Below are 51,135 nucleotides of genomic sequence, written 5' to 3'. Positions count from 1 at the left end.
GTAAACCATACAACATGCTGACAGGTCACGATGTGGCCTGTCAGCGTTACCGATACGATGGACGTGGGCTGGATCGTTGCAGGAGCATGATCCAGCCCGTTTCATATGACTTGGCCGCCTAGCCTATGAACGACGATGATGCATGCCAGGATCGAAGAGGGGGGGGGGGGGCACGGTCTGCCGCTCCGGCGACCGTGCCGACGTCAGGTCTTCAGTTGCGCATCTGAGTTTGGGGCTGTGCCTGCTCTTCAAAATAGCTGGTGTAATCGAAACTGCAGAACGCATGTCCGACCGCTTCGGAAATGACTTCCGAGAGTGCGAAGGGATCCATGGGGTGAGTGTCGGTGAGGGTCTTCTTGACGACTGCACCGCCGACCTGAAACGACGGCACATTGGCAATGCCGGATCTTGTGAGGGGCCGGGCGTTCAGGATGTCGCGATCGAACATCTCCTGGTAGATGATTTTCAGATCATCCGAGCGGGATGTGACGAGGACACTGCCGAATTCGGAGTAGCGTTCGTCGCCTGCCCGTGGCTTCAGGTTGACCTTCATGAAATGCTCTAGGACTGTGGCTGCGTGTTGCCACGGTTGACGTTGAATGCGTGCCAGAAGTGCGTCGACGCCGATGACCTGTTGGGCCTTGCGCGGCGTGTTGCAGTCGATTGCGACCCGGTCCGGGTGATTGCGCACGTATGAGCGATACCAGTTATTGCACTGCGTCTGAAAGTCGTCCTGGGTCGCGCCACATCTGATCGCCTCTCCTTTCAGCTTTCCTGCTGCACGTATCTTGTTGCCACGCCCACCGGGGTGGCCGTTCAGGTCAGCGTAGATATGGCCGCCTGCCTTGCCGGAGAATGTGATGGTCCTGTTCAGGACGCTGCTGACGATAGTGGTTTTCATGGTTGGTCCGTTCGTGAAGTGTGCCGTCATTGGTCTGAACCGACTTTAATCCGGCACCCCTTTCGAAAGAGTTTCGACCCACGAACAAACCTGTGATCAGTTCCGGAACTGATCCCTACCTTTGCCTGGAGGCTGGTCTTGATGGCACCGCCACCTCCTGAATATGTAAAACCGGTCGAACGAAGACCCGAACCTGAGCTGACTTGCGATCGAGGGCTCTCAGGGGATCAGGCTCCGGCTCCTCGCCGATCGGGCTTGATGCGCCCGGGCGGCGGCCGAGGGGTCATTCAGGATTGGGCCTGAGGTACGGGTCCGCCGGTGCATTGCCGCAGGCCGAGATCGATCAGGGTCCGACCGGAGATGTACTGCATCCGCCGCAGCGTCAGCCGGCCGGAGGTGACGTACCAGTCGCGCAGGACGGAGGGATATTGGGCGGCGACGACCTGCGACAGACGTTCGTAATCGGCACGGGGCAGCGGCTTGCCATGGGAGGAGGGGCCATGGAACCCGAAGCGGGTCTGGGGCAGGATGCAGGTGTTCTCCAACCCCAGATACAGGGTACAGGCGGATGCACAGATGTCGCCGCGGATTTCCACCGTGGTGCCGCGCAGGCGCAGGGCCTGCAGGTTGGCCAGCCGCTGCACCAGCACGCCGCCGTAGTCATTGCCGATGATCATGACATTGGCCGTCGTGTTGCTCGCCTGGACCGGAGGCGCTGCAACGACGAGCGCCAGGCTTCCGGCGACGATACAGGATTTCGCAAAGGATCTCAGAAGGCCCCGCGGTTTCGGGGAGACCGCCCGCATGCCCGACTTTGTGGGGACCTTGTGCCAAAGCACTCCATGGGACGATTTTGCCATCGCAGCTGCTCACCTGTGAGATCGTAATGGGTGTCACGTCTTGCAGGCGAAAGGGGCGGTGGCAGGTTGTCTGAATGGTGAATCCGGGGCCGGAGTGTGGCGGCCCGTAGGGGGCTGACAGACGGCAGGCAAAGCGCGGGCATCACTTCCCCGCATGGGGTCGCGATTGGTCGAGGCACGCGGCACGGCTCTGTCGATGGGTCAGACCCTTTGCGGGTCAGTGGCCTGTTGCGCGCAGGACGACGCGGATGGTGGCCACGAAGATGCGCATGTCTTCGCTGAGCGAGACCTTGTGGTCGTAAGAGGTATCGAAGACGGCGCGTTCGGCGAAGCTGGACTCGTTGCGGGCGGAGACCTGCCAGCTGCCGCTGATGCCGGGGCGCAGCTGGTAGTAAGCGGTGCCGGGGTAGAGGGTGACCTGGGAGGGCATCATCGGGCGCGGGCCGATGAGGCTCATGTCGCCCCGCAGCACGTTCCAGAGCTGGGGGAGTTCGTCCATCGAGGAGGCGCGCAGGAAGCGCCCGATCGGGGTGATGCGGGGGTCGTTGCGCAGCTTCTGGGTGTGGTCCCATTCCTGTTTCGCGGCGGGATCGGTGCGCAGGTGCTCTTCCAGACGGCGGTCGGCGTCCTGGACCATCGTCCGGAGTTTCCAGATCCGGTAGGTGGTGCCGCCCCGTCCGACCCTTTCCTGGGTATAGAACGGTGCGCCACCCAGAAGCGCGATGCAGGCGGCCAGGCCGCCGATGATGAGGGCGGCGAAGGGCAGGAACAACAGGACGGCGGTCAGATCGAAGGTCCGCTTGCCCATGCGGCGGTAAGCCCAGAACGGCACCGGTTTCGTGATGTCGGGGGACGTGGGGCGCGCGACGACTTCTGCTGTCTTGTCCAGCGTCAGCTCTTCATAATGTATCGTCATCAAACAGTCCCATATCTTTAACGGCATCGATGCAGCGAATCATCGACCCCCGATCAGGCGCGTGGACGAAACATCATATCTGGCAATCGTGCAGTGCACGGTAGCCCTTTCATCCGTCACGTCGACGAAATTTACGTTTAATTCTAGGATGTTTTTATGTCGTGGGCATGAAGTTTCAAGGATGGTTTTCGTGCAGGGGCGAAAGCCGCCGGTGCGGGGGCGGGCTCACGGTACAATGGCGCATTTCAGAGCGGTTTGTGCAGAAAAATCGCTGTTGTATCTGCAGCCTCGCCTGTGGCTTTGGCCTGTGGTGGCAAAAGAGGCCGGGGCGGGTCGGAGGCCTGCTTTCGCGGTCGTCCTTCGGCGCGGACTGCGACCTTTCGCTGGGGTTGCGCGACGCTGTGCGGTGACAATCAGGCCGGTTCCTCAATTTTGACACAATGAGACCATCACGTTGACCTTGATTGCTCTGTAGCCCGACGAGAGCAGCCGGCTGTGGGCAAAGTATCTGAAACAACGTGACATTCCGACGATTCTCTCTTGAACCCCTTCGGAAATCCGGTTTTTGATACAACTTACAACTTCAGGTTGAAAATAACGCAAACGGCTGGATAGAGTTCATGATACTTGGTTACCTTCTGATCGGCGTCACGGTTGGCTTCTTCGGCGCGGCGGCGGCGTTCACCGCCGGAGCCCCGATCTGGGCGTTGCTCGGTGTTTACACGCTGTCGGGGTCTGCCAGCGTCGTCGTGATGGCTGTGGCGCATGTCGTGGCTGGCCGCTTCACCGCCCGCAGCGGAGCGCAGACCGCGACGGACCTTCAGGGTGCCATCGATGCCGAAGAGCCGTCTGTCGCCCGGCCCGTCACGCCGCTCCCGCAGCGCGCGCCCGAGGCCCGCTTCACGATCCTGGCCGTCGATGACGACCCTTTCATTCTCGACCTGGTGGACACGATCGCGGAGACCGCGGGCGACATCACGGTCGTCACGGTTCCCTCCGCCCCGGAAGCGCTCACCCTGCTGGCAGACCCCGCCAAGACCTTCGACTACCTTCTGTTCGACATCAGCATGCCGCAGATGAGCGGGATCGAGCTGTGTCACCGTGTGCGTCTCCTGCCGGCCTACCAGGATGTGCCGATCGTCATGCTGACGGCGCGCCGGGACATGGACCACATCGCCGAGGCGTTGCGCGCCGGTGCGACGGATTACGCGACCAAGCCGTTTGACGTCACGGCCCTCGGCCAGCGTTTCGAGGCTGCGCGGGACGTGTTCAAGGCAAATGTCCGAGCGACGGCCTCGCCCGAGATCCCGGGCCTCGCAGCCCAGGGCATGACGACAAGCCGCACCGATTACCTGACGCTTTCAAACTACATCGGCCTGCTGCCTGAAAAGGATGCTGCCACGCTTCAGATCTTTGCTGTCAGGATCGATCGCATGGACGTCCTGAGCGCCCGCTACGCGCCCGTACACCTGGACCGGCTGCTGGACAGCATTGCCACGGCCACCGCCGCCAGCCTGCAGCCCCAGGGGACCATGATGGCCTTTAATGCCGACAATGATCTGCTGGTGGTGACCCCGACGAGAAGCCCGATCGACCTCCCCCGTATCGAGGCCCTTGTCACGCAGTGTGTCCGGGACTCGGATCCCGATGCACAGCGTCACAACCCTCAGGACGACGATGTGTGGTGCGGTGCGTCGATCGGCACGCCGGTCCCGCTCTCCGGTCCGAAAGCCGACCGTGCCAGCCGCGCCAGCACACTTGCGTTGGAGGCGGCAGAGGCTCGCATACTGTCGAAGTACGCGCGCACCATGCCCCGCCTGACGCAGGCCTCTGGCGCATGAGGCCGGCGTCGCGGGTGTGACACGGCTCTGACGACGCAAGTCAGACTGTTGGCATCCGGAGGACTTCCGGCAATCCGGAACTCCAGGCGCGTACCGCGTCACCTTTGAAGGAGAGGGAATGGGCTCCCGTCTGCGGTGACCTTCGGATGACGACCCCGCTCCGCGACCACCTGACCCGCTGCTGCCACCTCCTGGAGACCGGCCCGTTGCCCGTCGGCGACACAGGGCCTTCCCCGGTGGAGGCGGGCCGACTTTGACATGCAGCGCAATCATCTGAAAGCTCTGGGTAGATCCCGGGCCCCGTGCAGCACGCGAACAATCTGTACTTCCTCGTCTATGTTGAGAAAGAAAATCAAATAGCGTCCATGCCGGGTTGAGCGGAGCCCTGACACACATCGTCACGCGCAGGGAAGCTTTCAGGGCGCTTAGCAGCCTCCTGCATCTTGTCCTCGATCTCGGTCATGAACGACAGGGCGCGCTCGGGATTGTCCTGGGCGATAAAATCACCAATCTCGATCAGGTCGGCCCGCGCAATGGGCAGGATCACCAGGCGTGGCACAGATCAGGTCTTTGTCGCATAGCGAGTGCGAAGCTCTGCAAACACCTGGTCGGCAGGAATACCTGGCCCGCTGTCCAGTCCTGCCTTGATGGCGGCCCGTAGAGCGTCAAGATCACGGCGCTCCGCATCTCGGTTGCGCGTCCAGTCGCGGAGAGCTTCGCGGACGACTTCGCTTGTTGAAGCGTACTCTCCCCCTGCAACCGTCTGACGCACAGCTTCGGCCAGTTCGGTTGGCATGGTGATCGTCATGCGTTCGATAGCACCCACAATGGCACCTCCTGAAAGACACACTTAATCATACTTATGATGATACACCGCACGTGGAGGAGAGGGAATGGGCTCCCGTTTGCGGTGACCTTCGGATGACGCCCCCGATCCTCGACCGCCTGATCCACTGCTGCCACATCCTGGAAACCGGCCCGTTGCCCGTCGGCGACACAGGGCCTTCTCCGGTAGAGGCGGGTCGGCTTTGACGTTTGGAAACCGGCTCGGATTGGGTATCGCTGGGCAGCAGCCATGCTGGCTCGACAATGTCCCGTTTCCGCATCTCCTGGCTTGGAGAGGGTCACATACAGAAGGTTTGAAGAAATGATGCGTTTGCTGGCCTCGGGGACTGCCCTTTCCGCGCTCATGACGACGGCGGCCTGGGCGGGTGGCATTGACTGGTCCGGACAGCCGAGTGGCCTTCTGTTCGAGGAGGGCCGATCCGTGGAGTTGTCGTTCCGCATGGCGTCGCCTTCGGTTTCGGGCACCGACATTGCGGGGCAAGCGACCGGGGACGTGGCCGAGACCTTCTTTCTGCCCTCCGCGGGCTACAAGGCAGATCTGTCGCCGGCCCTGTCCTATGCCATCATGTTCGACCGGCCTTTCGGGGCCTCTGTCGACTACGGCAACTCCTCCCCGGTCTTTGGCGGCACTTCGGTGGATGCGACATTCACGGCCCTGACAGGACTGGTGCGTTACAAGTTCACCGAAGGCATCAGCGTCTTCGGTGGCCTGCGGGCACAGACCGTGTCGGCGGACATCACCCTGAACGGGGCCGCTTTCGGGCCGCTTGCCGGATACACCGTGACGACCGACAACGACACCGGCATCGGCTACGTCGGCGGGATGGCCTACGAGATTCCCCGGATCGCCTTGCGCGCGGCCCTGACGTACAATTCCGAGATCCGGCATGACGTGACGACGCAAGAGAACATCGCGCCCGGTGACACCCGCACCCGAATCACGACGCCGCAATCGATCAACCTGGACGTCCAGACGGGGATCTCGCGGGACACGCTTGTCTTCGGCAGTGTCCGCTGGGTCGACTGGTCGTCCTTCGATGTGGCCCCCCCGGCCCTCCTCGCGGCATCGGGCAGCAGCCTTGTGAGCTACGAGGATGATACCGTCACCTACACGCTGGGTGTCGGGCGCCAGCTCAGCAAGGCCTGGTCGGGGGCCGTCCAGGTCTCTTACGACAACGAGGACCAGACCCTGGCGTCTCCCCTGGGGCCGACCAATGGTCTCGTCTCCCTGGGGGCGGGCGCCACCTACCAGATGGACCGGGTGCAGATCACCGGTGGCCTCGAGTACGCCTGGCTGGGGGACGCGGACGTCGATGCAGGCGGTGCGACCGGTGCGACGTTCACGGACAACACGGCCGTCGGGGTTTCGCTTCAGATCGGGTATGCGTTCTGAACCGGGTCCCGGCCGGACTGCATGCTTGTGCGCGGCGGGAATGAGTCGAGGCACGCGGCCGCAAGGTTTATCGCGTGTCTTTCGACCGGGCGGTCAGGCCCTTCGTGAATGTCAGGCGGGAATGGCATGCGTTCATCCCGCCGTTCGCGACCGGCGCGCGGGTTCCGGACGGGGCTTGCACGACGGCGCGGTACTGCGGACACTGATGCGGCAGCCCTTGCAGTGGCTGCATCTTGCTGCAGCGAGCGGGTCGCTGTATTTTTGCGGTATCTTCAGGAGTTGATCCGATGGTTGCCGCATCCAAACGCAAGACGTCGCTCATCCTCGATGCCGCCATCCTCGATGCCGCCAGGGACCTTGGAATCAACATCTCCGCCGTGGCTGATGCCGCCCTTCAACGCGCCGTTGCCGATGCCCGCCGGCGCAAGTGGCTCGACGAGAATGCTGAAGCCTTCGTGGCCCAGGCCGCGTGGCACGCGCGCAATGACCATCCGCTGTCCGACATCAGCGCCTCCCCGGACAGCGCGACCCGGAGCGGCTGAACTGCGTCGATGTTGCCACAGACAGTGGAACTTCCATGGTCATCATTGAAAGCGATCTGCTTTTGCCAGATCCGTCGGTTGTCGTGATTGCCCTGTTGGCCGAGCTTCAGTCCGTCATCAGTCGGCCCCTGATTTTCGAGGCAAACCGCGCAAGGGGGTATGTCGCAGATGTACGGCAGGAACGCTTCGCTCGTGATCCCCGGCTTCACAGGTGAGCTCACCCCGCCCCTTTGCCGATATGACTGCCTGCGCCCCGGGTTCCGATCTGCGTCAGTGTCTTCGGCCTGCCAGCACCAATAAGAAAAGAGACGTGATGTGAAGATACTCGTCGTGGACGATGACCCGTTCATTCTGCAGCTGATAAATCTGACGTTGGCGTCGGCAGGCTATGCTGACGTGACGTTCCTGGAGGATGCGGGACAGGCGGCACCCGTCATCCTGCGGGCCACGCCCGCTTTCGACTGCATGCTGATCGACATGAGGATGCCCGGCGTGACGGGTGAGGCCTTGTGTTCCTGGGTGCGCACGCTGCCCGAGCACAAGGACACCCCCATCCTGATGGTGACCGCGCTCTCTGAGAAAGCCGACATCGACGTGGCGTTCGCGGCAGGGGCCTCGGACTACATCACCAAGCCAATTGTCGCATCGGATTTTATCGCACGCATCGACCAGGTCAGGCGCCAAATGGAAAAGAGGGATCTGCTGAAGTCAAAACAAGGTGGGACGGAGCCTGCGCCAGGCCGGATCGATTTCTACCAGCCCCGGTGGCTGGGGGGCATCGAGGGTGAGATCGAAATCGACGCCCTGGAGAAATATATCTTCCAGCTCAGCAAGTCGGGGTCTTTGAGACTGGAGGCCTTCTCGTTCGCCATCAAGGATGCGTCGAAACTGCATCGGTCGTGCACGCCGGACGATTTCATGTTCATCCTGCAAAGCGTCGGCATGGCGATCTCCCGGTGCCTGCAGGCGCCCCAGTTCTTTCTGTCCTACGCAGGGTACGGGGCTTTTACCGGCATTGCGCAAAAGGCCGAGGGTCACGCACCATCGTGGCGCGACACGGAAACGGACGTGCAGGGAAAGCTGGAAAACCTCCAACTGCCCTCCTCAGGTGACAGCCCGGTTTCCGTGGTCCCTTACATGAGCCCGCCCCAGACACTCGGTGCATCGAACGGGCAAAGGGCGGTGGACGTCCTCTACCGGGTCATCGGGGATGCCGAAGATCGTTGCGGAGGCTCACTCTTGTCACTGTAAAGCAGATCGTCTGACGGAGCTGGCAATCCTACTCCCTATGGGGAACCCCATACGCCCTATGGAGAGCCCCCGTGCCTCGCATGGATGCGGCGCAGGACAGCGTGGCACGCGAACGGACACGGCTCCCCTGACCGCTCTCCAGCAAGACGTGCATCCTGCAAGGCTCATACCTGTCCTCGCCTTCCACCAGAAATCGTCATGCTTTCGGCCATCGCGCAGATCTCAGTGTGAGGTGCTTGTCCTGACGTTTCAAAGGTTCTGACTGATGTCCTGCCATTGATGGAGCACGCGGATAATTTCGATGCAGTCTTTCCGCTCCCGAAAATAGACCATGTGCGATCCCACGGGGCATTTCAGATAGCCGGGCCGTACGTCGACGTCTCGACCTGTCCTGTCTCCCGCCCCCAAAGCCTCGAATGTGGCAAGGAGATCGCGAAAGTAGTTGTCTGCTTGCGCAAATGACCACGTCTGAAACGTATAGAACCAGATCTCTTCCAGATCGATCTCTGCCAGCGGCGCGAGCGTATAGGTGTTACTCGGCACGGATGACCACATGCTTTGCATGTATGCGGTTCAGGAAAGCTTCGCTATCGAACGGACGCGGCGCCCCTGACTGCTCTCCGGCAATGAGTGCATCCTGCAAGGCTGTCACCTTGGCTTCGTGTTCCTCCAAAAGCCGCAGCCCTGCCCGTACAACATCGCTGGCGGAGCCATAACGCCCTGTCTCAACCTGCTTGCGGATGAAGCCGGTAAAGTGATCACCGACAGTCATGGAGGTGTTTCGGGGCATGGCACCACTCCTTGCTTTCGGGGTACACCCCATATGTACCAATATGTATTACAAATCCAATCAACTTGAGCGCCAGCCGTAATTCAGTCTGCTCCGAAGAGGTCGCGGGTAAACACCTTGTCCGCGACATCCGCGAGATCTTCGGTGCGCCGGTTGGCGACGATCACGTCGCTGCGCGTCTTGAAGGCGGCGAGGTCGGTCACGACCTCCGAGCCGAAGAAGTGGGTATCTTCCATGACGGGTTCGTAGACGATTACGTTGATACCCTTGGCCTTGATCCGTTTCATGATGCCTTGCACCGATGATTGACGAAAGTTGTCGGACCCTGCTTTCATCACGAGCCGGTAGACCCCGACGGTCCGCGGGCCGCGTCGCAGGATCTCCTCGGCGATGAAATCCTTGCGTGTCCGGTTCGCATCCACGATCGCGCGGATCAGGTTCTGCGGCACGGCGGCATAGTTGGCGAGGAGCTGCTTGGTATCCTTCGGCAGGCAATAGCCGCCGTAGCCGAAAGATGGGTTGTTGTAGTGTCCGCCGATCCGCGGATCGAGGCTGACGCCATCGATGATCTGCCGGCTGTCCATGCCGGCCGCCAGCGCGTAGCTGTCGAGCTCGTTGAAGAAGGCCACCCGCATCGCGAGATAGGTATTGGCGAAGAGCTTGATCGCCTCCGCCTCATCGGGATCGGTGAACAGGACAGCTGCATCCTTGCCGATCGCCCCTTCCAGCAGCAGGTCCGCAAAGACGCGCGCCCGGTCCGAGCGTTCGCCCACGACGATCCGGCTGGGGTGCAGGTTGTCATAGAGCGCCCGCCCTTCGCGCAGGAATTCGGGGCTGAAGATCACCTGATCGGTCTTCAGCCGTGCCCGGAGGTCCGTGACGTAGCCGACCGGGATCGTCGACTTGATGACGATCGTGGCGGTGGTGTTCACGGCGATGACCTGCGCGATCACCGCCTCGACCGTGCGGGTGTCGAAGGCGTCGGTCACCGGATCGTAGTTGGTCGGCGTCGCCACGATGACGATATCCGCGGCCCGCGCCGCACCATCGCCATCGGTGGTGGCCGTCAGGTCAAGCGTCCGGTGCGCCAGGTAGTCGGCGATCTCGGCGTCCTCGATCGGGCTTTGGCGGGCGTTGATCTGCGCTACGCGCTCCGGATCCCGGTCAACGGCCGTGACGCTGTGCGCCTGGGACAGCAGGATGGCGTTCGACAGACCGACATAGCCGATGCCGTAGACAGTGATCTTCATGGGGGTCGCTCCGGGGTGTGCGGCAGAATGGGACCACCCATGATAAGAGGATGGCCGTAAAGTCAATTCCGGCGAAGGATCGACACACTGTTTACGACGGGATTTCGGCCAGAGAGCCGGTCCCTGTCGGTTTCATGATCACCGTTCTTGCACGTTTCACGACGGCGATGCCGATGTCCTGGACTTCGCGCAATATCACGAGGAGATAAAAATGAGCTGCGACCCTGACCGTTGCCCAACAAACTCGCCTTCGAAAGTCTTTTGGTATACACGCATACCATCAGGAGAACAGTGATGACAAAGCAAGCTGCCGTCCGGCTTCCGGATGAAACGTACGCCCGCCTCAAGGCCCTCTCATCGAGAACCGGCAGAACCGCGACTTACTACATTCGCGAAGCAGTCGAAGAGCATCTGGATGACCTTGAGGACGTCTACATGGCCGAGCAGGTGATTGCGCGGGTCAGAAGCGGGCAAGAGCCGGTCCACACTTTAGACGATGTGGAGCGCGATCTTGGCTTGGCAGATTGATCTGTCGGACACGGCCACAAGGCAACTTTCGAAGATCGGAAAATCCGAGGCGAAACGGATCATTGGGTTTCTGCGGGACAGACTGGCGCCATTGGATGATCCACGGCTGATCGGTCATGCCCTGAAAGGTGCGGTCTACGGCGACCTCTGGCGCTACCGCGTCGGAGACTATCGCATTGTGGCCAGCATCGAAGATGAGCGGGTCAGCATTCTGGTGGTGAAGATAGGGCATCGCCGCGAAGTCTACCGCGACTAGGCAGGAGTGCGGATAAGCGTTCCAGAACCGGTTGAAGGTTTGTGAACGCTATCGCCACCACCAGAACATCGAAGCGATGAACGCGCATCTCTTGGAAATCTCAAGAACCGTAGCGCTTGGAGCCCATGTCTGTGCTTCTGCCTGCTTTCAAGCCCTTGGGCCGTGATGACATAGCCCGGCACCAATACGTGGCAGGGGCCAGGGATTGACGCGGGAATGGCGCTTTTGATATACATTGTTAAATGTATATCCAGAACTGGAAACGCCATGCAGATTGCCAGATGGGGAAATTCCCTTGCCGTGAGGCTCCCCGCGGACTTGGTCCGCAGGCTCGGATTGAAGGAGGGCGATCAGGTCGACCTGCAGCCCGGGGAGAGTGGACTGACGCTGACCCGGCACCGTCGGCCGGAGGAGATCCTCGCTTCACTCGAGACGTTTCGCGGCAGGCTTCCTGCCGCGGCGCGCCTGAGCCGCGACGATGCGAATGGCCGATAGGTTCCTTGACTCCAACATCATTCTCTACCTGCTGGATGATGGCCCGAAACGGGACCGGGCCGTACAGGTTCTGCAGTCAGGTGGCACGGTCAGTGTCCAGGTGCTCAACGAGGTGCTGGTCAATTGTCGACGGAAGGCCGGCATGAGCTGGGATGAGACCGGCGTGTTCCTGGAGAGCATCCGGGCGATCTGCAGGGTCGTGCCGCTGACGCCGGACACGCATGATATCGGCCGGGCGATCGCTGAGCGCTACACCCTGCAGGTCTACGATGCCATGATCGTGGGGGCCGCCCTTCTGGCGGGATGCACGGAGTTGATGTCCGAGGATATGCACGACGGGCTTTTGATCGAAAACGTCCTGCGCATCACAAATCCATTCAGAGCCGTGGGCGCCTGACGGAAAGCGGCGATCACACCTACGGCGCTGTCAGGCCAGTCCCAGGAGCTTTGTTGGCCCTTTCACGAAAAAAGTGTAGCCAATTTATTTACACCTGTCTGCTATCAGGCTACACATAAGTATGATAAAGACCTTCACTCACAAGCAGCTGAAAGCTCTCTGGGAGACGGGAAAGTCAAAGATCGACGCACGGCTTCATAAGCGTATCTTGCGGCGTCTCGATACTCTTAATGCCGCGACAGTGCCCGAAGACATGAATCTCCCCGGCTTCGATTTTCACGCGCTGCAAGGCTACACACCGACACGTTACACAACCCATGTGAACGGACCGTGGTGCATCACTTTCGAGTTTCACGACGGCGATGCCTATGTCCTGGACTTCGAGCAATATCACTAGGAGGTAAAAATGAGCTGCGACCCTGACCGTTGCCCAACACATCCGGGCGAATTATTGCGCGAGGACGTGGTGCCCGCGACAGGCAAATCCAAGACTGAGCTCGCGCGGATGCTCGGTATCTCGCGTCAGCATTTTCACGACGTTTTGGCCGAACGCAAACCCGTCAGCCCCGAGCTCGCGGTACGCCTCGCCAAGCTCTTCGGAAATGCGCCTTTGGTATGGATCAGGATGCAGGGTGCTTACGATGCGTGGCATGCGTCACGGGACGTCGATGTATCTTCTGTCCCAACATTGATGACAGCAGAATAGCGATCTTGACTGCTACGGGGGGCGATCACACCCGCCTCGTCTGTCAGGCCAGTCCTAGCAGCTTTGCACAGGGTTCGGTGGCCCAGGCGCGGTAGGTGTTGCGATAGGTAATCTTGCGGATCAGTGCGGTGTCGGTTGCGGTGTCGATGAGCCTGAGCGCAGATCTTGACGTGATGCCGGCGGCCTTGGCGAGATCGGCCGTGTCGATGATAGGCTGGATCATGAGAAGGCGGACGAGGTCAGGCATGTGCGATGAACCATGGGCGGTGTCCCTGGCGTGACGGGCCCGGTTCAGCCAGCGGCGGTGCATGGGAAGCGATCCCATGGCCCGGGCAAGGGTGTGGGTGAGGCCGGCGAGAAGGGCTGCCACGGTATCGGGGCGGCTGACGGACCAGAGCCGGAAACCGCTGTCGACGAGGGCGAGAGAGGGTTGCAGCACCCAGGCGCCGCGGGGGGCCCTGACGAGGTCATGGGGATCGGCGTCTCCGATCATGAAGCCCCCTGCCCCGCGCAGGGCATGATCGGCGGCAACGAACGCCAGCCGAGCGCAGGCCGGTGCGCCCGCCGCGATCAGGCCCACGCGATGGGCCACGGCAAGGCCGGCCAGGATGGGTCCTGGCGCGGTCCGCAGATCCTGGCGCAGGGCGTCGAGATGCTCAGGCGTGAACGGTGAGGGCCCCGTGTCGCCACCCAAGGCCCAGATCCGCTTCATGACGACCGCCGTGTCGTCGCGCAGATCTCCGGGCGAGTGCAGGCCGCGCAGGATGGCCGTGGCGGCGATGGCGGCGCGATCGCGGTCGGGATCTCCAATCTCATCGCGAAACGCGCGGCAGAGCAGATCCTCGGGACGCAATGGCAGGTCCTCGAGCCATGCGGAGGCGCAGGCTTCCTGGACGGCCGCTTCGGCACGCCAGATCGCGGCGAGATCGGGATCCGCGCGCAGGGCCCCTTCGAGGCGGGCTGCGAGGATCTCGGCCTTGAGGGTGGCCTGAAGGTCAGGACCGGTCATGATGCGGGTCCCATGATCGGAAGGAGGACTGGCATGCCGGGGGCCCAGGCTGAAGAGGAAGGAATGATGCCGGACACCTATCGCATCTGAAGCCTAACGGATTCCAGACAGAAATTTTGAAAAGCGTTACAATCTAAAATATTTGCCAGACAAGACGGACGCAAAATGTAGTGTCATGTCCGTTGCTGGCCGGTTTTGAAGATAGGCCTGCGTGGAGGCAGAGGCTGGAGCTGGTCCCGGTGCGCTTCGGGCAGATTTTACGGGATACCGCGGGGAATTGCGCAGGTTTCGAAGGATGGGGGGGTGTGTTTTGCAAGGTTTGGGTTGCGTTCAAACGCTCGTTTCCTGATGACATATTAAACTGTTATTGAGCATACTGAGCCAGAAATCCAAAGAACGGGGCCCAGCAAATGGCCATGATCGGATATGCGCGGGTGTCCACCACCGGACAGACCCTTGAAGGTCAGGTTGCAGCACTGCGCGCTGCAGGGGCCGCGGAGGTGATCGAGGAAACGGCGTCCGGGGGGGATCACCAGCGCCCTGCCCTCGGCCGGCTTCTTGGACGAATGACGTCAGGTGACGTGCTGGTCGTGGTCCGGATCGATCGGTTGGCACGCAGCGTGTCACACCTTTTAGCTGTGATCGAAACGCTGGAGCTACGTGGCGCCGGATTCCGCTCCTTGGGTGACCCTGTCGACACCACCACGGCGCAAGGCAAGTTCACGCTTCAGATCCTGGGGGCCGTCGGTGAGTTGGAGCGCGCGCTGATCCGCGAGCGGACCATTGCCGGACTTGCCGTGGCCCGCCGGGCGGGCAGGATCGGCGGCAATCCCCACCTCAAGGCCCGCGACCCGCAGGCCATCAAGACGATGGCCCGCGCGCGTGACGACCAGTTTTTCGAGCAGATCAATGCGGTTGGGACTGAATGGGTCCCCTATGTCAGACGCCTTCGCCCGGAGACGTCGTGGGCGCGGGTCGCCGCGGCAATCAACCGTCAGACACCTCCCCCGAGCAAGCCGTGGGCTGCGCCACGGTTAAAGCGGGCAGCCCGCAGGTTCGTCTTGGACGGGCTTCTGAGCGAGACCGTGATGGACCGTGCACCCAAGGCGCAGCCATCTGACCGCCTTTGCGCGATCGTAGCGGGAATGGTTCGGGCCGACCCCGGAATTACCCTGAAGCGGATCGGTGCGTCCCTTGAGCAAATGCGTGAACGGACACCTTCAGGTGGTTCAGCCTGGCCCCTCTCGTCTGTCCGGATGTTGAAAACCAGAGCCGAGCGATTGGGGCTCTTGGACAGGCATCCAACTTATTGAAGGTGTGTGGCTTTTTATAACCTCACACCAATGCAAAAGCCCGGCCCTCAACTTTTCGAGGGCTTTCTCGGCTATATTCTAGTTTAGGATGGAGATTTGGAAGGGCCGATAAACATGTAAGGATAATGGTATGACCAATTCTACAGATGAAGAGAAAAAGCGGATGGCCCTCGAGGTGATGAAGCACTACCAGGTCCTGCCAGCCGGTTCCCTTGTATTAGAAAACGTGCAGCAGTGGGTTGAAGCACAGGGGTGGACATATGACGATGTCTTGGACGGATTCATCCTGGGTCGAGAAGAGGGTTTGTTCGAGATGAGCGGCAGCCGTAGAGCAACTTTGACTCTTAAAGGTGCCAAATTGCATTAGCAGTCATCTTAGGCCAACTGTTCGCTCCTCGGAATGGTAGATAAGGGCGCCCATGCTATGGGTGCCAACAATCGCCAGACGATCAACCGGGGTACCTGATCGTCATCTTGCCTTGAACGACCAATCTTGATGGCGCGTGCAAATGCGGACAGCATCACACTGCGGGCCATCAATTATCTCAGAGTCATCCACCCCACGAGCGTGGCCATCACAAATGTCGCGATCATCCAGTTGGCTTTTATGAAGCGGCGGGACTTGCGGAATTTTGCCACAGTGAAACGACTTTGGTCGGACTGCTCTGAAGATGAAACGACATGGTCAGCATTAACTTGCATCTTTCTGCTTTCTCTAGCTGCGTATAAAATTTTCCTTTCCAGATCAGCTAGATACGCTAAAAATTCACAGGAAATGACGTTGATCCGGGTTGTTTCAAATGGTTGGTGTGAACGAACGACTTCGGCACCACTTCGTTCCACGAGGTTTTCACTCGGTCTGACGTGGGCATCAGGACTAAGACTTTGGTGCTTTTTAAAGGCGTCCCAAAGGTCGGTTTGCGCAGCACACAGCGTCAGTTGCAGTGACGCACACTTCAGGCTCGAGGAATATAACGCGCGAAAACATCGTGATTTCAGTATCTTGTGATGAAATTGACTTCCAAGAGGAAAAGCTTAGCCTTCAAAGTACGCCCTTTTCCTCATAAGCGATGGTTTGTTTCAGAGTCCGGGGAAGCCGTTCATGAAGAAGTCTGATGAAACCATCATCAGCGAAGAAGCGACGGGCCCTGCGGAACGTCATCCCTGTCTTCTGGCTGACTTCGATGAACGCCTCGCGGTCGCACGCAAGCAGCGTGAAAAAGTGCTGGCAGAGCGCGCCGCTGCCGCAGCTGCAAGCGTGGAAGCACCAGTTCCGCCAGTAAAGAAACCTGGGTCGCCTGCCTGGGGCACTCTTACAACGCAGAACATGCCCCGGAGCGAGACACTTTCAGGTCCTGGGGCGACCACTTCGAGACCAGGCCCGTATCGCAATCCAAAATCACGGGTCAAAGATACTCAAAAGGATTCCCAACCCATCAAACGGCGATGGCAGTGGATCATAGGTGCAACCTTGGTCGGCATCCTGGCCGGAGGTCTCATCACACTGATACTGTTTGAGCGCCGATCGACGTATGAAGTGGGTAAGGTGGATATCGTATCGCGGGCCGGCCCTCAGCCGGATGTGCCCTGGTCTCCGCCACTTGACCCCACAATCTGGGAAACGTTCATCCTTCCAGACCGCAGTCCCGGGCGTGCTGTACCTCAAACGGACATGTCGACCGGCAAATCGACCCCTTCAATCACCACCCTCCGTCTTCCGCTTGATACATCGCCAACTCAAACAAAGGTGTGGTCTGCGCAGCCCCTCACACCTCTCGTGCGTTTAAATATGCCTGATCTGGCCGCCAGCCCCTTCGGGACGGATGTCGATGTCGTACTCTCCCCGGTTGGTGAATTGCCAAGCCTGGTCCGCGCAGAACCGATGCAGCAATCGCAAAATTCGGTTGCCGATGGCATGCCTTCGGTTGGTCCAGATAGCTTCGCACCCACTCTCGTGACATGGGATGTGGTGTTGACGGCGCCACATCAGGATAAGCCAGGACAGGCCAGGCCGCTTTTTGCAGAGTGGCCAGATCACGAGATGTCTTACCCTGCGTTGAAATGGCCGGCACGCCCGGATGATTTCGATTGCCAGGAATGCCGAACGACGACACTGCCGATACTGCCGATACACGATCAAACTGTCATTCTTTTCGTGAGCGATACATCGTCCACGCAGCAAAAAAACACGATGATGTCCCGCCTGTCGTCTCTCGGCCTGGCGCAGGTGAAGTCACACCAGATCCGTTTGGGGGCTTCGGAGACGAATGTACGTTATTTTCATGACGCTGATGCAGCAGCCGCCAGAGCCGTTGCCCGATCAGCAAAGGCACGGCTTGTCGATCTGAGTGAGTTGCGTCCCTTGCCGCCTGTCGGAACGATAGAACTACGCCTGGGGCCGGATCGGTCCGATATCACCAGCTCAATTCAATTTCATGCAGATATGAAAGGTTAGATCATGTTCAGGCCTGATGACGTGGTCGAGGTGCAAAACTGGATTGTCGAAATTTCCGGGCGCTGATCTTGAAGATCGTAATCGCAGGCCTCGTGCTGCTTGCAGCAACAGCGGCGCTCGCGCAGAGTCCTGGCCCGTTATCGCAGGCCTTGTCCGATGACGTGGCTTTGCGGGAGGCCGCTGCAAACGGTTCTCCTGACGCCATGCTCGAACTCGGTTTGAGAGAGGATCGCGGGCAGAATAGACCCCGCGATCCGGCAGCGGCCTTCACGTGGTACATGCAAGCGGCACAAGCCGGTCTGGCCGAAGCGCAGCTGAATGTCGGCATCATGCTCGATGCAGGCATCGGAACGGAACGCGATCCATACCGGGCTGTCATCTGGTATACCCGCGCTGCCTTGCGCGGCAATGCGCGTGCACAGTTCAATCTCGGCCTGCTTCATGACACAGGCGTCGGCACCCCAGAAAACCATGTCATGGGAACCTACTGGTTCAATTCCGCCAAAAGCGACGTACCCGCCACTGTAGACAGGCTAACACCGCCTGGTCCGAAAATCTTCGGCGATCGATTGATGGCTCCTGTCCCGATCTATGAAAACGTGACCTCTACGAGCGCAGAAGTCATCTGGCGCTCCGAGCCGCAGCCGGAAGGGTCCTACTACCTTCTGCAGATCTATGCATCTGCGTCAGGATCCGAGCCAGCTTTTCATCTTGTCAAATCCATCCGCACCCAGGCTTCAGGAGCTCTTGTGACTCTCCCGGGTGTGCAGGACCCCATGATCTGGCGGATCAGCGTGGTCGATGATGCCCTTCATGACTACGCCGCATCCGAATGGCGAGGCGTGCCTTTGGGACGCCAGCCTCCGCGCGGGGCGGCCACGCTCTCCGCAACCCGCAGGACGACGCAATCGGCAGACTTTATCAATCTGCTGCAGTCCGATCTGAAAGTGGCAGGGATCTCGATCGATGGCGAAAGAACGCTGACTGCGATACCCGGCCAGAGCCGCGTGATCTTCCGCTACCGAGACGATAGGACGCTTGCGATGGACGTGGCCGGGCTGCTGACGTCGGATGCAGCTGGAGCGACTACCTATTCAGCTGATTCCGATCTGGCACCCGGACAGGTCGGTATCGAACTCGTCATCGACCCTGAGCGGAAACCGGGCGCTGACTAAAAATACAATTTGTCAGCGCCCTGCGCTTTGAGCAAAAGGCGCAAGACCGTCACGAGCCCTGCATAACGTGGCTCGGCGGTTCATGTGCCCGTTCCCCATCACCCTCTCACAAAGGCGCGGCACGTAGGATCACGCAGGATGTTTGCGGCCTTCCAGGCGCATGGAGATAGTCCGTTGAGCGATGCCGTTGAGAGACTTTTAGGTCTCGTGGAAGACCTGGCCGTCGTGGCTTTTTTCGGAGGTGTGGGCAGTGCCCTTTGCCTCTCCTGGGTGAGCTTGTCGATCTGGTTCGGCGTAGTGGGGATCCTGTCCTGCCTCATGGCCCTCTATGCTGCAGGCCACATCATCTGGTCATGGATGTGTCACCACTGAAACTACCGTTAATAGACTTACGTACGTTTATGCGAAGTGGCATCATTGGCGGTTCACGTCATGTCAGGGTGTAACGATCGGATCGGAAGGATGGGGGGAGACGGCGTGCAACGCCTGGCGCCAATCTGGCTTACACATCTGCTCAAGCGATTTGCAGGCCAGGAGCAGTGCGAACCCTTTGCCCCGCCAGCGCCCTTGCGTCCCCTCTGGGTAATCGGAGATCTGCACGGACGCGCGGATCTGCTCGACCGCCTCCTCAAGGAGATGTTTGCGCGCACGGCGCGCAATGCGGTCGATATCGTATTTACCGGTGACTACATCGACCGTGGACCTGACAGTGCCGGAGTACTGTCCCGCCTGCGTCACTTCTCGGACACTTCACCCAGCGTGACATGCCTGATCGGCAATCACGAGCAGATGATGTTCGATTTTCTCGATGACCCGGCCGCTCACGGGCGACGGTGGTTACGCCATGGTGGGTACAGCACGCTCGAGAGCTTTGGCCTTTCCTATAAGAGAACCCAGGCTTCGGAAGCCTGTCTGCAGGATCTGGCGACCGATCTGCGCACGGCCATGGGGCATGCTACCCTGACCTGGCTGCGGCAGCGGCCCCTCCTGTGGTACAGCGGCAATGTTGCCGTGGCGCATGCTGCTCTCGATCCGCAGCGGGATCTGTACAACCAGCTGCCAAGCACCCTGCTGTGGGGTCACCCGCTATTTTTCAACACGGCGCGGCAGGACGGACTCTGGGTTGCCCATGGCCATACCATCGTCGACAAGCCCGGCCCCACAGGACGGGGCCGCATTGCCGTCGATACCGGTGCCTACGAAACCGGTCGGCTGACGGGTGTCCTGATCCTGCCCGATGGCGGCGTGACATCGCTGTCGACCTGAAGATCCGGTCCTGGCAATGCCGGCGAACGTCTTTGCAATACAGTGCCAGGCGCCACCATAGGTGATGCTACGTCACATCTGCTTCAATCTGTAGACGGCGTGACCGGCGCCCATTAAACGACGCAATCGTTAGAAATGGTCAAGTACTGTCGTCGTCGTTTGACGCCCGGTCAGGGACCATACGTCTGCCGTGTTTCAAGATTTGGAAAACCGATAATGCTGAAGAGCTTTCTTGCGATCGCCTTGACTACGCTCACGATGTCGCCTGCCAGCGCTGCGACGGTCGAGCATCTGAACATGGTTCAAAACCAGTGGGCTGTATTTGAGTTCGATGGCAAAAATGCTGTCGAACTGATGGTCAATCCATCCAGTCCTGATGGATCGCTCTCCGTAACTTACGCATTTTCCGGAAGCAGATGTGGTGACAACATTTATTGGACCTGTATGGCCGATAGCCAGATGACGAACACGGTCTACTCGAACTATTCTCACAACTTCGGCGAGGGTTGGTTTGACAAAAAGAACGTGGGCTCGATCATGTCGCCGTTCTCGATCTCCTATTCAAACGACACATGGGGCAGCTTGTTTGCCTATTTTCGGGTTACCTCCGGTTCGGCATCGATTTCCCAAATCGATGACACCGTGCCGGCTGCTGTCCCTCTGCCCGCCGCTCTCCCGATGCTACTTGCTGGCCTGGGTGGCCTGGGCCTTTTCGCACGGCGGCGCCGCAAAGCGGCCTGATCACCCGGAACGCCGCATCAGGAAGCAGATCTACAACATCCCTGGCGGCGCGGTACGCCATGCATGCTGACAAGCGCACGTTTCATCAGAGGACTTCTCGTTCCGCCTCAATGAGGCTTCTAAGTACGGATGTCGGCACAGTGCCCATGAAGGCCGTGTGCCCGATGGCAAAGGCGGGTGTGCCGATGAAGCCGAAGACATCAGCCACGGCCCGGCTGTGCCGCAGCGTGGTCGTGACCGGATCGGACTGCATGTCACGCATCAGTCGGTCGGGGTCGATGCCCATCTCTTGCGCCAAGTGCCGGATATAGGCCTGGTCGGTTACGGCGGGTGTATGGATCAGGCGGTCATGCATCTCGCGGTAGGCCCCTTGCAGCTTGGCGCCCAGCACTGCCCGGCTTGCCGTGACCGATGCCGCGCCAAAGATCGGCAGCTCGTGACGCACGATACGGATCGCCGCGGGATCTTCTGCGGCGATGTCGGACAGGCGCACGTCCATCACGCGGCAGTTCGGGCATCTGAAATCCGAGAATACGGCGATCGGGACGGCAGGCGCGTGCGACTGGCCGTAGAGAGCCGTCCACGGATCGTCACGCACGCTCTGACGCAGAGACAGGATGGCAGGATCAGCCGGGGGGCTGTCGGCCAGTCCGGCAAAGATCGCACCTTCGGTCGAGAGAGCGCCGGAAGAGATCAGTTCGCGAAAGGGTGGCAGATCCGGCAGATCCCTGAACGCCAGATCCCCTAAGCGAAGCGAGGCAAGGTACGGTGCGCCCTTAGTCCACCCTACGACCAGCAGTGCCCCACCTGTCAGAACGGCGCGCCGACGCCAGGTTGGCATTGCAGGTCTGCTCAAGGGATACATGCCTCCATCCGGCCAAAGAGGCCAATTGGTATCAGGTTTGCGCATTTTCTCAAATGGATAGGAGTTAAGCCATGACCAACACCATGACTTACAAAGGCTACGCCGCCCGTATCGCCTACGATGACGAGGACGGCATTCTGACGGGGCAGATCGCAGGTCTCCGCGATGGTGTATGTGAAGTTATGGCGGAGATGGGAGAAGGTCCGTATGCGATCTCTGAGGTTGCAACCAAGTCTAACACCTTGCTCAAGTCCCTCAGCACCGTGAGAGACAACCTGATCAAGAAAGGCATGATCTATAGCTCGAGCACGGGCTACATCGCTTTCACCGTTCCGATGTTCGACAGTCATCTTCGTCGCGTCGGTGGAAAATGATCGAGTTCAGCTGTTAAAGATGCCTGGAAACAACTGACGCATCTACATTTAGCGTAAGAGGCTGTTCCTTAAGCATGAGATTTCCTCTGCTCTGGACCGCCTACTGGCGACACTCCGGGAAAGGATTGCAATGTCATACCGCCTGGTTGTGCTCTTGTGCTTCGGGGTGCTGTTGCCTTGCCTTGCGGGCGCACAGGAGGCGGCGGAACGGCCGCTGCCGCTCGATGGTCATATCGCGGCCGATGGCAGCAGCGTGACGTTGGACTGGTTCGAGGCTAAGCCGCCGCGTGTCGGATCGGTTCAGATCAAGCGGCGGCGCTTGGGAGATACCGGAGGCGCAAGCTGGGGCACGATCGCTTCTGACCTTGGTGTCGTCATGCAGTTCACCGATACGACGACGCAGGCTGGCATCCCTTATGAATACCAGGTTCTGCGACGGGGCCGTGATGTGGTCGACGTGGGCTATTGGGCCACCGGCGTGGACCTGCCCGTCAAGAATACGCGGCGCACGGCTTACGTGGTCGTGGATCAGACTCTGTCGGAGGCTCTCGCGGTGCACCTGCACCGTTTCGTTCAGGATCTGGCGGGTGATGGCTGGCAAATTGTCGAAACAACCGTGCCGCGTGGGGACAACACGCAGCCTTTGGAAAATCTCACGCATGCGGCAACGCTGCGCGGATGGTTGCAGCAGCAGTACCGCCAGGACCCGGCCGGCGAACACGCGGTCATCCTGGTGGGTCATGTACCCATCGTGACCAGCGGGCATGCGCATCCGGACGGTCATGCGTCGGTGCCACATGCAACGGATCTCATCTATGCAGAACTCGACGGGTCGTGGCCCGTCGGACAGGATGGCGTCCTGCTTCCAAACGCCCTCCCCTCCGATGCAATCGAGATGCAGGTGGGCCGCATCGACTTTTCCAACCTTGCCCAAGGTGCCGAAGAGATCGCTTTGCTCAGAGCCTATTTCGACAAGAACCATCATTGGCGAACCGGCCTGCTGGGGGATCTGCGCGAGGCCTATGCGCAAAGCAGCCATCTGAAGACGGAAGCAGACGGCTTGCGCAACATCGTGGGACGAGGCGCCATCACGCCCGGCGGTCATCACGATGTGGGCGAACGACAGCCCTGGCTCTGGGGCGTGGATTTCGGCGACGCGAACGGGCGGCATTACGCGACCGACTATGCCAACAGGGCCGTTTTCGCGATCAACTTCGGCAGTCACAAGCAGAAGTTCGACCAGCCCTACAATGCGATGACGGCCCTGCTGGCCCAGCGGTTCTACCCTCTCGCCGTCGGCTGGGGGGGGCGTCCGGCTTGGTGGCTGCACCTGATGGCCTTGGGTGGCACCATCGGTGATGTCCACATGCGCACCGTCAACAACGGTGTCGCCACACAGCCCTACCGCACGAGCATGGATTACTGGCCGACCGGTCGATACATCTGGCAAAATCCTGTCTGGGTGAACCTGCTCGGCGATCCAACGTTGCATGCCTTCATGCTCGCGCCACCGACGGCACTGCGGGCGCAGACGACAACAGATGGCATGGCGCTGACCTGGACCCGCTCGATCGACCCCGACGTGCAAGGCTACAGGCTCTATCGCAGGGCAGGCACGGGTCCGATGGTTGCCCTGAACCACGGGGCCCTGGTTCCGGACACGCACTTCACCGATCCCGATCCGGCCCCCGGGGCCACCTACATGGTCCGGGCCTACGGGCTCAAATCCGTTTACGCCGGCTCATTCTACACGCTCTCCCAGGGTATCTTCGCCGGCCCCGATAACGGCCCCCCGGGGACAGCCGATCCTGTCACCGTGACGACATCGCCTGGACGGCCAGTCGCCCTGCCCGACGGGTTCGACACCCCCCGGGATGGCGTGATCCGGGCCGTGATCGCCCCACCTGACGTGGGCGATCTGCGGCTTGAGGGGGCGACATGGCGCTATGTCCCGGCGCAGGGTTTCACGGGCGAGGTCGACATGTCCTACGCCAGATCAGATGCGTGGCAGACCCAGGTGGGCCGGCTCTCGATCATCGTGACGGACGCCTCGCCCACGGCGCCGGCCGTCGTCGACGGGCAACACTGATCTCGACCCGTCGAAATCGATGAACCCGGCAACAGATCCGTCTTCCATGGCGTGCAGGTCCGCGCGCCCTGATCCTTCGGCACGTTTCCGCCATTTGGTGTCCAGGGGCAGCAAATGCTGGATCAGGAAGGCCCAATCGCCTTATCAGCCTGAATATCTACCCCCCGAATGCTCCCACCTCTCAGCTGTGCAAGTGCGGCATCGGGACCTGGTAGTGTTGCTTTTGGAAAACGTTTTTCGTGCGGGTGCTGGAGCCGGATCTTAAATCCAAATTAACCTTTGTGCTGTTCTCATTTTGTGCACAATATAGGCATTACCGGGGGAATTGGTGGTGGAGGAAGGGATAATGGGGATCATGTGTTGCGCCACGATCTCGGCCTACACATCGGCCGCGGCAGGGCTGCTGATGGGATGCAGCCTCATCGCGGCTCTGGGACTTGTGTCGTCCGTCGGTGTCGTCGTCAGCCTGGCGCTGGCCTACCGCATGACCTGGTCCCACGACCTGCCTCACCCGTAAGACAGCCTCGTGCCCTTCCGGGCAAGGATCGGAATCTTCCAGGACGCTGACGTGTCTTGGCTGATCCAAGCTGCAACTCTCTCGCCAGGCCCCTCACGGCAGATCTGACAGCGGCGGGACCCTGTCATCATGACCGTGTGGCGAACGGTATGATCTCGCCGGATCCAGGCGTGGCCCTATACCCGATTTTCACGGAATTGTCGCTCCTGGCAGGTTTGCCGAAAACCTCCAGTGCGGCGCGCTGCCCCGACCGGATGGCGCCCTCGATGTAGCCGGTCCAGACCGGAGAGGTCTCGGTTCCCGCCCAGTGAAAGGGGCCGATCGGCGCGCGCAGGTGTTCTCCGTAATGCGACAGCACACCCGGCGGGGCAAAGGCGCCGTAGCACCCGCCGGACCACTCCTCGCTGCTCCAGTCGTGATCGAGGTAGTCCAGTGGCGTCAGGGCCGCGGGCCCGAAATGTTCGCTGACCGTCTTCAGGACCACGGCCCTGCGCGCTGCAACCGAAAGATCGGCGTACCGTAGCGCCTGATCACCGTCGATGAAGCCCGCCAAGACACCCTTGCCCTGGCCCGTGGGTGAGACATCCATGATCGGGGTGGTGGGCGTATCATCCCGCAGGATCGATCCATTGAACCCTTTGGCACGCCAGAACGGCGTCTCGTACAGAACCCAGAACTTGATCGAGGATCCCATCGTGAGACGATCGTGCAGAGCCATCTTGGGGTGCGGCAGGGCCGGCGTGAAGGCGATGCGGGGCAGCAGCGTCAAGGGTACGGCCACGATGACGTTATGCGCGGTCCAAGTGCCGGACTGCGTGTGGACGTCGGCATGCCCTTCCTCCCAGGCGATGCTCTCGACAGGGGTGTTCAGATGCAGCCTGTCCCCGATCTGGGCAGCCATCCGTGTGCTGATCTGGTGGACGCCGCCGTGGAACAGCAGGTTCTGCGCACCGCCGGTATCGGATGAGATCAGGGTGTCGAGCCCCTCGCCGGACTTGAGATAATGCAGGAAGAACAGGAGCGAGACCTGGGATGTCTCGGCACAGAAGACGGTGCTGCAGACCGTTCTGAAAGCCGCGCGCAAAAGGTCGTACCCTACATTGGCGACAAGCCATTGCTCGACCGTCGTGGCGTCGAGCTGGGCCGCCTGCGGGTGGTTCCAGGGCTGCTCGCAATCCAGCGGCTTCATGAGGCGGCGCAGCTTGCGCCTGGCGTTGAGATAGCCCAGCCCGCCCCGGAGGCCGAGCAGGTTGTTGAGTTTTTCGCGCTGGCCGCGACGCTCCTTGCCGTTGATCCGGAAGATGGCTTCACCATCGAGGTAGGTGGGATACGTGCGAACCTTGTAGGACGCGGCCAGGAACTTGAGCTGGTTTTGGGTCGGCGCCATCCACATGCCGCCGAGATCGACCGTCAGATCTCCCAGCTTGCCGGGTTTCGTGCGTCCGCCGACCCGGTCACGGGCCTCGAGGACGACAAAGTCGTCATCCCCCTTCTCCATGAGCGTAAGTGCGGCGGAGAGCCCTGCAAAACCGGCACCGATGATGATCGTTCTGGGCATGACATTCTCCGTGCGCACGGCGGGGCGAGATAGGGTCAGGCTCCGGCGGAGACCCATGACGCAACCGGCATACGACAAATGCCACACGATGGGGGGAGGGCGTGATCTCATCTGTGTGAGATCTTCACGAGCGTTGCAGCGCTGCGCCTGTCGCCCGGGTCCGCCGCGGCAGACGCGTGGTCTCATTATTCCAATCTGCACCGGGGTTTGGTGACCCCTGAAGGGGGGCCGGATCGCGGGTCACATCCGGCGCGGTCCGATCGAAATATCATGTCTTCCGTGTCAAATGGCCCGGACTGTCTTGCAAATTCCCGGATCACCTGGCCCTGCAAACAAGATGGCCCGCCTCGGCGACGAGACGGGCCATCAAGGTGTCTGCTAGGCGTGCAAGGCAAGTTTGGGGTTGCCCTGCGATGTCGCAAATAGGCCATGTCGCACCCTGTTTCAACGCGCGATTGCACGAGGGTGAAGGTCGGGACCAGGCGAGATCGCGTGAATGCAAGGACATCGGGATATGTCCGGTGCGTGGCACCGTGGTCTTGTTCATCTGACGGCCAGAGGCTCTGGCGATCCGCGAAATGGCCCGGACGGAAGTCAGACAAGACCGGGTCCCGTAAGAAACATCTGCCATCTGCAAGACTGCAGACGGCAGATGAGTACGGAGTAGTAGGTTTCCCATATATCTGAAGGCCCTGCGCAGCAATGGATACCGTCCAAAATCACGGCGCTCCTCAGGATCTGATACACGACGGGTACGCTCGATGCGGCGGCAATGCCTTGGAGATGGGGCGTCAGGCGCGTGCAGGGGGCCATGGCTTTGAGTTCTCGTGGCGCAACAGTGAATGCGCGAAACTGAAACTTCCGCCAATTCCACAACGTTGATAGACTGCAAATGCATCCCCCGTATGGACCAGAAAGGCTTTCTGCCTGGCCGTCCGGCCGATGACATGTCCTCTGGATGATTTCATGCTCACGCTTCGCCTGGTTTGCGTTTTATTCGTGATCGCTTCTCCTGCGTTTGCGGCAACGACAGCGCCTCACGCACTCATGCTGGATCCGATCGGCACAGGGTGTGTCGATGGCGGCGGATACGACGATCCCTTCCCGGCCAGCAAAGGCGTGATGGCGCCGCCGTTTTGCATGTTCAATCCTTGCGATCGCGCCCTGAGCCGCACGGAACTCAGCCGTGACATCGTCGGGCGGGATGTCGAGACCTGGGAGTGGGATGCCTATTACAGCCGCTATGCGGAATACTGCAGAGCGGATGCGGTCAACAGGGAGGGGGCTTCCGGGCCGGTGACGGCCCGGGACTTCTGGGCGCCTCTGCTCGCGGGGCCCCTGTTTGCCTATCTACCCGGCGGCAGTGTCGGTCGGGACACGCTCTTTGACAATCCGAACGGCGGAGGGGGAGGCGGCGGCATCACGTTTCCCGTCATTGGCGGCGTACAAGGAAGCGGTGGCTCCAGCGGGCTCTTTCCGGGCAGCGGCGGCAGCGGCGGTAGCAATACCCCCGGCGGCGGCAGCGGCGGCAATACACCGGGCGGCAGCGGTGGTGGTCCGACACGACCCCCGATACCCGCAGGGGGCACGTCATCCGGCGGCGGGAGCGGCACGACGCCACCCGGCGGTGGCGGGTTTCCCGGGACCGACACCCCTCCCCCCGTCATCCCGCTTCCGCTGTCCGGCCTGTTGCTGCTCAGTGCTCTTGCGGGCGTTGTGAGCCTCAGGCGCAGAACGCAGGCTTAGAGCAGGCTGACGCTCGGAACAGCACGGCACTTGCCTTAAAATGAAAGCGACGCCGCCGGTTGCCCGGCAGCGTCAAAAGTGCAGATGGCAAACGATCGTCCAGATCCGCCATCCAACGTCAGAAGGTGAATGCCAGTCCCCTGATGCAATTCATCAACCATGATCATGAGGGGCTTGCAACCGAAGCGGGTTTGCTGGGGCCGTTCAATGCAAGGCCTATGGTATTCACGCCGCACCTGCCAAAAGATGCATCACAGCCTGCAGGGTCGTCCGGATGTAATGGGAAAACCCCTTCGCTCTCGCGATAAGAGCCAGCCTGAAACGTTCACGTTTGTTTCAGTGATGCCGTGCGGCACCCATTTTTCAACACAACTCACTGTTTCACCAAATGTGATGAAACCCCTGCATGCCGACTGTAGTTAAGGTGCTATGAATTGTGGTATAAATAAGGATGTGAAGCGCATTTATAGGGGCCAAAGCGACCGCTGTGCCGTCAGCACCTGCAGGCCCCGAAGCTCTATATTTTCTACCAAGTCTTTAAATCAATTTAAGAAAATCTCTCAAGGCCGTACCCATGATATATGATCGCGAAGCAGACATCCTGTATCTTGCACACTATCTTTGGGAAGAGGCTGGTGCTCCGGCCGGCGCTGCGCCTGCGTATTGGAAAGAAGCTGCTCTCCAGGTTCTGGCCCGTGGCGGGAAGCACGCCCCGTCGCACAATGCCGTGGTCAATTTCGACGTGCAAAAGCCAAGCGCCAAACGGTCGCTCTCCCTGCGCCTGACACGGGCAAAGCATGGCCGTGCCATCTGTGTCGATGCGATGGGACAGCGGCGGGTGACATTTGTCCCGGCACATGAGCAGGTCACCGTTGCAAACTCCCCGCTGATCGATCTGGCCCGCAAGGTCGACTGAAGCTTCTGAAAGAAGCACCGCCGCAGTCCGACCGGGTCAACTCCACCGAAGGCGCGTCCTCAACGCATACATCTGGTGTGAGGGGACAAAACGCTTGCGACAGATTTTTTTCTGCATCAGGTGATTCGTTTTAGAGGAATCACGACGTCTGAGCCCGACGCATGATCTGCCTTGAAATTCACCGGCGCACACCCTGAAGTTGATCGCCCGTTGATTACACGCCGGTTACACGAAGATTACACGACACAACATGCCATGAGACGCATAACTGTTTCTTGACTGTGAACAATGCTCAGGCAGAGTGCTAACATCATGGCAAGATTTGGGCGGAAACCTGTTCTCTTCACGAAAGTGACCTATCACTAGAGCTTGAAGGCTGGTATCTTCTAGGGGATGCCAGCCTTGGCAACACACACAGCGACCGTGTTATGGCGCTTAACCAGGAGTTCTATTGATGAACATGAAATTTCTCGCGACCACCGCTGCCGCAGCTGTGCTGTTGGCCGCTCCCGCCATGGCGGCAACCTTCACGCTCGACGACTTCAACGAGCAGCAGCTCGCCGTGGCCGATCCCGCCAACACCGTGACGAATATGGGTGGTGACTATGCCGCAGCATCGCGTGACTTTACGGTCGACGCAACTGTTGCAGAGAACTCGGGCAGCAACCTGGCAAGCTCCACCCGTCTGGAAAGCTTCGGCGGTCTGTTGTCCTTCAGCACGACTTCCAGCGTGCGCGGCAGTGCCACGCTGACCTACAACGGGGTCAACCTGCAGAACTCCCGTGACAAGGGCTTCTTCACGTTCAATGTCGTCCCCGGCACCTTCGACGGCGACGCCATGTTCAGCGTGGCCGGCACCGATGCCGGCGGCAACACGATCTCGTACTCCGAGAACCTGCTGAGCGGCTTCAGCCCGATCCTGCGCTTCAACGAGTTCACCTTTGGTGGATCCAATCCGTTCGACTTCACCAACGTCGCATCCCTGAGCTTCATGATCGACACGTCCAACACCCGTGGCAACGTCGATGGCCAGCTGGACTCCATCACGGTGTCCGCCGTTCCGGTTCCGGCCTCCGGCCTGCTGCTGCTCGGCGCGTTTGGTGGTGCTGCCGCCCTGCGTCGTCGTAAAGCCAAGAAAGCCGCCTGAGCTCAAAGCACAATCCGGTGGGCCTGAAACCCACCGGATTGCAGCTTTCAAAGACAAGCCCGGATGCGGAAGCATCCGGGCTTGTCTCGTTCAAAGGATCTGCCACCACTGCCCGCTGAGCGGGGCCCGGTTCTCATTCAGCCGTGAAGCGCCAGCTGTCTCTGCCCCAGGCGCATGGCTCGGGTGGCGGCCACATGCCCGGCGAAGGTGGCGATGTCGTCGTCGCTGACCTGCCGGCCGTACCACTGCGTGGGTGATGGCGCGAACCCATGGATCTCGGCCAGCTTTGCAAGATGATCCGCATCCGCAAGCGACAGACGCGATCCGATGCTGTAATCCCGTGTCTCTCCGGCCAGCGCCAGCAGCATGGTCTCGCCAAGGCATCCCCAGCACAGGTTCTTGGGCAGAGTCTGGAAGGCGCCGAGATCGACCTCGAAGGGCGGCTGGATCAGCCCGCCGTCGAAGACCAAAGCCGTCTGGCCGGGAATGGTGGTGTCAGCCACGTTCGGCGGACGCGCCACATCGCACACCAGCGTCCCGGGGCGCAGGGCGCGCGGGTCGAGCAGGGCCATTTCGGCACTTGTCGCGACCAGGACGATATCGGCGTCCAGCAGGGCGGTATCCAGGGACGAGGTATAGTCGACCGGCGGCAGTTGTCCCCGAGCCTGGAAGGCCTCGTCAAATCGCGCCGCAATGCCCTTGCGATCAAGATCCGGATCCAGGCGCTCCGCCATCCGCTTGACCTGCACCATGGCCTGTCCCGCGACCCGCCCATTCGCGCAGGACGCGGTCATCAGGGTGTCGTAGACCTCATCGGCCACTTTCGCGAGCAACCTTGGCGTAAAGGGATTGGCGGCATTGCCCACGAGGGTCACACGCCCGGCCTGGCGCGCCAGCATCAGCGTCCCCAGGCGCCCGATGGCACCGGCGGCACCGATCACCACGACATGCGCATCCTCCAGCGGCAGGCCGACGCGCTTCGCCACGTTCTCGATCCCCTTCACCGCCGAAATCGTCGAGAGGGTATTGCCACTGGTCACGGGCGCGCCGCGCCGGGTCACACTTTCCCCGCCGCGGGTCACGATCGAGGTGAAGGCCCCCAGCCCCACCCGTGAGGCCCCGTCGGCAACCGCGAGATCGACCGCACTCTTGATCATCTCCGTCGCAAGCTGCCGGTTCGGACCCCGCATGTCGGACGGCAGCATGGGTACGGACATGATCCAGCCCTCGGCACTCGCACCCGTCCGGGATGTCACGCGCGGCATCTTCCTGGCAAAGCCGGGACCGAACTGCTTCACCCAGGCACACCAGTTCTTCAGTTCCTTGTCGCTGAACTGCCGGAACGAAGGATCGGAGCGGAAAATGTCCTGTTCTTCGGTGTAATGGATCAGGAACGCGAACTGCCCGGGCTGCGGCGTGGCGGGCGGTGCGGAGGGCGGGTAGACCTCGTCGGTCCCTGGCGCCATGTCCATCTCGGCCATCGGCTGTGCCACGAGATGACGCACCAGGCTGTAATAATCCCGTGCCGCGATGATCGCACAGGCGGCTTCGAGTGCCGCGATGGCGCGATCGATTTCCGCGCGGCCCGCAATCAGCGTCGGCTGAAGCCGCATCACGTGGGTCTCGTTAAACAGCGGTGCCGTCATGAGACCCTGGACGTTGAAGAGATAGGAGCTGATCAGCGGGGTGACACCGCCGTTGATGCTCGAGAAGGCCATGGTGGCAGAGTCCGTCCGCTCATCGAAGCGGTGGAACTCGAGGCCGACCATGTAGCCGCGTCCGCGCACCTCGCGGATGACCTCGGGATACTGCGTGCGCAAGGCCTCGAGCCGGGCATGCAGGTAAAGACCATTTTCCGCGACCTGCCTGACCAGGGCCTGGTCATCCTTCAGGAGCAGATCGAGCGTGGCGTTGGCCACGCGGCAGGCCAGGTTGTTATTGGCAAAGGTGGAGCTGTGGCGCTGACCGAACCGGTCGTCCCAGGCCGAGGGGCGGACGATGCAGGCGCCGATCGGCATCATGCCGCCCCCGAGCGCTTTCGACAAAAGCAGCATGTCAGGCACTTCCGCGCCCGACGAGCAGGCAAAGAGCGCGCCGGTCCGACCCAGGCCGGTCTGGATTTCGTCGAGGATGCAGAGCACGCCGTGGCTGCGGCAGAGCGCAATGGCGGCGTCGATATAGCCATCGGGGGGACAGATCACACCGCCCTCGCCCTGGATCGGTTCGACGATGAAGGCGGCAATGCCGTTGCCCGCGGTCTCGAGACGCTCCTGCAGGGCTGCCAGATCGCCGTAAGGCACGTAGCCGAACCCCGGTGCGGGGGCCGCGAACCCCTCCTGGTACATCGGCTTGCCGGTCGCCGAGAGGGCGCCCAAGGTCTTGCCGTGAAACCCGTTCTGCGTCGACAGGATCCCGACGCGGCCGGTCCGGAGGCGTGCCAGCTTGATGGCCGCCTCGACGGTCTCGGCACCGCTGTTGGTCAGGGTGGTGATCGACAGATCCCCCGGCGTGATCTCCGCCAGGCGGTCCGCCAGGCGCTCGGCCTCGACGGGGCGCAGGGGCTGGACCATGGAAGGAAGTTGTTCGTGTTGGGCGGCGTTCAGGGCGGCCCAGATCTCGGGGGGGTTATGTCCGAACGGCAGCGCACCGTATTGGGCTAGGAAGTCCAGGTACTCCCGCCCCGTCTCGTCCGTCAGCGTAAAACCCGATCCACTCACCATCTTTGCATCAAGAGCAAACATCCGCAGAAGTGCGGCGCGTGCCGGATTCAAAGCTGACATATTAAACTCCATTCAGTCATATTCAGGCCTTACGTTCGAATGTGTTGCCCGTGGTCCAGCAACGTGAAGGCATCATCTGATCAGGCAGTCGCATTCTGCGACCTCGGCATAGACAGCAGGCTTTTAACTCCCCCTTGCAACTATCGGGGTAGTGGGGCGTGATTGCGGCGGCGTCATGGCATATTGTCCATGACCTGGGGCTAGTTGAGGCCCGTTTAACCGATCTTCGCCACCATGCAATCAATGCGCCCCGGACGCGCGGGAACGGGCAATTTCTCGCTATGAACAAGGGTGTCCGGCGGATTCGTGCCAGTCCGGACGATTGGCAATTGTGCAGGAGACGTTCGCCTTTGCCTTGAGCGCAGCCCTGCCCGCGCCATCTTGTCGCGATAGCGCCGCATGGCGCTCCCACAGTTCAGGAAAACCCATGATTCGCCCCATCCGAAAGGCCATCTTCCCCGTAGCCGGTCTTGGCACCCGCTTCCTGCCCGCCACCAAGGCGCAGCCCAAGGAAATGCTGCCCATCATCGACAAGCCGATCATTCAGTTCGCCGTCGAGGAGGCCCTGGCCGCCGGGATCACCCATCTGATCTTCGTCATCGGACGGACGAAAAGATCGATCGCGGATCATTTCGATTCCAATCCGGAGCTCGACACCACCCTGCGCCAGAAGGGCAATCATGAAATGGCGGACCTGTTGAATTCGATCGTGCCCGACAGCGCCGCCTGCATCTACTTCCGCCAGTCCGAAGCCCTGGGGCTCGGTCATGCCGTCGCCTGCGCCGCGCCCGTCATCGCCCCCGATGAGCCCTTCGCGGTCCTGCTCGCCGACGATCTCATGCGTGCCCGGACCCCCGTGCTCAAGCAGATGACCGATCGCTACCTGGAGACCGGCCGGAGCATGGTTGCCGTCGAAGAGGTCGCCCCGCAGGCTGTCTCGAGTTACGGCATCGTCGATGCCAACCAGCCCGAAATTGGCCAGTTTGAGCCCATGCGCGGCATCGTCGAAAAACCAGCCCGCGATGAGGCACCGAGCACGCAGGCTGTCGTTGGCCGCTACATTCTCGATGGCAGCATCATGCCGCTTCTCAAGGCCCAGGCCCCCGGCAAGGGCGGTGAGATCCAGCTTACCGATGCCATTCGCCAACTGATCGACACCCAGGGTGTCGACGCCTTCCGGTACGAAGGACAGCGCTACGATTGCGGCTCCAAGCTCGGGTTCATTGAATGCACGATGGCCAGTGCCCTCGCCCACCCCGACTTCGGTTCGGACGTGCGCGAGATGATGCAGGACATGCTGCTACGAGACCCGCACCGCTGACGTAGCGTTGAGAGCCCTCCGACGTCATCGATGACCGCAAGCTTCTGGTCGATCTGCGCCGCGATCGCCGTGGCGTCACAACGACGGCATGGCGTGCCTTCAGCCTGACTTGACTGCCAGGCCCCGGCTCACGTTTCATTGACCAAGGCTGCCACAAATCCGACCCGAAGGCTTGTGATGGAGGAAAAGCTTCGCAGGAGTTTTGTCACGTGACCTTTGACCCCTTGATCGCCGCAACCCACAGCCTGGGTCTCATGGCCATCTCCGGAATTTCCTTCGGGATCATCCAACGCAAGGTAAAAACGCCCTTCGCCATGTCCGCCATCGTCGGACTGGTGTTCAGCACGGCCGCCATATTGGCGATGCTGCAGCCCTGGGAGCTCAGTCCCGGTGTCTACCTGGATGCGCGATCGGTCATTGTCGGTCTCGCTGCAGCCTTCGGCGGCTTCCCGGCCGCCATCCTATCGGTCCTGCTGGTCGGGGCCGCGCGCATCGCGATCGGCGGTGTCGGGACTGAGTACGGGGTGTCCGGCATCATCGCCTGCGCCGTCCTGGGGTATTGCTGGCGCCGGCTTTTCTGGACGGAGCATGCACACAAACCGCGGCATCTGATCGGTCTGGGCGGTCTGCTGGCCCTGCACGCGGTCACGGTGTTCATCTTGCCGATCAGACTTGCGATCGACCTGTCAATCGTGATGGTGCCCACCTTGATCGTCTCGAGCTTCATCGGCGCTTTCATCATGGGCAGCCTGATCGAACGCGAACGCAAGTATTTGCAGACCGAGAACCACTGGCGTCAGAACGCATCGACCGACCCCTTGACCGGATTGCCCAACCGCAGAGCCTTTGCAGCCGCCCTGGATGACATCACCCCGCCCCGGTCACCGCTTCATTCCGGCGTGTTCATGATCATCGATGCCGACCACTTCAAGACGGTCAATGACACCTACGGCCATGAGGCCGGTGACGCCGCGCTCAAACACGTGGCTGAATGCCTCCGTCAGTCCGTCAGACCGGGAGACAAGCTATGCCGGTTCGGAGGAGAGGAGTTCGGCGTCCTGATACCCAGCATAAGCCGCAGCCTCATCGCGGCACGCGCCGAGGACATCCGTCGAAAAGTGGCGGAAAACCCTGTCGTCTTCGAAGGCAGGACGATCCATCTGACCGTGAGCATCGGCGTGGCCCAACGCTCCGGTCCGCACGTCACCGCGTTTCACAGCATGATGAGAGATGCGGATCTCGCCCTCTACAAGGCGAAAGCAACGGGGCGAAACTGCGTGAGCGTCAGTGACGACCCCCATGCGCTCACCCGTGACCACCCTTCGAACGTTACTGCCGGCGCGTCATTGACGCATCCGCGCGGGACGTGGAAAAAACCAAGGCGCCCCTGACGGGGCGCCTCCGGATCGTGTCGTCACTGAAACGGATTCAGGGCTCTCAGGCGCGCCGCTTGCGCAGGAAAACGCCAAGGCCAAGCGCCGAGGCCCGCATCGGCAGGCCAGCCCCTGAACCTGACACCGCAGGTATCGTGGCGTTGCCACGTTTATGGCGTTCCCCGACATTTTCACGCCGTTTTCCAGGTCTATCGCACACGGGCCTGACCAGGTGCCAGCAAGCCGAGGCTTCTGACACAGCGATATTGGCAAGAGTGGTATGACGTATCCGGGGACCGGCTATCCTGGAGCGTGTGATGTTGTGCCGGACCGGAGCGTCAGTAAGCCATGAGCCTCGCCACACGACATGATCATCGGACGAGCCTTTCGACGGACGGCACGGGTGGCACGACGTCCACGCCCGATGCCATGACGTCGGAAAAGATGTTTTGGACCATCGAGCAAATTGCCGGGCAGTTGATCCATGGCTATTGGGATCACACGGGTCGCAGCGCGCGTGCATTCGATGTGACCACAGGTGGAACGCTCCGGGTCGATACATCAGGGTTGAACGCAGAGGGACAAGCCGCCGCGCGCAACGCCATGGCCGTCTGGACGGATGCGTGTGGTATCGCGTTCCATGAAGTGACGACGGGCGCCCAGATCGTATTCGACGATGCGCAGTCCGGTGCCTACGCCATAACGTCGACCTTCAATGCAAGCATCGTGCAGGCCGAGATCAATATCGCCGCCGATTTCGCCACCGGCGCCTATTACAGACAGACCTTCATCCATGAACTGGGCCATGCTCTGGGTCTCGGGCATGCGGGAAACTACAATTTCACGGGTGATTTCGAAAGCGACGCGGCTTACGCCAACGACACCTGGCAACATTCGGTGATGTCGTATTTCCATCAGGGCGAAAGCCCGTACACCACTGCGACACCCCTTTATCTTGGCACGCCCATGGTGGCCGATGTCTACGCAATCCAGCAAATCTACGGCACGCCCGCAACGACACGTTCAGGCAATACGGTCTATGGAGACGGCTCGGAGAGCGCAGCGCTGTCTCTCACCTCGCGTCTCGCCAGTACCATTGTCGACAGTGGTGGCGAGGATACGATCGATCTGCGGAGCAGGTCCTATGACCAGAGACTGGATCTCAACGATGGGACGTTTTCCGACGTGAACGGATACCGCGGCAACGTCGCCATTGCACGGGGCACGCTGATTGAACGGGCATTCACCGGACGGGGCGCTGACAGCATTACCGGCAACGAGGCTGCAAACCTGATCGTGTCCGGGGATGGCGATGACCGTCTCTACGGCGGGGCGGGGGATGATACGCTCATAGGAGGAAGAGGATCGGACGTTCTCGTAGGCGGCGATGGGAATGACACGGGCGTTTTCCAGAACACGCTGAGCAGTTACACCATTGCGCGTCAGGGGGATGCTTTCCTGCTCCAGTGCAGTGATGGCACCGATACTGTAAAGGGTGTCGAGCGCTTCCAGTTTGGAAGTGCTGTTTTTACATCGAACGATATTGCTACGGTTTTCGACGATCACGAAGAGGACAGCGCACTGAGCATGGTGACTGTCTCCGATGACATCGCCACGCGTTCCCAGCGCATGGCGCGCACGGATAGCACACCCCATTTTGTCATGACAAAGATTGCACAGGGCCAATCCGACGAATTCGTATTGTACGCATCGACCTCCCCATCCGAGGATATTGCCGGGCATCGCTGTGGGGGGTCAGGCGGATCAGCGGGGCCCGCGGGAGGTGCGGCGGATGCGCCTGTTGGCACGGGGGCGTCTTTTGCGCTCGAAGACACCTTGGCTGCACATCACGATCATTTCGCACTGTTGTGAGAGGGCGACCCAAGGAACAGCTCATGCAAGAGGATGGCTGTTTCAACCCCTGTCTGGCTTGCACCTTGATCTTCCGACCGGCAACACCCGTCCTGAACGGGCACGACCCGGAGGCTCCGGATGTCACCGGGTGGACGGGAGGGCCAGGACACGCTCATCGTCCTCAACAGCACGAACGCTCTGCCGTTTCCACGCCATGCTCCCCTTGCGGATCTCTCCGGACCGGCCGTGGTTACCGGGACGGGAAACGTGAGGGCGTGATGTACATAAGCTTCCGGAGCGAACCCGGACGTGGACGTCGGGTCCTCGGACGCAACACAGGACCTCGAACCGGCGCTGTGTGGCTCCCGTGCTGCTTCGAAGCCTGAGGCCCGCGAGGGGTGTCAGGTGAACAGGAAGGCATCCGCGTAGGTCGTGTGATACCCCATGTCCTCCAATGCCGCGACCGTCAGGGGGCTCACGGTATTGGTGTAGTTCAGGGTCGTCGTCATGATTTCCTTCTGAAACGTCGTCTCGTCCCAATGCTTACCCGCAGCGCCCGACCCGCCATCCGTTTCGATGGGCACGCCCTTGTCATGAAGAGGGTCCTGTGCGGCGAGCGAAGCATAGACGGTATTGTAGACATGCGTGGCATTGGCGCCATTGAAACGCAGATCTCCATTGTGGTCATCGACAAGACCCATGGCGTTCCAGGTCGTGCCAAACCCCATGGCATGCATCATCTCGTGTTCGAGCAGATCGTCCAGCAGCCCCAGCTTGATGGCATTCGGAACATCGGCGCTATCGATGGTGACATGCCCGGTGGAGGGCAAATAGGAGCCGCTCCGCAGAATGTCATAGCCACCCTTCCCCCATGTGCCTCCCGTCCCGTCAATACTGGTCGAGGTGAGCGTGATGCGGATATCGTCGATGCCGTTGTAATCGGGCACATCGCCCGTCACGATGTCACTGATGTTCTCGGCCGCCGTATAGGCCGCAGCCTTGGCTGCATCGCTCCACGTACCTTTGAACACCAGCTCGACATTGTAGCCATCGGGCGTGTCATGGCCGCTCACATAGTCCGCCGCCGGCAACGAAACCGTCGGGGTCGTGTCCGTCGTCGGTACGATCTTGATCGGGGTGGTAGTGGGTTCGGTCTGATCGGTCACCACGGGATCTGTCTTGGTGGCATGTTTGCCCTTGCCACCCCCGCTTACCGATCTTGCGAGACCGTCCAGATCGTTCGCATAAACATCGAACACCGATTGGAACGAGGACTGGGGAGTGGGCTCGGTATGACCTGAGCCGTGAACTTCGTGTGCCCGGGAAAAGTCCGGCACCGATGTCTCGATCGACGGCATGACGTCCGTCACGACGTGCTTGTGCGATGATGCGACTGTGGCCCCATGTCCCCCTGGCGCAGCACTTTCCGGCGCGAAGAAACTTGCCACATGATCAGGGTCAAAGCCCTTCGGAAGGACGTCGGCAATTTTGAGGAAAGGTTGCTGCAGCTTGGTATGTCGTCCCATGGTCCTGCCTTACGTATGATGTCCGTGCCCCCGCCGCTGAAGCTTGTCCGGAGTAACGTAGGCAAAACTAAGGCGCCCCTGACGGGGCGCCTTCAAGACGTGTGGCGGCTCAAGCGGCCAGGAGCGTGTCAGGCGCTGCGACGCTTGCGCAAGAATACGGCAAGGCCAAGCGCCGAGGCCAGCATCGGCAGACCGGCCGGCAGCGGAACCGGGCTCGGGCCACCGGTATCGCCATCTGGCGTGCCCTGACCGTAAAAGGAGATGTGGCTCACGTCTTTCGGGCTTTTTCCTGTCCGCAGAAACGGCGACGTATAGGTAAACGTCGTCCCATCCGTGTTCAGCAGAAAGCCGGTCAGGAACGTGTCTTTGCCATCCTTGAAGATCGCCAGGATCCGACCGTAGGTCGACCACAACGTCGAGGAAATGTTCAGTGTCCCCCCTTGCGCAGCAGGCGATTCCTCACCGATCTCTTGCTTGTTCAGAAAGCTCCAGTCGGTGCTCCCGAAAAATCCGTCGAGATTGACCGTGAGCGGCTTGTTGGGACTTACGGAATCCTGATTTGACGAGGTGCTGACTTCGCAGCCCATGTTGGGCGACAATGTCGCCGCAACCGCTGTGCTGCATGTGGTTGTCGCGGCCGAAACGGCTGTCGCGCCAAAAAACGTCAGGGCCAGCATCGCCGAAGCAGCCGTGCCTTTGAGTGTGCGGAGATCCATTATTGCATATCCTGAGAGTAATACTTTTGAGAACATTGGGGAGGTGGGCCTTCAGCATCACCAACCCCTAATGCTTCACGATCTACCACAAAAAAAACATAATTCGGAAAAATTTTCGTTATACAATCAGGAATTGCATAACGGATGACGTGCCGTCGAAAGTCTTCGCATCTCGCGAACAATGCACTGCAAAAGCACCTATTGTCCTCGAAACGCACATAACGAGATAAGCGAAAGCCACGAATCATCCAGACCCGGATGCTGTTCAGAACGCTCTGACGTGACTGCGCTTCACGGATGATCGTCATGGATCCCAGGGTTCGGCATGACGCATGTGCTTGAGCGCCGTGGCCCTGATCTGCTTGGGACTTGTGTCTGCAATCTTCGCACCCGCGGCTTCATCTCCACCGTGCGCAGGCTCCTATCTGCACACCGGACCAGCCACCGGGTATCGATGTCGGAAACGTCCGGGTCCTGCCATACGACACCGTGCTGACCGCTGGGCAGAAGGACGTGAACTGCATCTCCTTGCCAAAAACCTGACCGGGAGGTGAACGGGGCGCTCCGGTTTACCGCCTCAGGGGAATTGGCGCCGAAACATCCATCACCCTATAGAGAGCCCTGTCACAGTTTGCATTTACGGCGCGACACATATCCCAAAACCATTTAGTCTCTTGAAAGCTCTTCTGAATCGCCTGAAGACCCATGCAACCCACCTGGAGCTTTTTGATGACCAGCAGATTTACAATCGTCGCGGCCCTTCTTCTTCTCGCAGGCTGCGGGGGAGGTGGCACCGGAAACGTTCCGATGACTCCCGTAAAACCGTCGCCAGGAACGTCCGGCACCCCGGGAACCAGCACTCCGAATACATCCGGCACCCCCGGGACGACGACACCTGCTCCGGCCCCCACGCGCAATGTGCTGAATGCGCGCATTACGGAAGCAGGACGCGTCCGCGCAGAACTGCAATCCCTCGACCAGACCCGGATTGCCGATGTGCCGACGTCCGGCCGATCCGTCTTCACGGGGCCCGCGATCATGACAGTCAGCCAGGGTGCCAAGTCCTATCAGATGGTCGGCGACTCTCGCGTGGCCGTGGACTTCGGCTCACGCGCGGTCACAGGCAATGTCAAAAACATCCAGGGCCGGCGGGAAAATCAAAGCACGTTCACTGCAAGCGGCGGAATCGATTACAGCAATGGCACACTCGGCACGGGAAGAAGCGCCAACATTCTTGCTTTCGACTATGCCGGCAACCTGAAGGTGGGGAGCGACAAGATCGGTCTCGACGGAACGGCGATTGGCGCACTTTATGACAACCCCGCCAGCGGCAAGACCCCGCCCCAGGGCCTTCAGGCGCTGGATGGCACGCCCTCCAGCCAGATCGGCCAATCGGTCCGCACCCCAAACATGACCGCAACCGTGAACGGGAAAACGGCCGTCGGGCAAATCTACGTCGGCGGACGCAAGAACTGAACACCCGTCAGATATGATGCAGGCGCAGGACCTTCCTTGGGGAGGTCCTGCCCGCGCAAGGCGGCAAGGATACCAAACCCCGCGCCGGCTGCTTGTCCCGCGCTGGCAGCCGCGCGCCCGAAAGCTTCACACACTACATCTTTGTCACCCGAAATCATGGCCCCCAGAATCGCGTGACTTCGACGACGTCCAGGCCAACGGGGCGCATGCGCCTGACAAGACCCTGACAGCACGCAGAGTATCAATACTGCGGCGCTGCAATCTTGATCCAGGCAGGGCTTTCGACCACGAAGCCGGGAGCATGACGCCCTGGAAACCCGCAGATGCCATGCAGGGCACGTGAGTGCATCATCGGCAAAGATCCAAGGGACGTCAGGCTCATCTGGGGTCGCTCCCGGCATGAGGACAGGACTTCGCCGGACACGGGCCAGCGGCCAAAAGGTCTAAATCCTGCAGTCTGCAGGCCGGACCATGACGTCGTCACCGGTCACGATGTCGGTGCGCCTGCAGACCTCACACCTCCAAAGATGGCCTCCGCTTTTCATGAAATCTGTCACCGCAGGTTTCATGAAACTTTGCCCGATCAAAAAAATGAAACCGGCCCTGCAATCATGAACCTTGCCACTTCATGAAATCGCCACGCGCTGCGATCGACATGCGCGGCAAATAACTCTTGGACAGCATCCCCTCCCGAACCGTCATGAAACAAAATGCACGTCCACCCGCACTTCATCCCGAAGCGAAACTAAAATTAAATCCTTGGTCGTTATGAAAGTCCTCACTGCAAACAAACCACCGGATGTCCCGACGGTAGCAGAAAGGAGAAACACCATGACCGACATGACCGCCACGATTAAACGCATCGCAAAGAAGGCAGGGTATTCCAAAGCGGATATCGCTGCAGGGATCGCATTCCACGACCGGAAAAACCGCCTGGCCAATCCTCCGGGGTCTTTCGACAAGGCCGGCCGCTTTCACGCCGACGAGCGCACCGAAAGTGTCGTACATGCCCGCAGACCGAGCCGCGCGTATCCCTACAGCGAAATGAAGGCGGCCCGGACCGCTGATCACTGCGCGGAGCTCTTCGGGGCCACACCGCTGCATGCCAAGCGCATCTGCAAGGCGCTCGAGAGCGATGGCACGGATCTGAAGACTATTCTCAAAGAGGTCAGGACAGCTCCGCCGGCACCGGCATAGCCGGCTGTGCCAGCTCCGGACCCCGCACCCCGGTCGACCGGTGTCGATCAGACCGAAGGTCCTGCAGAGCCATGTGCGCCTGTCTTCCAGGGCGGCGGCACGGCGAAAACCAAGACGATCCCATCGCGCTGAAAATACGTAAAAGCCCTGAAGGTCGCCACGTGACCTTCAGGGGCCTGACCTGCCGAAAACCTGTCCCTTCAGGTTTCGCACCGCGCCCCCCGCATACGATACCGCGCGATGACACCGGTCACTGACGCTCGATACGTCGCTGTCAGAGCGCCTCAGGACAATCATCGGCCCTTCGTCCGATGCGGGTGCGTGCACCTTGCGTGTTTGCAGGCCCTGCCCTGCCCGCCCGACGCGCAGCATCGGCGCTGTCAGTGCGCAGGATATCCTTCAGCCGATGCAGGCTCTGGACCCGCCCCCGGGGCAGATATCACGCGTGACACGCGGGCGCAGGCGCTTCGTCTTCCGTACCCCAGTTCACAAGCCAGCGGTCGACATCTTCGGCGGTCGCATGCACCCCGGTGCGCTGGAACGTCTCCCAGGCCTGCAGGACGTCCCGGCACAATGCCGCGCGTCTTTCTTCCCGCGCGACATACTGGGCAACGGCTTCGCAGATGATTGCCTGAGACGTCTGCTTGCGGGAGTCGGCAAGGTGCTGAACGCGCTCTTCCATATCGTCATCGAGCACGAAGGATGTCGGGGAACCCATCTGATATTCCAGCTGAAGCGCGTTTCTCGATGTATAGAGGCGCAGACAATCGCATGTCCATCGGACCAGTTGGTCCATCCGCATTCAAAGCCTTCCTTGCAAGCGACACGCTGCGGACTCTGCCCGGAACAATGATCCAGTCTCATCGCCAACGGTCGCGCCATGCGGCTCACGCAGCACCCGTGTGCCGGGACGTCGTGTCAGATGCGGGCGGCCTTGCTCCGCACTCTGACGTGGTGCCGGTATCCGCACACCCCCCGGCCAGGTACCGGGCATACGTGTCAGCCAGATCCAGCCCGGCCAGGGCCGCTTGCCATGTCGGGCAGGCCTCGCACAGGCGCAGCGGCCCGGTCAGGGCCTCCAGGGTGGCACGGGCATCCTGCGCATGCCCTAGGACCAGCGCCTCGTGCCGATGGATCCGCTTGCCCGGCTTAGACGCGGCTTGATACGTGCAGAGCGTGAGTGTCTTACTGTCCCATTCTCCAAACAGAACTGTAGTGTTTGGAGAATGAGACAGTAACGCATCGATCCGCTCCGTGACGGGGGCGAGGTCGCGCTGCGCCGTTTCGATACTCGGAAAAATGTCCGGCATGAGCCGATGGGCCTCCCGGGCCGACAGCGGAATGACCCCGTGCTCCTGCAATGCCTGCGCCAGACGCGGACCGCCCCGCTTCGTCTCGACCCAGGACTCTACACGGTCGATCGTGATATCCAGCGCTACGCACGACATGATCGTCACCGCGACCGGCTTCTCCTTGTAGATCGGCCGGATCCGGTCGATCCCCTGGCAAAGCGAGGCGTCCCGTACCTGGCGGAGCACGCGGTCCGCCCAAGGGTTCGGGTGGCAATCCACGTTTTGGGTGACAGGAGGGCCCTTGCGGCTGCGCAGGACCCGTGCCGCTTTCGACCACATCGCCCCGTTCAGGCTCTGGAACGGGGCTTCATCGCCGGCCGCATAGGCGCGGGCGATGTCCTCGACGGCGCGGGTCGGTTGCTCGCGACCGATCATGATGACGGCACTGAGATGTTCCCAGTCGTTGCGGCCGCGCAGGGCACCGTGGTGAGCAACCGGATTCTGAAGCCCGTCGGCCTGCAGCGCCTCGACTACTTTCAACGGAGCAACAACCAGCGCGACTGGCGTGCGGTGGCAGTACGCGATGATCTCCGCGCGCAACTGTGCGGCCTCCTTGCGCCGCTTGTCGCCTGCCGTGTCCCAGGCCTGGCCATTGGCGCGCTGACCGGTGATGCTCTGCACGGAGAAGCTTCGCCCCGTGATCTGCGTCGTGTCGGCATTCCGTTCGACGCGGTGGCAGGCATGGCGCATCGGACCGAAGAGCTTCTCCATCAGCACATGGTCGCCGGTGCCGTCGAGGTGCAGGAATGGCGTGTCGATGCCGTGGTGAAACGGCGTCAGAACCCAAGCGCGGATCCCGGGGCGGGCAGGACCCTGCACCCCCGCGGCATTCACATCGGCGACCGGCAGCAGGCTGTTCGCAGCCGCCCGCCCCGTGGTCAGCTCGAGACGAACAGACCGAGCAACCTGCAGGAACGCCTGCAACCCGCCACCGTCGTGATCTGCGACCAGGTCCGACAGCCCGGCTTCCAGGCTCGAAGGTGTTGTTCCCTGCCCCTGTGCCTGCTCGTGGCTCTCGATCACGGCGGCGACCCGTGCCGCCATGCCGGAATCCTCGAACGTCTGGAGTTCATCGATGACATCCTGCACGCTCTGCGCCGTGTACCCCCGATCGCGCAGGGCCTGCAGCGGTGCCATGGCATGGTTGCGAAACGCATCGTGCAGATCGTCCCGGAAAGACTGAATGCGCGCGCGACTCGCAGCCTCAGCCTCGGCGTCAGCCCGCTCTGCAACAGAGCCGATCGGCGATGTCGCCCACGTTCTCAGTCTCAACCGCAGCGGTCTGGACAGGGCGTCATAGGAGATCGCCACGCTCTCAACGCCGAGGGACCGGGGGGCCTCATCCATGACGACAAGATCGGGCTTTACGTCGCCGGGCAGTGGCAGGGATGCATATTCATGGGGTGCGACGATCACCACACCGGCCGGCTCCTGCGCCAGCCTTTCGATGGTCGCTTCCTGCCGCATGTGGCCACACAGGTGCGCCATCGGGCAGCGGGTGCACAGGACCTTGCGGACACTGGTCCCGGCTTTTGCGAAGCGTTCTGCCACGTCCGGGATCAGACACATCCTCTCCCCGTCCGCCCCACCCGGGTTCAGCGCGGATCGCCCGCGCAGGTGCACGACAGCTGGTCCACTGTCGCCGAACACTTTGCTGCAATCGGTCACGAACTGCCGGGCCATTCCGTGATCAGGCTGCAGAATCAGGGATACGACGCCGGAGGCATTCGGCAGGGCCTCAATCAGCGCGCGCGTCTTGCCCACGCCCTGCGCCCCCGTGAGCATCACCCGCGGTGCGAGCCGCACCTCCGCAACCTGGGATGTTGATGCCGCAGGCCCATCACTGCAGGTTTCCGGTCTGGATGACGTATTTTCCAGCGCGTCCCCTGCCCCGGGTGTCGAAGGTACGCGCGGCAGGTCGTCCATTTTACTCTCGGCTTTTGCAACCTGGTTTGCGCGGATCAGGGATAGGGCGTCTTTGAAAAATGTCTGCACGGTCTTCGCATGTGCCGCGATGGCCGCATCCCGGTTCTCTGTCGGTGCCGGATGAAACGGAGCCGGCCGTGCACTGGTCGCCGCCGTGATGGCCTCGGCCACGGCCGCATTGCCGGCTCTCTGCAGCGTGTCGTTCAGATCTCGCTTGCTGCCGACCGGCTCGGGTGCAGGGGCAATCCAGATGTCGCACCCTGCCGCCACGTGGATGTCGACGGCTTTCGCAAAGGTCCGGGCGGCGGACTCGCACCGCCGTGCTTCCTCGGACCCCGCGGGGTAGGTTCCGACAGGCATATCCTGGTCCGGACACAGGATGATCCGGCGATCCAGCGGCAGCGGGGCTGACTGGAAATTGGAAACACCGAACACCGTCCAGGTCTCATACCCTGTAGCCTGCCAGATGGAGAGGGCGCTTTCAGGACCTTCCGCCACGCAGAGGGGACCGCCGGCAACCCGCGCCGGAATTCTCCCGGGATTGCCTCGCGTCGTTCCGAAGACCGGCTTGCGCGTCTGTCCTGATTCCAGCCGTGCTGGTAATCCGTCCGGACCGAGCAGCACCCGTTGCCCGCCGGTGCACCGCCCGACGGCATCGGTGGCCCACATGACCAGCGACGGGAGCCAGGCACTGGCCATGCCCGGACCGGCCAGCTCCGGAACCGGCGGCAGGAAAGACAGCACGGCCTCTGGCAAATCCGTGATGCCGCGGCGGGCCAGATACCTGGCGGCAAGGGTGTGCCAGACAGACCGGGAGTGGCTCTCAATCCCGCCAAGGAGCTCCGTTCTCCGCTGTCTGACCGCGGCATCTGTCGCTGTGTCGTCCTTTGCTGCAGCGACCTTTCGCGCCTTCAGCCTGGCGAAGTCGATCGGCTGGTCACGAGAGATGCCCGTCCAGTTGGCCGCCGCGGTCAGGACCCTCGGGAAATCGTCGCTGGCCTGCGTCAGGCTGCAGAGATGCACAGCCACGAAATCGAACACGTCGCCGCCTTGGCCAGCCACGAAATCCATCCAGAGCCCGCGCTCGGCGCCGCGTATCTTCATCGAAAAGCTGGAGCGGCCCTTGGCACGCCAGTCATGCGCGCCCGCACTGACAGGCTCCCCGATGCACTGACGGAACAGATCCTCGGCCCGCGCCAGCAGGGCCGCCCTGACCGTGTCGCGGAACGCCGTGTCATGAGACCCGCGCAGCCTCATCGCGCGCCCCCGCAGAGGATGGCACCGAACGGAAGCGGTCGCACACCAACGTGTCCAGGCATCTGCCAAGGCCGGGGGTGGTCTATGTGGGTCCAGGCGTGCGGGCGGGTGAAATCCGGACAGACATCGCTGCCGTCCGCTTTCACCAAAGCCACACCTTTATCGTATGCTAACGACATTTCGGACCGCGCTGCCCTCTCAGGGGCAGCGCAGTCACCTCCTGATCAGATCACGACCGGGGTCGTGCGGCTGGCCGCGGTCATGGCAACAGCCGGGCCATTCAATACGTCGTACTCTGTCATCGCTATTCTCCTGATCCACATCGCGAAGGAATTACACGGCGGCATCTGACGCATCGCATCGAGCCATGGAGCAATTCCGTTCATCCGGTATAGGCCATGAGGTTTTGCGAAAGGTTTAAAGGTCTGAAAATAATCTCATCAGATGGCGTTTATCGACGCTTCACCTTGCCGTGTCGCAGTCACACCGTATGAACCCTTGCAGCCTTTCAAATTTAAATATAATACAATCAGCATGTTGAACGAACACGGCATGATCTCCGCACGCGACGGACGGCAGATACGTCTGAGCTGATCAGCTCATGCGTATGGTTCATGATTTCCACATCCTGATGGAAATCATGAAATGAACACCGCCCCCTGGAGAAATCATGAAATCACAATCCGCGACAATCCGCATTGTCAACATTCCCGACTTTGAGACCCGCGCCGAGAAGATCCTGGAGCATCTAAAAGCTCACCTGATCGCCCTGCGGCGGAAAAACCTGGCCAAACTCGCTTCAAAAGTGCCCGCGACGGCACTGATCGGCGACGAGGTGGAGGACGAGAACTTTCTACACGACGATGACGACGCCCTGGGCCTCCCCGGAGAGATTGAATTCGATCCTTTCGATGACGCCGCAAACCTCAGCCATCTCGATCGGGTGACGCTGCGGGAACGAGCGGAGAAGCTGGCCAAGGCACGGATCGCAGCCTCCGGGATCGCCCATCTGCGCAAAGATGAGCTCGAGAGACTGCGTCCTGCGCTTTCTCCCATGAAGCTGATCATGTGTCGCGATGAAGCCCATGCCGACGAAATCGCGGCCGGGCTGCATGCCGAAGCGCCATGGCTTGCCGCCGCGACGGAATACGCCTGGCATGCGCTTCGTCAGTCAGCCCGTTGCGGAGAGCCGGTCCGGTTTCGGCCGGTCATTCTCAATGGCCCGCCGGGTGTCGGGAAGAGCCTGTGGGCACGCAACCTGGCCAAGGCATTGGAGCTGCCCCTGGCAGATGTGGACGCCTCCAAAGGCGGCGCTGGCTTCGGCCTGGTTGGCCTCGAGCGAGGCTGGGGCTCGGCCCAGCCCGGCCGGCCGCTCGATCTGCTTCTTGCACAGCGCGTCGCCAATCCGCTCATCGTCGTCGACGAGATCTGCAAAGCCAAATCGGCGACCTCGGAGGGCGGGTCGCACCATGCGTTCGCAGACGCGCTGTTGTCGCTGCTCGAGCCGGCAACAGCAAAAAGCTGGGAATGCCCTTTTTTCCGGATCACATTCGACATGTCACATCTGTCATGGATCCTGACGTCGAATACCGCCCGCACCATCCCCGATCCGATCCGGAGTCGCTGCCAGCTGCTCGAGATCGCTGATCCGACACCCCAGCACCTCCACGACGTCGCCAATCGCCAGGCCCGGCGACTGGGCCTCACGCAGGCCGCACGCGACGCAGCGCTTGCCGCCCTCGAGCAGGCGCCTGTCCTCACCCGCCGGCGCATCAGCCTGCGCGACGTCAGCAGGATCCTCGACCGCGCCGTCGCGCTCGAAGGACGCCCCATCCTGCAGTGATAGACGGCTCATGCTGTCCTGACGCCAGGCAGGGCGGGCAACAGCAGGGTTGTCCGCCCTCCTTGCACTACAGGCTTTGGTTGCCGTCATCCAAGAGGCCTGGATTAGTGGCGTCTCGACCCGCAAAGTCAGTAACAAGGAGGAGATCAGCCCCATTCTCAGCATCGCGACAAAAGCCGCCTGATCATGCTCACAATTTGCCTTGACGGACGTAACCCCTTCGTGCTATACATCTTTTGTCGACGCCACGGCGCCGGCCCCGCCGCAACAGCGGGTTATCTGCCGTGTAGGCAGCTTAAAATTCTCTATCGCGCAGGCACTTAAAAGCGCCTGAGCAAAATTCTCTGCCGTGTAGGCAGCATCTCGAACGAGGCGGGCAACTGATGTTGCCCGTCTCGTTCGCATTTTGGAGTGATGCCGTTAGACTGGTGCCACTGGCCGCTCAATGCCGTTCAAACCCAACTTGTGCGAACGGAAGGTATCCACGCGTGCCCCCTCGCCAGGCTGCATGCGCAGCGGAAGACAGTGAAAGTCCCGCGTGCCACAAATTCCTGGGCCCCGTGGCCAATGTCCGAGCCGCACAGCGCAGGCAACTCTGACGCGATGCGTGATGGTAAGCTTTGCACCTGTGTGATTCAGCAGAACCCGACGAATGCACTCTCCGATGTAGGTCTAGGCAGTATCCCACGGATTGATGATCTGAACGCCTGTCGGCGCGAAATCCGTAACATTGCGCGTGACGATCGGCATGGCATGAACGATCCCTGTCGCGGCGATGAGAGCGTCCCGATCACTGCAGGGGTCCGGAACATGCAAAGCGGCGCAACAAAGTGCCACGGGCCCATCTACCGACAAGATGCGCCCCATAAAGGCCGGCAGCACCCTGTCGGTCATCCAGGCCCTCAGAACGGCACCCTGAGCGCTGTCCCGCCTCTCGGTTTGAATGATCCCCATTTCGAGCTCCAGAAGCGTGATGGCCGACAGGAACAGCGATGACGGGTCCTGGTCTGTCGCCCAGGCCACGACGTTGGCATCCGCCTTCCCGGCCTTGGCCCTGCGCAGCTCGGACAAACCTCGTGAATGGTTGGCACTCCACCAGACACCGACCTGTCCGACAGGACGTGACCCCTTCGATCTTCCCACGCCGGATCAGGTTTGTCGTCAGCAGGAGAACGCGAAGACGAAAGCATCACGGCCTATCGAGGCTGCGCGTGATCCTGTGGTACGGCCAGTTTTGACCACACCTTGTCGAGCGGCTTGGCCCGCACAGCCTGGTTCATCTCCCGTGTCAGACCGTATCTGACTGCGTAATTCAGTGCCGCGGCTTCCAGTGCGTGGATATAGGCGATCACGCTCTCGCGCTCCTGATGGGTCATGTCATATCCCTCCTGCGCCCTGGATACCTTCCAACGATTAACAAGAGGTTAGTGCTGTGAAATGTGATGCGAAAAACCAGCACGGGATAGGTGGATCGTCCGCGCAACGGCAGCACGATGGGGCCGGGCCGGGGGGCCATAACGAGGCAACCGCACCGGAATTATAGCTCGGCATGCCAGGCCTAGAAAAACCTGCAAACCGGCCGGTTCTTTAACGTCCCCTTGATCACCCTTGTGCTATCTCTCTCTTGTCGGCGCTACGGTGTCGGCACCGCCGCAACAGCGGGGGCTCTGCCGCATGGCAGCATTCTGAACGGCAAGGGGGCGGGCAACGGTAGGTTGCCTGCGCCGTTTGCATTCGAGACCATAAAAGATTTGCGAAATGGCAAGTTTTGACACGAGTATCGGAGGCAATGCTTTTGATGACGATGATGAGAACTTGCCGGATCGACAACGCTGTAAACGCGCAATCCTGCGCCTTAAAATGTAACATAGTTTATGCAAATCGAGTACCTCCCGGCCAAGCGTGACACCACACTAGCCGAACGCGGTCTGGACATGGCCCGCGCTGCAGAGATCTTCGATGGGGTCACCCTGACGGTGGAAGACGCGCGTAAGGATTATGGCGAGACGCGCCAGATCACGATCGGCTATTTAGAGGATCGCATGGTGGTCATGGTCTGGACACAACGCGACACCGTACACCACATCATCAGCCTGAAGAAAGTGAGGGGCCCCCTTCCTTTCGACCAGACATAACCATGGAAGGCTCAGCAGGCTGCTGAAATGGGGGGACTCTGCGCCAAGTCGCCGGACTTTGAATGTGCATGGTCATTGACAGGGATCGTTGTGAGTGCTGGACGTAATCTCCCCAAAACGGCTGGATGAAATTTCCCCAGTTTTGGCGCTGATGCCGATGATCAGGGGGGCATGCCCCCCTGATCATCGGTCGCGCATAATTCCCCTGTTGAGGCCAATGGAAAGGCTCGCAGGTG

Annotated in this window: 46 protein-coding genes and 1 pseudogene; 29 read left to right on the top strand and 18 right to left on the bottom strand. The window is 60.9% G+C overall.

All coding sequences use genetic code 11. The features are described from left to right. Positions 1-211: 211 nt before the first annotated feature. From BUA54_RS18535 to BUA54_RS18525, 3 genes are all read right to left on the bottom strand, one after another. Positions 212-901, bottom strand: a complete 690-nt coding sequence (locus BUA54_RS18535) for a hypothetical protein (RefSeq protein ID WP_072858754.1) — start codon at positions 899-901, stop codon at positions 212-214. Between the two features lie 287 nt (positions 902-1,188). Continuing rightward, entirely contained in the window at positions 1,189-1,578 is a 390-nt protein-coding gene (locus BUA54_RS18530) for a hypothetical protein (protein WP_143155516.1), read from the bottom strand. A 400-nt stretch (positions 1,579-1,978) separates the two neighbouring features. Continuing rightward, positions 1,979-2,677, bottom strand: coding sequence for a sugar transferase (locus BUA54_RS18525; protein WP_072858752.1), 699 nt, complete (start codon positions 2,675-2,677; stop codon positions 1,979-1,981). 620 nt (positions 2,678-3,297) lie between these two features. Between BUA54_RS18525 and BUA54_RS18520 the strand changes: the two genes are divergently transcribed. Then, positions 3,298-4,518, top strand: coding sequence for a response regulator (locus BUA54_RS18520; protein WP_072858751.1), 1,221 nt, complete (start codon positions 3,298-3,300; stop codon positions 4,516-4,518). Between the two features lie 269 nt (positions 4,519-4,787). Here the strand turns inward: BUA54_RS18520 and BUA54_RS21425 are convergent. Both BUA54_RS21425 and BUA54_RS18510 read right to left on the bottom strand, forming a co-directional pair. Further along, positions 4,788-5,065, bottom strand: a pseudogene (locus tag BUA54_RS21425) (type II toxin-antitoxin system RelE/ParE family toxin). 15 nt (positions 5,066-5,080) lie between these two features. Then, positions 5,081-5,326 carry a type II toxin-antitoxin system ParD family antitoxin gene (locus BUA54_RS18510; RefSeq protein ID WP_072858750.1) on the bottom strand — a complete coding sequence of 82 codons (246 nt, stop codon included), beginning with the start codon at positions 5,324-5,326 and terminating at the stop codon, positions 5,081-5,083. A gap of 339 nt (positions 5,327-5,665) precedes the next feature. On the opposite strand from BUA54_RS18510, the gene BUA54_RS18505 reads away from it, so the two are divergent. The 3 genes from BUA54_RS18505 to BUA54_RS18490 all read left to right on the top strand — a co-directional run bounded on the left by BUA54_RS18505 (position 5,666) and on the right by BUA54_RS18490 (position 8,550). Beyond that, a complete protein-coding gene (locus tag BUA54_RS18505) occupies positions 5,666-6,757 on the top strand; it encodes an OmpP1/FadL family transporter (protein ID WP_072858749.1) in 1,092 nt (363 codons plus the stop codon). Between the two features lie 287 nt (positions 6,758-7,044). Then, a complete protein-coding gene (locus tag BUA54_RS18500; RefSeq protein ID WP_072858748.1) occupies positions 7,045-7,299 on the top strand; it encodes a type II toxin-antitoxin system CcdA family antitoxin in 255 nt (84 codons plus the stop codon). 315 nt (positions 7,300-7,614) lie between these two features. After that, complete coding sequence (locus BUA54_RS18490) at positions 7,615-8,550, top strand: response regulator (protein WP_072858746.1); 936 nt, start codon at positions 7,615-7,617, stop codon at positions 8,548-8,550. Between the two features lie 249 nt (positions 8,551-8,799). Here BUA54_RS18490 and BUA54_RS18485 read toward each other — a convergent pair whose 3' ends face one another. The 3 genes from BUA54_RS18485 to BUA54_RS18475 form a co-directional block, all read right to left on the bottom strand. Then, a complete protein-coding gene (locus BUA54_RS18485) occupies positions 8,800-9,105 on the bottom strand; it encodes a type II toxin-antitoxin system RelE/ParE family toxin (RefSeq protein WP_072858745.1) in 306 nt (101 codons plus the stop codon). Then, positions 9,083-9,340: a type II toxin-antitoxin system ParD family antitoxin gene (locus BUA54_RS18480; protein WP_072858744.1), complete on the bottom strand. Its 258-nt coding sequence runs from the start codon at positions 9,338-9,340 to the stop codon at positions 9,083-9,085. Before BUA54_RS18480 ends, BUA54_RS18485 begins: the two co-directional genes overlap by 23 nt. 83 nt (positions 9,341-9,423) lie before the next feature. After that, complete coding sequence (locus BUA54_RS18475) at positions 9,424-10,590, bottom strand: nucleotide sugar dehydrogenase (RefSeq protein ID WP_072858743.1); 1,167 nt, start codon at positions 10,588-10,590, stop codon at positions 9,424-9,426. A gap of 294 nt (positions 10,591-10,884) precedes the next feature. On the opposite strand from BUA54_RS18475, the gene relB reads away from it, so the two are divergent. The 6 genes from relB to BUA54_RS18445 all read left to right on the top strand — a co-directional run bounded on the left by relB (position 10,885) and on the right by BUA54_RS18445 (position 12,972). Next, complete coding sequence (relB, locus tag BUA54_RS18470) at positions 10,885-11,118, top strand: type II toxin-antitoxin system RelB family antitoxin (RefSeq protein ID WP_072858742.1); 234 nt, start codon at positions 10,885-10,887, stop codon at positions 11,116-11,118. Further along, complete coding sequence (locus BUA54_RS18465) at positions 11,102-11,374, top strand: type II toxin-antitoxin system RelE family toxin (RefSeq protein WP_072858758.1); 273 nt, start codon at positions 11,102-11,104, stop codon at positions 11,372-11,374. Before relB ends, BUA54_RS18465 begins: the two co-directional genes overlap by 17 nt. A 216-nt stretch (positions 11,375-11,590) precedes the next feature. Continuing rightward, positions 11,591-11,869, top strand: coding sequence for an AbrB/MazE/SpoVT family DNA-binding domain-containing protein (locus BUA54_RS18460; protein WP_342742737.1), 279 nt, complete (start codon positions 11,591-11,593; stop codon positions 11,867-11,869). Then, the gene (locus BUA54_RS18455; protein WP_072858740.1) at positions 11,859-12,266 is read left to right on the top strand and encodes a PIN domain-containing protein; all 408 of its coding nucleotides are present in this window, start codon (positions 11,859-11,861) and stop codon (positions 12,264-12,266) included. The genes BUA54_RS18460 and BUA54_RS18455 overlap by 11 nt, the downstream gene beginning before the upstream one ends. A 121-nt stretch (positions 12,267-12,387) precedes the next feature. Then, positions 12,388-12,663, top strand: coding sequence for a type II toxin-antitoxin system RelE/ParE family toxin (locus BUA54_RS18450; RefSeq protein ID WP_072858739.1), 276 nt, complete (start codon positions 12,388-12,390; stop codon positions 12,661-12,663). Positions 12,664-12,672: 9 nt separating this feature from the next. Beyond that, a complete protein-coding gene (locus BUA54_RS18445) occupies positions 12,673-12,972 on the top strand; it encodes a HigA family addiction module antitoxin (protein WP_072858738.1) in 300 nt (99 codons plus the stop codon). Between the two features lie 43 nt (positions 12,973-13,015). On the opposite strand, the gene BUA54_RS18440 is transcribed toward BUA54_RS18445, so the two are convergent. Next, positions 13,016-13,981: a helix-turn-helix domain-containing protein gene (locus tag BUA54_RS18440; protein WP_072858737.1), complete on the bottom strand. Its 966-nt coding sequence runs from the start codon at positions 13,979-13,981 to the stop codon at positions 13,016-13,018. A 410-nt stretch (positions 13,982-14,391) separates the two neighbouring features. On the opposite strand from BUA54_RS18440, the gene BUA54_RS18435 reads away from it, so the two are divergent. The 6 genes from BUA54_RS18435 (at position 14,392) to BUA54_RS18410 (ending at position 20,931) form a co-directional block, all read left to right on the top strand. Continuing rightward, positions 14,392-15,294 carry a recombinase family protein gene (locus BUA54_RS18435; protein WP_072858736.1) on the top strand — a complete coding sequence of 301 codons (903 nt, stop codon included), beginning with the start codon at positions 14,392-14,394 and terminating at the stop codon, positions 15,292-15,294. A 130-nt stretch (positions 15,295-15,424) separates the two neighbouring features. Further along, positions 15,425-15,661: a hypothetical protein gene (locus tag BUA54_RS18430; RefSeq protein ID WP_072858735.1), complete on the top strand. Its 237-nt coding sequence runs from the start codon at positions 15,425-15,427 to the stop codon at positions 15,659-15,661. A gap of 735 nt (positions 15,662-16,396) precedes the next feature. Next, a complete protein-coding gene (locus BUA54_RS20985) occupies positions 16,397-17,749 on the top strand; it encodes a hypothetical protein (protein WP_143155515.1) in 1,353 nt (450 codons plus the stop codon). Positions 17,750-17,817: 68 nt separating this feature from the next. Beyond that, on the top strand, positions 17,818-18,924 hold the full coding sequence (locus BUA54_RS18425) for a tetratricopeptide repeat protein (protein ID WP_143155514.1): 1,107 nt from the start codon (positions 17,818-17,820) through the stop codon (positions 18,922-18,924). A 477-nt stretch (positions 18,925-19,401) separates the two neighbouring features. Beyond that, positions 19,402-20,190 carry a metallophosphoesterase gene (locus BUA54_RS18415; protein WP_245810792.1) on the top strand — a complete coding sequence of 263 codons (789 nt, stop codon included), beginning with the start codon at positions 19,402-19,404 and terminating at the stop codon, positions 20,188-20,190. 216 nt (positions 20,191-20,406) lie between these two features. Beyond that, positions 20,407-20,931, top strand: coding sequence for a VPLPA-CTERM sorting domain-containing protein (locus BUA54_RS18410; protein ID WP_072858732.1), 525 nt, complete (start codon positions 20,407-20,409; stop codon positions 20,929-20,931). A gap of 85 nt (positions 20,932-21,016) precedes the next feature. Here the strand turns inward: BUA54_RS18410 and BUA54_RS18405 are convergent, their stop codons facing one another. Beyond that, positions 21,017-21,772 carry a DsbA family protein gene (locus BUA54_RS18405; RefSeq protein ID WP_072858731.1) on the bottom strand — a complete coding sequence of 252 codons (756 nt, stop codon included), beginning with the start codon at positions 21,770-21,772 and terminating at the stop codon, positions 21,017-21,019. A gap of 95 nt (positions 21,773-21,867) precedes the next feature. On the opposite strand from BUA54_RS18405, the gene BUA54_RS21615 reads away from it, so the two are divergent. The 3 genes from BUA54_RS21615 (at position 21,868) to BUA54_RS21300 (ending at position 24,776) form a co-directional block, all read left to right on the top strand. Next, positions 21,868-22,170 carry a hypothetical protein gene (locus tag BUA54_RS21615; RefSeq protein ID WP_072858730.1) on the top strand — a complete coding sequence of 101 codons (303 nt, stop codon included), beginning with the start codon at positions 21,868-21,870 and terminating at the stop codon, positions 22,168-22,170. A gap of 130 nt (positions 22,171-22,300) precedes the next feature. Next, on the top strand, positions 22,301-24,259 hold the full coding sequence (locus tag BUA54_RS18395) for an Ig-like domain-containing protein (RefSeq protein ID WP_072858729.1): 1,959 nt from the start codon (positions 22,301-22,303) through the stop codon (positions 24,257-24,259). A gap of 346 nt (positions 24,260-24,605) precedes the next feature. Continuing rightward, complete coding sequence (locus tag BUA54_RS21300; RefSeq protein ID WP_178352790.1) at positions 24,606-24,776, top strand: hypothetical protein; 171 nt, start codon at positions 24,606-24,608, stop codon at positions 24,774-24,776. Positions 24,777-24,903: 127 nt separating this feature from the next. Here the strand turns inward: BUA54_RS21300 and BUA54_RS18390 are convergent, their stop codons facing one another. After that, entirely contained in the window at positions 24,904-26,334 is a 1,431-nt protein-coding gene (locus tag BUA54_RS18390; RefSeq protein WP_072858728.1) for a flavin monoamine oxidase family protein, read from the bottom strand. Between the two features lie 966 nt (positions 26,335-27,300). Here BUA54_RS18390 and BUA54_RS18385 point away from each other — a divergent pair. The 3 genes from BUA54_RS18385 (at position 27,301) to BUA54_RS18375 (ending at position 30,143) form a co-directional block, all read left to right on the top strand. After that, complete coding sequence (locus BUA54_RS18385) at positions 27,301-28,080, top strand: hypothetical protein (RefSeq protein WP_143155513.1); 780 nt, start codon at positions 27,301-27,303, stop codon at positions 28,078-28,080. Between the two features lie 574 nt (positions 28,081-28,654). Then, entirely contained in the window at positions 28,655-28,996 is a 342-nt protein-coding gene (locus BUA54_RS18380; protein ID WP_072858726.1) for a DUF2934 domain-containing protein, read from the top strand. Between the two features lie 454 nt (positions 28,997-29,450). Beyond that, the gene (locus tag BUA54_RS18375; protein WP_072858725.1) at positions 29,451-30,143 is read left to right on the top strand and encodes a VPLPA-CTERM sorting domain-containing protein; all 693 of its coding nucleotides are present in this window, start codon (positions 29,451-29,453) and stop codon (positions 30,141-30,143) included. A 137-nt stretch (positions 30,144-30,280) separates the two neighbouring features. Here the strand turns inward: BUA54_RS18375 and BUA54_RS18370 are convergent, their stop codons facing one another. Next, the gene (locus BUA54_RS18370) at positions 30,281-32,923 is read right to left on the bottom strand and encodes an aminotransferase class III-fold pyridoxal phosphate-dependent enzyme (protein WP_072858724.1); all 2,643 of its coding nucleotides are present in this window, start codon (positions 32,921-32,923) and stop codon (positions 30,281-30,283) included. A 427-nt stretch (positions 32,924-33,350) separates the two neighbouring features. Between BUA54_RS18370 and galU the strand changes: the two genes are divergently transcribed. The 3 genes from galU (at position 33,351) to BUA54_RS18355 (ending at position 37,489) form a co-directional block, all read left to right on the top strand. After that, a complete protein-coding gene (gene galU / locus BUA54_RS18365) occupies positions 33,351-34,244 on the top strand; it encodes a UTP--glucose-1-phosphate uridylyltransferase GalU (protein WP_178352789.1) in 894 nt (297 codons plus the stop codon). A 209-nt stretch (positions 34,245-34,453) separates the two neighbouring features. Then, on the top strand, positions 34,454-35,635 hold the full coding sequence (locus tag BUA54_RS18360; protein ID WP_072858723.1) for a GGDEF domain-containing protein: 1,182 nt from the start codon (positions 34,454-34,456) through the stop codon (positions 35,633-35,635). A 330-nt stretch (positions 35,636-35,965) separates the two neighbouring features. Beyond that, positions 35,966-37,489: a M10 family metallopeptidase gene (locus BUA54_RS18355; RefSeq protein ID WP_072858722.1), complete on the top strand. Its 1,524-nt coding sequence runs from the start codon at positions 35,966-35,968 to the stop codon at positions 37,487-37,489. A 383-nt stretch (positions 37,490-37,872) separates the two neighbouring features. Here BUA54_RS18355 and BUA54_RS18350 read toward each other — a convergent pair whose 3' ends face one another. Further along, positions 37,873-38,997, bottom strand: a complete 1,125-nt coding sequence (locus tag BUA54_RS18350; protein ID WP_072858721.1) for a leishmanolysin-related zinc metalloendopeptidase — start codon at positions 38,995-38,997, stop codon at positions 37,873-37,875. Positions 38,998-39,125: 128 nt separating this feature from the next. Next, entirely contained in the window at positions 39,126-39,713 is a 588-nt protein-coding gene (locus BUA54_RS18345) for a VPLPA-CTERM sorting domain-containing protein (RefSeq protein WP_072858720.1), read from the bottom strand. A gap of 729 nt (positions 39,714-40,442) precedes the next feature. Between BUA54_RS18345 and BUA54_RS18340 the strand changes: the two genes are divergently transcribed. Further along, positions 40,443-41,189, top strand: coding sequence for a hypothetical protein (locus tag BUA54_RS18340; RefSeq protein WP_143155512.1), 747 nt, complete (start codon positions 40,443-40,445; stop codon positions 41,187-41,189). An 831-nt stretch (positions 41,190-42,020) separates the two neighbouring features. Continuing rightward, a complete protein-coding gene (locus tag BUA54_RS18335) occupies positions 42,021-42,386 on the top strand; it encodes a hypothetical protein (protein WP_072858718.1) in 366 nt (121 codons plus the stop codon). A 439-nt stretch (positions 42,387-42,825) separates the two neighbouring features. On the opposite strand, the gene BUA54_RS18330 is transcribed toward BUA54_RS18335, so the two are convergent. Both BUA54_RS18330 and BUA54_RS18325 read right to left on the bottom strand, forming a co-directional pair. Continuing rightward, complete coding sequence (locus tag BUA54_RS18330) at positions 42,826-43,182, bottom strand: CopG family ribbon-helix-helix protein (protein ID WP_245810791.1); 357 nt, start codon at positions 43,180-43,182, stop codon at positions 42,826-42,828. Between the two features lie 91 nt (positions 43,183-43,273). Continuing rightward, positions 43,274-46,921, bottom strand: a complete 3,648-nt coding sequence (locus BUA54_RS18325; protein WP_072858717.1) for a DUF7146 domain-containing protein — start codon at positions 46,919-46,921, stop codon at positions 43,274-43,276. A 670-nt stretch (positions 46,922-47,591) separates the two neighbouring features. Here BUA54_RS18325 and BUA54_RS18320 point away from each other — a divergent pair. After that, a complete protein-coding gene (locus BUA54_RS18320; protein ID WP_072858716.1) occupies positions 47,592-48,764 on the top strand; it encodes an AAA family ATPase in 1,173 nt (390 codons plus the stop codon). 672 nt (positions 48,765-49,436) lie between these two features. Here BUA54_RS18320 and BUA54_RS18315 read toward each other — a convergent pair. Continuing rightward, the gene (locus tag BUA54_RS18315; protein ID WP_072858715.1) at positions 49,437-49,835 is read right to left on the bottom strand and encodes a type II toxin-antitoxin system VapC family toxin; all 399 of its coding nucleotides are present in this window, start codon (positions 49,833-49,835) and stop codon (positions 49,437-49,439) included. Between the two features lie 125 nt (positions 49,836-49,960). Beyond that, positions 49,961-50,140 (bottom strand): hypothetical protein, encoded by a 180-nt coding sequence (locus BUA54_RS18310; RefSeq protein ID WP_072858714.1) that lies wholly within the window; start codon positions 50,138-50,140, stop codon positions 49,961-49,963. A 498-nt stretch (positions 50,141-50,638) separates the two neighbouring features. On the opposite strand from BUA54_RS18310, the gene BUA54_RS18305 reads away from it, so the two are divergent. Further along, positions 50,639-50,899, top strand: coding sequence for a BrnT family toxin (locus BUA54_RS18305; protein WP_072858713.1), 261 nt, complete (start codon positions 50,639-50,641; stop codon positions 50,897-50,899). Positions 50,900-51,135: the final 236 nt, after the last annotated feature.

The sequence above is a fragment of the Loktanella atrilutea genome, assembly GCF_900128995.1.
GTDB lineage: Bacteria > Pseudomonadota > Alphaproteobacteria > Rhodobacterales > Rhodobacteraceae > Loktanella > Loktanella atrilutea.
This window is presented reverse-complemented; position numbering and strand designations above follow the sequence as displayed.

Bases quoted from the DNA above. Each gene is read 5' to 3' on its own strand.
- BUA54_RS18535 (WP_072858754.1), bottom strand. From the start codon at position 901: ATGAAAACCACTATCGTCAGCAGCGTCCTGAACAGGACCATCACATTC.
- BUA54_RS18530 (WP_143155516.1), bottom strand. From the start codon at position 1,578: ATGATCATCGGCAATGACTACGGCGGCGTGCTGGTGCAGCGGCTGGCC.
- BUA54_RS18525 (WP_072858752.1), bottom strand. From the start codon at position 2,677: ATGACGATACATTATGAAGAGCTGACGCTGGACAAGACAGCAGAAGTC.
- BUA54_RS18520 (WP_072858751.1), top strand. From the start codon at position 3,298: ATGATACTTGGTTACCTTCTGATCGGCGTCACGGTTGGCTTCTTCGGC.
- BUA54_RS18510 (WP_072858750.1), bottom strand. From the start codon at position 5,326: ATGACGATCACCATGCCAACCGAACTGGCCGAAGCTGTGCGTCAGACG.
- BUA54_RS18505 (WP_072858749.1), top strand. From the start codon at position 5,666: ATGATGCGTTTGCTGGCCTCGGGGACTGCCCTTTCCGCGCTCATGACG.
- BUA54_RS18500 (WP_072858748.1), top strand. From the start codon at position 7,045: ATGGTTGCCGCATCCAAACGCAAGACGTCGCTCATCCTCGATGCCGCC.
- BUA54_RS18485 (WP_072858745.1), bottom strand. From the start codon at position 9,105: ATGTGGTCATCCGTGCCGAGTAACACCTATACGCTCGCGCCGCTGGCA.
- BUA54_RS18480 (WP_072858744.1), bottom strand. From the start codon at position 9,340: ATGCCCCGAAACACCTCCATGACTGTCGGTGATCACTTTACCGGCTTC.
- BUA54_RS18475 (WP_072858743.1), bottom strand. From the start codon at position 10,590: ATGAAGATCACTGTCTACGGCATCGGCTATGTCGGTCTGTCGAACGCC.
- relB (WP_072858742.1), top strand. From the start codon at position 10,885: ATGACAAAGCAAGCTGCCGTCCGGCTTCCGGATGAAACGTACGCCCGC.
- BUA54_RS18460 (WP_342742737.1), top strand. From the start codon at position 11,591: ATGGCGCTTTTGATATACATTGTTAAATGTATATCCAGAACTGGAAAC.
- BUA54_RS18455 (WP_072858740.1), top strand. From the start codon at position 11,859: ATGGCCGATAGGTTCCTTGACTCCAACATCATTCTCTACCTGCTGGAT.
- BUA54_RS18450 (WP_072858739.1), top strand. From the start codon at position 12,388: ATGATAAAGACCTTCACTCACAAGCAGCTGAAAGCTCTCTGGGAGACG.
- BUA54_RS18445 (WP_072858738.1), top strand. From the start codon at position 12,673: ATGAGCTGCGACCCTGACCGTTGCCCAACACATCCGGGCGAATTATTG.
- BUA54_RS18440 (WP_072858737.1), bottom strand. From the start codon at position 13,981: ATGACCGGTCCTGACCTTCAGGCCACCCTCAAGGCCGAGATCCTCGCA.
- BUA54_RS18435 (WP_072858736.1), top strand. From the start codon at position 14,392: ATGGCCATGATCGGATATGCGCGGGTGTCCACCACCGGACAGACCCTT.
- BUA54_RS18430 (WP_072858735.1), top strand. From the start codon at position 15,425: ATGACCAATTCTACAGATGAAGAGAAAAAGCGGATGGCCCTCGAGGTG.
- BUA54_RS20985 (WP_143155515.1), top strand. From the start codon at position 16,397: ATGAAGAAGTCTGATGAAACCATCATCAGCGAAGAAGCGACGGGCCCT.
- BUA54_RS18410 (WP_072858732.1), top strand. From the start codon at position 20,407: ATGCTGAAGAGCTTTCTTGCGATCGCCTTGACTACGCTCACGATGTCG.
- BUA54_RS18405 (WP_072858731.1), bottom strand. From the start codon at position 21,772: ATGCCAACCTGGCGTCGGCGCGCCGTTCTGACAGGTGGGGCACTGCTG.
- BUA54_RS21615 (WP_072858730.1), top strand. From the start codon at position 21,868: ATGACCAACACCATGACTTACAAAGGCTACGCCGCCCGTATCGCCTAC.
- BUA54_RS18395 (WP_072858729.1), top strand. From the start codon at position 22,301: ATGTCATACCGCCTGGTTGTGCTCTTGTGCTTCGGGGTGCTGTTGCCT.
- BUA54_RS21300 (WP_178352790.1), top strand. From the start codon at position 24,606: ATGGGGATCATGTGTTGCGCCACGATCTCGGCCTACACATCGGCCGCG.
- BUA54_RS18390 (WP_072858728.1), bottom strand. From the start codon at position 26,334: ATGCCCAGAACGATCATCATCGGTGCCGGTTTTGCAGGGCTCTCCGCC.
- BUA54_RS18385 (WP_143155513.1), top strand. From the start codon at position 27,301: ATGCTCACGCTTCGCCTGGTTTGCGTTTTATTCGTGATCGCTTCTCCT.
- BUA54_RS18380 (WP_072858726.1), top strand. From the start codon at position 28,655: ATGATATATGATCGCGAAGCAGACATCCTGTATCTTGCACACTATCTT.
- BUA54_RS18375 (WP_072858725.1), top strand. From the start codon at position 29,451: ATGAACATGAAATTTCTCGCGACCACCGCTGCCGCAGCTGTGCTGTTG.
- BUA54_RS18370 (WP_072858724.1), bottom strand. From the start codon at position 32,923: ATGTCAGCTTTGAATCCGGCACGCGCCGCACTTCTGCGGATGTTTGCT.
- galU (WP_178352789.1), top strand. From the start codon at position 33,351: ATGATTCGCCCCATCCGAAAGGCCATCTTCCCCGTAGCCGGTCTTGGC.
- BUA54_RS18355 (WP_072858722.1), top strand. From the start codon at position 35,966: ATGAGCCTCGCCACACGACATGATCATCGGACGAGCCTTTCGACGGAC.
- BUA54_RS18350 (WP_072858721.1), bottom strand. From the start codon at position 38,997: ATGGGACGACATACCAAGCTGCAGCAACCTTTCCTCAAAATTGCCGAC.
- BUA54_RS18345 (WP_072858720.1), bottom strand. From the start codon at position 39,713: ATGGATCTCCGCACACTCAAAGGCACGGCTGCTTCGGCGATGCTGGCC.
- BUA54_RS18340 (WP_143155512.1), top strand. From the start codon at position 40,443: ATGACCAGCAGATTTACAATCGTCGCGGCCCTTCTTCTTCTCGCAGGC.
- BUA54_RS18335 (WP_072858718.1), top strand. From the start codon at position 42,021: ATGACCGACATGACCGCCACGATTAAACGCATCGCAAAGAAGGCAGGG.
- BUA54_RS18330 (WP_245810791.1), bottom strand. From the start codon at position 43,182: ATGGACCAACTGGTCCGATGGACATGCGATTGTCTGCGCCTCTATACA.
- BUA54_RS18325 (WP_072858717.1), bottom strand. From the start codon at position 46,921: ATGAGGCTGCGCGGGTCTCATGACACGGCGTTCCGCGACACGGTCAGG.
- BUA54_RS18320 (WP_072858716.1), top strand. From the start codon at position 47,592: ATGAAATCACAATCCGCGACAATCCGCATTGTCAACATTCCCGACTTT.
- BUA54_RS18310 (WP_072858714.1), bottom strand. From the start codon at position 50,140: ATGACCCATCAGGAGCGCGAGAGCGTGATCGCCTATATCCACGCACTG.
- BUA54_RS18305 (WP_072858713.1), top strand. From the start codon at position 50,639: ATGCAAATCGAGTACCTCCCGGCCAAGCGTGACACCACACTAGCCGAA.